This window comes from Chitinophaga eiseniae, from assembly GCF_012641265.1.
GTDB lineage: Bacteria > Bacteroidota > Bacteroidia > Chitinophagales > Chitinophagaceae > Chitinophaga > Chitinophaga eiseniae_A.
Genome location: NZ_JABAHZ010000002.1, coordinates 1,153,430 through 1,211,100 on the forward strand (window position 1 = coordinate 1,153,430; position 57,671 = coordinate 1,211,100).

General features: G+C 47.2%; 53 protein-coding genes (2 of these 53 running past the window's edge). 32 read left to right on the plus strand and 21 right to left on the minus strand.

What is annotated here, in order from left to right:
- The 3 genes from HGH91_RS12385 to apaG all read left to right on the plus strand — a co-directional run.
- On the plus strand, positions 1-520 hold the 3' portion of the coding sequence (locus HGH91_RS12385) for a DUF5777 family beta-barrel protein (RefSeq protein ID WP_211092272.1). It extends 425 nt beyond the left edge of the window; 520 of the gene's 945 nt are visible here — the last part of the coding sequence; its start codon lies off the left edge, out of view; its stop codon occupies positions 518-520.
- Positions 508-834 carry a DUF4157 domain-containing protein gene (locus HGH91_RS12390; protein ID WP_168738732.1) on the plus strand — a complete coding sequence of 109 codons (327 nt, stop codon included), beginning with the start codon at positions 508-510 and terminating at the stop codon, positions 832-834. Before HGH91_RS12385 ends, HGH91_RS12390 begins: the two co-directional genes overlap by 13 nt.
- Positions 835-917: 83 nt before the next feature.
- Complete coding sequence (gene apaG, locus HGH91_RS12395; protein ID WP_106526994.1) at positions 918-1,304, plus strand: Co2+/Mg2+ efflux protein ApaG; 387 nt, start codon at positions 918-920, stop codon at positions 1,302-1,304.
- A 26-nt stretch (positions 1,305-1,330) separates the two neighbouring features.
- Here the strand turns inward: apaG and HGH91_RS12400 are convergent, their stop codons facing one another.
- The gene (locus HGH91_RS12400) at positions 1,331-2,368 is read right to left on the minus strand and encodes a hypothetical protein (RefSeq protein WP_168738733.1); all 1,038 of its coding nucleotides are present in this window, start codon (positions 2,366-2,368) and stop codon (positions 1,331-1,333) included.
- A gap of 73 nt (positions 2,369-2,441) precedes the next feature.
- On the opposite strand from HGH91_RS12400, the gene HGH91_RS12405 reads away from it, so the two are divergent.
- From HGH91_RS12405 to HGH91_RS12430, 6 genes are all read left to right on the plus strand, one after another.
- The gene (locus HGH91_RS12405) at positions 2,442-3,128 is read left to right on the plus strand and encodes a porin family protein (RefSeq protein WP_168738734.1); all 687 of its coding nucleotides are present in this window, start codon (positions 2,442-2,444) and stop codon (positions 3,126-3,128) included.
- A 31-nt stretch (positions 3,129-3,159) separates the two neighbouring features.
- Entirely contained in the window at positions 3,160-4,827 is a 1,668-nt protein-coding gene (locus tag HGH91_RS12410; protein ID WP_168738735.1) for an NAD+ synthase, read from the plus strand.
- Positions 4,828-4,889: 62 nt separating this feature from the next.
- Entirely contained in the window at positions 4,890-6,158 is a 1,269-nt protein-coding gene (serS, locus tag HGH91_RS12415) for a serine--tRNA ligase (RefSeq protein ID WP_168738736.1), read from the plus strand.
- A 67-nt stretch (positions 6,159-6,225) separates the two neighbouring features.
- A complete protein-coding gene (locus tag HGH91_RS12420; protein ID WP_168738737.1) occupies positions 6,226-6,774 on the plus strand; it encodes a GNAT family N-acetyltransferase in 549 nt (182 codons plus the stop codon).
- A gap of 41 nt (positions 6,775-6,815) precedes the next feature.
- The gene (locus tag HGH91_RS12425; RefSeq protein ID WP_168738738.1) at positions 6,816-7,901 is read left to right on the plus strand and encodes a HesA/MoeB/ThiF family protein; all 1,086 of its coding nucleotides are present in this window, start codon (positions 6,816-6,818) and stop codon (positions 7,899-7,901) included.
- Positions 7,902-7,903: 2 nt separating this feature from the next.
- Complete coding sequence (locus HGH91_RS12430) at positions 7,904-8,647, plus strand: sulfite exporter TauE/SafE family protein (RefSeq protein WP_168738739.1); 744 nt, start codon at positions 7,904-7,906, stop codon at positions 8,645-8,647.
- A 2-nt stretch (positions 8,648-8,649) separates the two neighbouring features.
- On the opposite strand, the gene moaA is transcribed toward HGH91_RS12430, so the two are convergent.
- Together moaA and HGH91_RS12440 are read right to left on the minus strand one after the other, a co-directional pair.
- Positions 8,650-9,627 carry a GTP 3',8-cyclase MoaA gene (gene moaA / locus HGH91_RS12435; RefSeq protein WP_168738740.1) on the minus strand — a complete coding sequence of 326 codons (978 nt, stop codon included), beginning with the start codon at positions 9,625-9,627 and terminating at the stop codon, positions 8,650-8,652.
- A gap of 5 nt (positions 9,628-9,632) precedes the next feature.
- Positions 9,633-10,004 carry a DUF7009 family protein gene (locus HGH91_RS12440; protein WP_168738741.1) on the minus strand — a complete coding sequence of 124 codons (372 nt, stop codon included), beginning with the start codon at positions 10,002-10,004 and terminating at the stop codon, positions 9,633-9,635.
- 79 nt (positions 10,005-10,083) lie between these two features.
- Between HGH91_RS12440 and moaD the strand changes: the two genes are divergently transcribed.
- Both moaD and HGH91_RS12450 read left to right on the plus strand, forming a co-directional pair.
- Positions 10,084-10,317, plus strand: coding sequence for a molybdopterin converting factor subunit 1 (moaD, locus tag HGH91_RS12445; RefSeq protein WP_168738742.1), 234 nt, complete (start codon positions 10,084-10,086; stop codon positions 10,315-10,317).
- A 45-nt stretch (positions 10,318-10,362) separates the two neighbouring features.
- Positions 10,363-10,764, plus strand: coding sequence for a molybdenum cofactor biosynthesis protein MoaE (locus HGH91_RS12450; protein ID WP_168738743.1), 402 nt, complete (start codon positions 10,363-10,365; stop codon positions 10,762-10,764).
- 15 nt (positions 10,765-10,779) lie between these two features.
- Here HGH91_RS12450 and HGH91_RS12455 read toward each other — a convergent pair whose 3' ends face one another.
- Both HGH91_RS12455 and moaC read right to left on the minus strand, forming a co-directional pair.
- Positions 10,780-11,379, minus strand: a complete 600-nt coding sequence (locus tag HGH91_RS12455; protein ID WP_168738744.1) for an NTP transferase domain-containing protein — start codon at positions 11,377-11,379, stop codon at positions 10,780-10,782.
- On the minus strand, positions 11,363-11,848 hold the full coding sequence (moaC, locus tag HGH91_RS12460; RefSeq protein WP_168738745.1) for a cyclic pyranopterin monophosphate synthase MoaC: 486 nt from the start codon (positions 11,846-11,848) through the stop codon (positions 11,363-11,365). The genes HGH91_RS12455 and moaC overlap by 17 nt, the downstream gene beginning before the upstream one ends.
- A 47-nt stretch (positions 11,849-11,895) precedes the next feature.
- On the opposite strand from moaC, the gene HGH91_RS12465 reads away from it, so the two are divergent.
- From HGH91_RS12465 to HGH91_RS12475, 3 genes are all read left to right on the plus strand, one after another.
- On the plus strand, positions 11,896-13,104 hold the full coding sequence (locus HGH91_RS12465) for a molybdopterin molybdotransferase MoeA (protein ID WP_168738746.1): 1,209 nt from the start codon (positions 11,896-11,898) through the stop codon (positions 13,102-13,104).
- A 91-nt stretch (positions 13,105-13,195) separates the two neighbouring features.
- A complete protein-coding gene (locus HGH91_RS12470; RefSeq protein WP_168738747.1) occupies positions 13,196-14,638 on the plus strand; it encodes a DUF1800 family protein in 1,443 nt (480 codons plus the stop codon).
- Between the two features lie 21 nt (positions 14,639-14,659).
- Positions 14,660-15,865 (plus strand): DUF1501 domain-containing protein, encoded by a 1,206-nt coding sequence (locus HGH91_RS12475; protein WP_168738748.1) that lies wholly within the window; start codon positions 14,660-14,662, stop codon positions 15,863-15,865.
- Between the two features lie 76 nt (positions 15,866-15,941).
- Here HGH91_RS12475 and HGH91_RS12480 read toward each other — a convergent pair whose 3' ends face one another.
- From HGH91_RS12480 to HGH91_RS12490, 3 genes are all read right to left on the minus strand, one after another.
- Positions 15,942-16,457: a hypothetical protein gene (locus tag HGH91_RS12480; protein ID WP_168738749.1), complete on the minus strand. Its 516-nt coding sequence runs from the start codon at positions 16,455-16,457 to the stop codon at positions 15,942-15,944.
- 127 nt (positions 16,458-16,584) lie between these two features.
- Positions 16,585-18,633: an OPT family oligopeptide transporter gene (locus tag HGH91_RS12485; protein ID WP_168738750.1), complete on the minus strand. Its 2,049-nt coding sequence runs from the start codon at positions 18,631-18,633 to the stop codon at positions 16,585-16,587.
- Positions 18,634-18,803: 170 nt separating this feature from the next.
- Positions 18,804-20,522 carry a peptide MFS transporter gene (locus HGH91_RS12490; protein ID WP_168738751.1) on the minus strand — a complete coding sequence of 573 codons (1,719 nt, stop codon included), beginning with the start codon at positions 20,520-20,522 and terminating at the stop codon, positions 18,804-18,806.
- Positions 20,523-20,691: 169 nt separating this feature from the next.
- Between HGH91_RS12490 and purD the strand changes: the two genes are divergently transcribed.
- From purD to HGH91_RS12535, 9 genes are all read left to right on the plus strand, one after another.
- Positions 20,692-21,969, plus strand: a complete 1,278-nt coding sequence (gene purD / locus HGH91_RS12495; RefSeq protein WP_168738752.1) for a phosphoribosylamine--glycine ligase — start codon at positions 20,692-20,694, stop codon at positions 21,967-21,969.
- 329 nt (positions 21,970-22,298) lie between these two features.
- Positions 22,299-23,321: a rod shape-determining protein gene (locus tag HGH91_RS12500; protein WP_106527013.1), complete on the plus strand. Its 1,023-nt coding sequence runs from the start codon at positions 22,299-22,301 to the stop codon at positions 23,319-23,321.
- Between the two features lie 99 nt (positions 23,322-23,420).
- The gene (gene mreC / locus HGH91_RS12505; protein ID WP_168738753.1) at positions 23,421-24,308 is read left to right on the plus strand and encodes a rod shape-determining protein MreC; all 888 of its coding nucleotides are present in this window, start codon (positions 23,421-23,423) and stop codon (positions 24,306-24,308) included.
- Positions 24,305-24,814, plus strand: coding sequence for a rod shape-determining protein MreD (mreD, locus tag HGH91_RS12510; RefSeq protein ID WP_168738754.1), 510 nt, complete (start codon positions 24,305-24,307; stop codon positions 24,812-24,814). The genes mreC and mreD overlap by 4 nt, the downstream gene beginning before the upstream one ends.
- Positions 24,815-24,884: 70 nt before the next feature.
- Complete coding sequence (mrdA, locus tag HGH91_RS12515) at positions 24,885-26,822, plus strand: penicillin-binding protein 2 (RefSeq protein ID WP_168738755.1); 1,938 nt, start codon at positions 24,885-24,887, stop codon at positions 26,820-26,822.
- 34 nt (positions 26,823-26,856) lie between these two features.
- Positions 26,857-28,143: a rod shape-determining protein RodA gene (gene rodA, locus HGH91_RS12520; protein WP_168738756.1), complete on the plus strand. Its 1,287-nt coding sequence runs from the start codon at positions 26,857-26,859 to the stop codon at positions 28,141-28,143.
- A gap of 27 nt (positions 28,144-28,170) precedes the next feature.
- Positions 28,171-28,917, plus strand: a complete 747-nt coding sequence (locus HGH91_RS12525; protein WP_247651719.1) for an MBL fold metallo-hydrolase — start codon at positions 28,171-28,173, stop codon at positions 28,915-28,917.
- Positions 28,918-28,938: 21 nt separating this feature from the next.
- Complete coding sequence (locus HGH91_RS12530) at positions 28,939-29,799, plus strand: AraC family transcriptional regulator (protein ID WP_168738757.1); 861 nt, start codon at positions 28,939-28,941, stop codon at positions 29,797-29,799.
- A gap of 39 nt (positions 29,800-29,838) precedes the next feature.
- A complete protein-coding gene (locus HGH91_RS12535; RefSeq protein ID WP_168738758.1) occupies positions 29,839-30,186 on the plus strand; it encodes a nuclear transport factor 2 family protein in 348 nt (115 codons plus the stop codon).
- 69 nt (positions 30,187-30,255) lie between these two features.
- Here the strand turns inward: HGH91_RS12535 and HGH91_RS12540 are convergent, their stop codons facing one another.
- The 8 genes from HGH91_RS12540 to HGH91_RS12575 form a co-directional block, all read right to left on the minus strand.
- Positions 30,256-30,750: a hypothetical protein gene (locus HGH91_RS12540; RefSeq protein ID WP_168738759.1), complete on the minus strand. Its 495-nt coding sequence runs from the start codon at positions 30,748-30,750 to the stop codon at positions 30,256-30,258.
- Positions 30,747-31,466 carry a hypothetical protein gene (locus HGH91_RS12545; protein WP_168738760.1) on the minus strand — a complete coding sequence of 240 codons (720 nt, stop codon included), beginning with the start codon at positions 31,464-31,466 and terminating at the stop codon, positions 30,747-30,749. Before HGH91_RS12545 ends, HGH91_RS12540 begins: the two co-directional genes overlap by 4 nt.
- A 106-nt stretch (positions 31,467-31,572) precedes the next feature.
- Positions 31,573-32,124 carry an RNA polymerase sigma factor gene (locus HGH91_RS12550; RefSeq protein WP_168738761.1) on the minus strand — a complete coding sequence of 184 codons (552 nt, stop codon included), beginning with the start codon at positions 32,122-32,124 and terminating at the stop codon, positions 31,573-31,575.
- Between the two features lie 219 nt (positions 32,125-32,343).
- A complete protein-coding gene (locus HGH91_RS12555; protein ID WP_168738762.1) occupies positions 32,344-33,306 on the minus strand; it encodes a transketolase family protein in 963 nt (320 codons plus the stop codon).
- A gap of 52 nt (positions 33,307-33,358) precedes the next feature.
- Positions 33,359-34,387 carry a UDP-glucose 4-epimerase GalE gene (galE, locus tag HGH91_RS12560; protein ID WP_145663559.1) on the minus strand — a complete coding sequence of 343 codons (1,029 nt, stop codon included), beginning with the start codon at positions 34,385-34,387 and terminating at the stop codon, positions 33,359-33,361.
- Between the two features lie 30 nt (positions 34,388-34,417).
- Entirely contained in the window at positions 34,418-35,290 is an 873-nt protein-coding gene (gene rfbA / locus HGH91_RS12565) for a glucose-1-phosphate thymidylyltransferase RfbA (protein WP_168738763.1), read from the minus strand.
- Positions 35,291-35,456: 166 nt separating this feature from the next.
- On the minus strand, positions 35,457-36,461 hold the full coding sequence (locus HGH91_RS12570; RefSeq protein ID WP_168738764.1) for an inorganic phosphate transporter: 1,005 nt from the start codon (positions 36,459-36,461) through the stop codon (positions 35,457-35,459).
- Positions 36,462-36,501: 40 nt separating this feature from the next.
- The gene (locus HGH91_RS12575; RefSeq protein ID WP_145663566.1) at positions 36,502-37,152 is read right to left on the minus strand and encodes a DUF47 domain-containing protein; all 651 of its coding nucleotides are present in this window, start codon (positions 37,150-37,152) and stop codon (positions 36,502-36,504) included.
- 182 nt (positions 37,153-37,334) lie between these two features.
- On the opposite strand from HGH91_RS12575, the gene HGH91_RS12580 reads away from it, so the two are divergent.
- Together HGH91_RS12580 and HGH91_RS12585 are read left to right on the plus strand one after the other, a co-directional pair.
- On the plus strand, positions 37,335-38,165 hold the full coding sequence (locus tag HGH91_RS12580) for a UDP-2,3-diacylglucosamine diphosphatase (protein WP_168738765.1): 831 nt from the start codon (positions 37,335-37,337) through the stop codon (positions 38,163-38,165).
- A gap of 192 nt (positions 38,166-38,357) precedes the next feature.
- A complete protein-coding gene (locus tag HGH91_RS12585) occupies positions 38,358-38,756 on the plus strand; it encodes a hypothetical protein (protein WP_145663572.1) in 399 nt (132 codons plus the stop codon).
- A gap of 240 nt (positions 38,757-38,996) precedes the next feature.
- Here the strand turns inward: HGH91_RS12585 and HGH91_RS12590 are convergent, their stop codons facing one another.
- Together HGH91_RS12590 and HGH91_RS12595 are read right to left on the minus strand one after the other, a co-directional pair.
- Positions 38,997-39,290, minus strand: a complete 294-nt coding sequence (locus HGH91_RS12590; RefSeq protein WP_168738766.1) for a YHS domain-containing protein — start codon at positions 39,288-39,290, stop codon at positions 38,997-38,999.
- A 90-nt stretch (positions 39,291-39,380) separates the two neighbouring features.
- Positions 39,381-41,447 carry a M13 family metallopeptidase gene (locus HGH91_RS12595; RefSeq protein ID WP_168738767.1) on the minus strand — a complete coding sequence of 689 codons (2,067 nt, stop codon included), beginning with the start codon at positions 41,445-41,447 and terminating at the stop codon, positions 39,381-39,383.
- Between the two features lie 287 nt (positions 41,448-41,734).
- On the opposite strand from HGH91_RS12595, the gene HGH91_RS12600 reads away from it, so the two are divergent.
- From HGH91_RS12600 to HGH91_RS12610, 3 genes are read left to right on the plus strand one after another with little or no spacing between them, the layout of a single operon-like run.
- The gene (locus HGH91_RS12600) at positions 41,735-42,106 is read left to right on the plus strand and encodes a hypothetical protein (RefSeq protein ID WP_168738768.1); all 372 of its coding nucleotides are present in this window, start codon (positions 41,735-41,737) and stop codon (positions 42,104-42,106) included.
- Positions 42,107-42,117: 11 nt separating this feature from the next.
- Positions 42,118-42,555: a group III truncated hemoglobin gene (locus HGH91_RS12605; protein ID WP_211092273.1), complete on the plus strand. Its 438-nt coding sequence runs from the start codon at positions 42,118-42,120 to the stop codon at positions 42,553-42,555.
- Positions 42,556-42,569: 14 nt separating this feature from the next.
- The gene (locus HGH91_RS12610) at positions 42,570-43,826 is read left to right on the plus strand and encodes a replication-associated recombination protein A (RefSeq protein ID WP_168738769.1); all 1,257 of its coding nucleotides are present in this window, start codon (positions 42,570-42,572) and stop codon (positions 43,824-43,826) included.
- Between the two features lie 104 nt (positions 43,827-43,930).
- On the opposite strand, the gene pbpC is transcribed toward HGH91_RS12610, so the two are convergent.
- Positions 43,931-46,327: a penicillin-binding protein 1C gene (pbpC, locus tag HGH91_RS12615; RefSeq protein WP_168738770.1), complete on the minus strand. Its 2,397-nt coding sequence runs from the start codon at positions 46,325-46,327 to the stop codon at positions 43,931-43,933.
- Positions 46,328-46,573: 246 nt separating this feature from the next.
- On the opposite strand from pbpC, the gene HGH91_RS12620 reads away from it, so the two are divergent.
- Complete coding sequence (locus HGH91_RS12620) at positions 46,574-47,449, plus strand: alpha/beta fold hydrolase (RefSeq protein ID WP_168738771.1); 876 nt, start codon at positions 46,574-46,576, stop codon at positions 47,447-47,449.
- Positions 47,450-47,510: 61 nt separating this feature from the next.
- On the opposite strand, the gene HGH91_RS12625 is transcribed toward HGH91_RS12620, so the two are convergent.
- Positions 47,511-48,116 (minus strand): RNA polymerase sigma-70 factor, encoded by a 606-nt coding sequence (locus HGH91_RS12625; RefSeq protein ID WP_168738772.1) that lies wholly within the window; start codon positions 48,114-48,116, stop codon positions 47,511-47,513.
- Positions 48,117-48,245: 129 nt separating this feature from the next.
- Between HGH91_RS12625 and HGH91_RS12630 the strand changes: the two genes are divergently transcribed.
- The 3 genes from HGH91_RS12630 (at position 48,246) to HGH91_RS12640 (ending at position 54,579) form a co-directional block, all read left to right on the plus strand.
- Positions 48,246-49,253, plus strand: a complete 1,008-nt coding sequence (locus HGH91_RS12630; protein WP_168738773.1) for a FecR family protein — start codon at positions 48,246-48,248, stop codon at positions 49,251-49,253.
- A gap of 247 nt (positions 49,254-49,500) precedes the next feature.
- Complete coding sequence (locus tag HGH91_RS12635; RefSeq protein ID WP_168738774.1) at positions 49,501-52,854, plus strand: TonB-dependent receptor; 3,354 nt, start codon at positions 49,501-49,503, stop codon at positions 52,852-52,854.
- Positions 52,855-52,875: 21 nt separating this feature from the next.
- Complete coding sequence (locus HGH91_RS12640) at positions 52,876-54,579, plus strand: RagB/SusD family nutrient uptake outer membrane protein (RefSeq protein WP_168738775.1); 1,704 nt, start codon at positions 52,876-52,878, stop codon at positions 54,577-54,579.
- Between the two features lie 56 nt (positions 54,580-54,635).
- Here HGH91_RS12640 and HGH91_RS12645 read toward each other — a convergent pair whose 3' ends face one another.
- Positions 54,636-57,671: the 3' portion of an alpha-2-macroglobulin family protein gene (locus HGH91_RS12645; protein ID WP_168738776.1), read on the minus strand. It continues 2,553 nt past the right edge of the window; the window shows 3,036 of its 5,589 coding nt (coding positions 2,554-5,589); its start codon lies off the right edge, out of view — the gene reads right to left on this strand; it ends in the stop codon at positions 54,636-54,638.

A 57,671-nucleotide genomic window follows, 5' to 3' on the forward strand; every position in this document is an offset into this window, starting at 1 on the left:
ATTCGGTAATATGGTGATCAGTGGTATGCCGTCGGCCACGGATAAATCGGCGCCCGATTATTTCGGGACTACGGCCGACCGTATGACGTATGTAGCCCAGGCGCTGGTATCCCGCAAATTTGCCGACCGGCTGTCCTTCACGCTGATGCCAACTTATGTGCATCGTAACCGGGTTTCATATATGGATATGAATAATATGTTTGCCCTGGGTGCTGCCGGCCGTTTGAAGTTGAGTAAACGCCTGGGATTACTGGCTGAATATTATTATCCGTTCCGCACCACCGAAAGCAAAGATTATTTCAAGTCGTTGGGCACTAAATTCTATAACCCGCTGGGCGTGGGACTGGAAATAGAAACCGGTGGCCACGTATTCAGCATCACCTTCACCAACTCCACCGCCATCCTGGAAAACCAATTTATTCCGGAAACCACTACCTCCTGGTTACAGGGGCAATTCCGCTGGGGTTTCAATATTTCCCGTAGATTTACGTTATTCGGGAAGAAGGATTGGAAAAAATAATCTGTCGCATACGTGAAAATTCAAGGCTGGCGAAGGTAGCAGCCCGCTTTATGCGGGTACAGTCAGTAGCCATGGTCCTGGGACGCACCATCCACCTGCATGGAGCGTCCCGGGAACGCTTTTTGTCAGACATTGCCTGGATGCGGCACGAGGCTTGCCATGTAAAACAGTACCAGCGGTTTGGATTTTTTGGATTTCTATGGAGATATTTCGCTGAATACCTGCGCAGGGGCTATTATAACAACATCCTGGAGGTAGCGGCAAGGGCCGCTGAAGAAGATCCGGCTATACTCGACAACATTGAAATAATCTAAAGAATCGTTAAAGTAGGGCAGATACCAGATTTTTTCCAACCACTGGTTTTATTTTTCTTATTTTTACGTTAAAGGTTGATTTTATGGTTAAGAAGGTAACAGAGGGCATCACCATCAGCGTGGAGACATTCTACCAGCCGGATTATTCAAATCCAATTGGAAGCGAATTCATGTTTGCTTACCGCATTACCATTGAAAACAATAACACTTTCCCCATCAAGCTGCTGCGCCGCCACTGGTATATTATCGATTCCAATGGTACGCATCGTGAGGTGGAAGGAGAAGGTGTGGTTGGTGTTCAGCCACTGCTGGCGCCCGGTGAAACTTACCAATATGTCTCGGGATCCAATCTCAGAACGGAGATTGGTAAGATGTATGGTACTTATCAGATGGAAAACCAACTGGACAAGAAAATTCTCGAGGTGAAAATCCCCGAATTCCAGATGGTCGTTCCTTTCAAACTCAACTAATCCTGTCTTCGTTTAGCCTGTAACCGTTATTTAGGCCTGTATTTGGTGGCCTTAAAGATTTCCGTCACATCTTTCGATTCCATTAACTGCTGCAAGGTAACCTCCTTGTGCTCATTCATATATTTCTTTATGATCTGCCAACCCACAAAATTGGCAATTTTGCCGGGAGCGCCCTCGGGCATGCCCTGTGTAGAAGGGCCATCACCCACAAAATGATTGATTTGCTGCCAGTCGCTGGAGTACACCAGGTTATTCTGTACAAAAAACTGCCAGATCATCTGTTCATTGTCATAGCACCAGTCCAGCTGGCTTTTGGTATATCCCAGTTTCACGGTATCCGGGGTACCAGGGAGTACCTTATCCAGGAAATACTGCTGCTTACCCGCTTCCATCATCTGTTCCAGCAGGTTCGCATTTTTACGCGCAGGAGGATATAATTGTTGCTGTATCACCTGCATACAGTTGGTGGTAATGTACTCAGGGGCAAAGCGGCGTATCATATAATCCGGGTAGTCAGGGATCTGGGCATAGGGAGGAAAGTCGGCTCCCATGTACATATCCAGCCCTATTCCCAGGATAGTATCCACCGTAATGGCGCCATAATTGGCTATTCCCGAAATGAAAGTGACCACTTTAGGCGGATGAAAGGAAGGGATATAGTATTTGATATACCGGAAACACTGTGCCAGCTGGGCGTTTAGCGCAGATCCGTCGCCAAATTTTGCTTGTACAGATTGTTCCAGGTGACGGAAATCGGGCGTGGTCAGGAACATATGAAGCTGCTGCTGCACCGTACTGCTGCTATCGGAATAGGCGCCCAGGTTCATAATATCTGTTACATACAAGGGTAGAAATACCGGGTAACTGGCATGTAGCCCCGCAAGACCGGGTTGCATAGCATTGGTGTCGATAGTGAACAGGGCCGAATCAAAGCGCGACATACTAACGGTCATGGGTATATGACTTACGTCCGGGGCTTTGGGAACCGATGTACAGGCCGCTATCCCCAGTAGGGCAATCAGGCTGGCTGTCAGCAGGGTATATTTATTAATGTAACTTTGCATCACTCTTAAAACTCATCTAAGGTAAAATTATTATTTACCTTGTATTATAAAAAATTGTGAATTAGCATCATCTATGAAGAAGATTCTCTTTTTGCTGGCTATTATGGGCATCACGCAGGTGAGTATGGGGCAAAACGGCCCCCGGGCTTTCAGACACGGGACCAGGCTGGGATTTACCTTGAACCCGATGATATCGGTATTAAAACCACAGGAATCGGGCGTAAACCGCAACAGCGCTAAGGCTGGACTTAATTTTGGGCTTATGGCCGACTTTAATCTCAACGACAGGGGCACCTATGCCCTGTCTTCGGGATTCCAGGTGATGCTGGCAGGCAGCAAGCTGCAATATGATGCCGGTAAAGGATTGAGCAGCTATAGCGGCAATACGGCCGAATATAATATGAAGCTCACCTATATCGAAATCCCCGTGGCGCTGAAACTGAAGTCGGTGTCCATGGAAAATGATATCGTGTGGTGGGGACAATTTGGTAGCTACCTCGATTTCCCGGTGAGCGGCCGTGCCAACGTGGTGAGTGGCAGCCAGTCGTACGACCGGGTAAATATCCTGTCGGACATGAACCGCATCAACATTGGTATGTTGATAGGAGGAGGCGTAGAATATCCACTGGGTGAGAATCTGACCGGCCTGGTGGGCATTACCTACCAGAACGGGTTTGTAGATGTAACCCGCAATGCAAAATGGAATGATGGCAGGGTAAATATGAATAACTTCGCCCTGCGGCTGGGAATATTCTTCTAGCCGTTTTTTTGAATCAGCTCACTTTATTACTATGAATATTATACTGGCGCAACAGAATTATCATATTGGCAATTTTGAGAAAAATACAGAGAAGATTATCGCCGGCATCCAGGCGGCTAAAGCACAGGGCGCCGACCTGGTCGTGTTTTCAGAGTTGTGCGTTTGTGGATATCCTCCACGTGATTTCCTGGAATTTGAAGATTTTATCGCGCAGTGTCACAAGGCCATTGATGTGATTAAAACACATACCAGTGACATCGCCGTTTTAATAGGCGCTCCGGCCCGGAACGCGCAGCGGGAAGGGAAAGACCTCTTTAATGCTGCCTGGTTCCTGTACGAAGGGGAAGTAAAACAGGTCGTTCACAAAACCCTGCTGCCTACCTACGATGTATTTGATGAATACCGGTATTTCGAGCCTTCCTACGAATGGAACATCATTCCATTTAAAGGAAAAAAGCTGGCGGTCACCATCTGTGAAGATATCTGGAACCTGGGAGATAATCCCCTGTACCGTATCTGCCCGATGGATCAGCTGATTGCCCAGGAGCCAGATGTAATGATTAACCTCTCTGCTTCTCCGTTTGATTATGATCATGATGAAGACAGGAAGGAAATTATCCTGGCCAATGTCTTAAAATACAAGATTCCGCTGTATTACTGTAATACCGTGGGTTCCCAAACAGAAATTGTATTCGATGGCGGCTCCCTGATCTATGATGCCCAGGGCAATATCGTTAAAGAACTACCTTATTTCGAAGAGGCAATGGGAGGCATGGAGCTGGAAAAGCTGGTGGGTAGCGATTTGCCGCCGGTAAAGCCTTCCGGCTTTACACCGCTCATGGCGTTGGAGTTCGATCATAATATTCACCGTATCTATGATGCCCTGGTGATGGGCATCCGCGATTATTTTGGTAAAATGGGCTTTACTAAAGCCATTCTTGGCTCTTCCGGCGGTATTGACAGCGCAGTTACACTGGCTATTGCCTGTGAAGCACTGGGTAAAGATAACGTGAGGGCTATATTGATGCCTTCTCCCTACTCTACCAGTCACTCTGTAGATGATGCCGTAGCGCTGTCGCAGAACTTGGGCAACCCTTACGATATCATTCGCATTAATGATATTTACGAAACCTTCCTGGCCACGCTGGAGCCTTATTTTAAAGGGCTGCCGTTTAATGTGGCAGAGGAAAATACCCAATCCCGTATCCGGGGAAATCTCTTAATGGGCTTGTCTAACAAGTTTGGCTATATCTTGCTGAATACCTCCAACAAGAGCGAGTTGTCTACCGGTTATGGTACTTTATATGGAGATATGGCGGGAGGTTTGTCTGTTTTGGGAGATGTGTATAAGATGCAGGTATATTCCCTGGCACGGTATATTAACCGGGAGAAAGAGATCATACCGGTGAATATTATTGATAAGGCGCCATCAGCAGAGTTGCGCCCTGATCAGAAAGATAGTGATAGCCTGCCGGACTACGCGATATTGGATCGCATCCTGTATCAGTATATTGAGCGCCGCCAGGGACCTCGTGAAATTGTAGCACAGGGCTTCGACCCGGTGTTGGTTTCGCGGGCCTTAAAGATGGTGAACACCAATGAATACAAGCGAAATCAATTCTGCCCCATTATCCGGGTATCTTCCAAAGCCTTTGGTGTGGGCCGCAGGGTACCTATTGTGGGGAAATATCTTAGTTGAGTTGAAAGCGATATGGCTTTTCGCTCTTTTATTATCTTTGTCAAAATTTTATCATACAACACATGTTACAAGTACCGTTTATACGTCAAAATAAAGAATTTGTGCTGGAGCGCCTGGCCTTTAAGAACTTCAAAGAGCTGGAAGTAGTGGAAGAAGTGCTGGCCCTGGACGACAAGCGCAAGAAATTAACCCTGGAATACGATGAAACCCAAGCGCAGGTAAACAGTTTGTCAAAAGAAATAGGTAAACTGATGGCGCAGGGCAAGAAAGAAGAAGGAGAAGCGCAGCGTGCTGCTGTAGCGGCTTTGAAAGATCGCCTGGGGCCTGTGAATGAAGAATTGAATGCTACTGAAAAGGCATTGCACGATACCCTGGTAAAGTTGCCTAACCTGCCTGCCGCTATGGTGCCTGCCGGTAAAACGCCGGAAGAAAATGAGGAAGTACGCAGCGGGGGTAAGATTCCTGACCTGTATGCAGGCGCTGTTCCTCACTGGGACCTGGCTAAACAATACGAACTGATCGACTTTGAGCTGGGTAATAAAATTACCGGCAGCGGTTTCCCTGTTTTCAAAAACAGGGGCGCCCGCTTACAACGTGCTTTAATCCAGTACTTCCTGGATTATAATACCAGCAACGGGTATACCGAATACGCGCCTCCTTACCTGGTAAACGAAGCCTCTGCTTATGGCACCGGTCAGCTGCCAGATAAAGAAGGCCAGATGTACCATGCCACAGAAGACAACTACTATCTCATTCCTACGGCAGAAGTACCGGTAACCAATATCTACCGCGATGAAATCGTGAAAGATACCGATCTGCCTATCAAAATGACGGCCTATACGCCTTGCTTCCGCCGTGAAGCTGGTTCTTATGGTAAAGATGTACGTGGATTAAACCGGGTACACCAGTTTGATAAAGTAGAGATTGTACAGCTGGTACATCCCGAAAAATCTTTTGAGGCGCTGGATGAAATGATTGCGCATGTGGAAACGCTGCTGAATCAGCTGGAGCTGCCTTATCGCATTCTGCGCTTATGCGCCGGCGATATGAGCTTCACCTCTGCCATCACCTACGACTTCGAAGTATATAGCGCCGCACAGCAAAAATGGCTGGAAGTGAGCTCTGTGAGCAACTTTGAAGCGTACCAGACCAATCGTATGAAAATACGTTTCAAGGAAAACAATGGTAAGCCACAGTTGGTGCATTCCCTGAATGGCAGCTCCCTGGCGCTGCCCCGTATCCTGGCCTGCCTGCTGGAAAACAACCAGACAGCTGAAGGCATCCAGGTGCCAACCGTGCTGCAGTCTTACTTTGGTAGCCATATGATATAATTACCCACAATGATCTGGTGGCCGGAATCATGCTGGTCACCAGGTCATCGGATATTCCGATGTGTACATGAAACATTTCCTTCCCAATGGCGATGAACTCATTATTCGCCCTCCTGTATTACAGGATGCAGCAGGATTGCTGGCCAGCTTCCAGCGTCTGACCCGGGAAACGGACTACCTCCTTTTTACCCACCGCGAGTCACTGGAGCTGGATATTCACTCTGAACAGGATTATATCCAGGGCTATCTCGATAATCCCCATCAACTCTTATTACTGGCTATTGTAAAAGGCAATATTGTAGGCTCTGTAAATGTTAACCACAGCGGTTTGCATAAAAAGGCCCACTCCGCAGAAATGGGTATTGCCGTAGAAAGCCAGTGGAATAACATGGGAATAGGCCGCCGGCTGATGACCGCTATGCTACGCTGGGCGGAAGAGCGCCCGGATTTATACCTGCTTTCCCTGCAGGTGTTTGCTACCAACGAAAAAGCCATGCAGTTATACCGCAACTTTGGTTTTATGGAGTGTGGACGCCTGCCCCGCGGCATCCAGCAAAAAAATGGCGCCTATGTAGACCTGGTCACTATGCACCTGCAAATAAAACCGCTGCCATAATTTCCGGAATACGATTATTTTTAACGTCTAAAACCATGCGCATGGACCGATATGACCGTCAAACCCGGTTGGAGGGATTTGGACCACAAAAACAGGCATTACTGCAACAAGCCAAAGTATTGGTAATCGGCGCTGGTGGCCTGGGTGTGCCCGTATTGCAATATCTTACCGCCATGGGCATTGGCCGTATTGGTATCGTGGAGCATGATACGGTATCTGTTACCAACCTGCAAAGACAAGTACTCTATCATACCGCCGATCAGGGCCAGCCTAAAGTGACGCTGGCCGCAAAACGCCTGCAGGCACTGAATCCAGAGGTCACCCATGTGGTACATGATACCTGGTTAACCACTGAAAATGCCCTGGAGCTTTTTGCCGCTTACGATGTGATTGTTGACTGCTCCGATAACTTCGGTACCCGTTACCTGGTCAATGATGCCTGCGTAATTACCGGGAAGCCGCTGGTATATGGTGCCATCTATAAATACGAAGGACAGGTAAGCGTGTTTAATTACCAGGAAGGAGCCACCTACCGCTGCTTGTTTCCCGAACCGCCCGAAAGTGGTGAAATGCTGAACTGCAGCGATATAGGGGTGCTGGGCGTATTACCTGGCATTATTGGTTGTTACCAGGCCAATGAAACCGTAAAGGTGATCACAGGTATTGGAACTCCTTTGCGTAACCAGTTAATGACAATTGATACGCTGCATAATAACCACCTGGTATTTAACATCTCTCCTGTAGCTGCCAACAGGCAGATAACAGCTTTACAGGCCAACTATGAACAAACCGTTTGCGAGGTGGCCGGCGTACAATCCTTATCAGTGGACGAACTGGCGCAGTGGCAGGAAAACAATACCCACTTTACCCTGCTGGATGTGCGGGAAATAGATGAATGGGAAATTTGCCATATATCACCATCGCTGCATATTCCCATGGGAGAAGTGATGCAACGGATGGCCGCATTACCGGCTGATATGCCGATAGCAGTGCTTTGTCACCATGGTATGCGTAGCCGCGCCGTGGCGCAACGCCTGGTAGCAGCGGGTTTTAAACGGATATACAATGTAGAAGGTGGTATTCATGCCTGGGCTTGTGCGATAGATGACCAAATGCAAACTTATTAACCGTGATAGCAGAACTCTGTTTACTTTTTTTCCTGGTAGCACTGGCTTATTCCGCGGCGGGTTTTGGCGGCGGCTCGAGTTATCTGGCCATGCTGGCATTATGGAGTGTAGATTTTCAACTGATGAAATCTACGGCATTAATATGTAATGTGGCCGTAGTAATTGGAGGTGTATATCATTTTTACAGGAGTGGTCATTTGCCATTGAAAAAAGCCTGGCAATTGTCGCTGATCAGCGTGCCCCTGGCGTTTGTAGGTAGTTACCTGCCTATGAAGCAGGCTACCTTTTTCCTGTTGCTGGGAGTGGCCCTTACCTTGGCCGCGCTGGTGATGTGTTACCGGCTGTTTTTTGAACGGGAAGAGCCTATTATACCTGCCAATAGGGGCAATGGGATGGTATATGGTGTTATCGGCGGCGCTATAGGCCTGCTGTCGGGCATGACCGGCATAGGCGGTGGCATATATTTGTCGCCGGTACTGCGTTTGGGAAAATATGATACCGCCAAGAATATAGCGGGTTTGAGCAGCTTTTTTATCCTGGTTAATTCCATTGCCGGACTATGCGGACAGGCCGCCAAACACGCTATTGTATTCGACTGGAAGTTTACAGGGCCTTTGCTGATAGCGGTTGTTTTAGGTGGACAGATAGGCGCACGCCTGAGTGCCAAAGTGCTGAAACCCAGGTGGGTGGCTGGTGCTACAGCGGTGCTGATCTTATATGCCGGGGTGAGAATGTTGATCAAATAGCGTTATCCTCCAATCACCGACATACTTTCCATATACTTTTCTGCATGATGTTTTTCGGCTTCAAAGCCATTGGCAAATCGCTGATGGATGGCCGATTGTATGGCGCTTAACAATAACGGTTGCTGTGCCGGATCTCTCATTATTTCTTTTACATTCAACACATCATTGCCGTACAGGCAGGTTTTCATACTACCGGTAGCGGATATACGAAGCCGGTTGCAGGTGCCGCAAAATGTGCGGCTATAGGCAGGAATGACGCCAATATTGCCTTTGTGCCCTGGGATGTGGTAGTTGAGCGAAGTAGAATGTGGCGCATCGGCTATTTTCTCTAATGGATATACTGCGCTGATGGTGTCCAGGATTTTCTGGTAATGCCAGTTAATACCGGAAAACAGGTGTCCCTGGCCATTGAAAGGCATTTCTTCTATGAATCGCACCGACAGTGCATGGTCGCGGGTAAGGGCGGCGAAGTCGGTGAGTTCATCCGTATTCACATTTTCCATCACTACCACGTTGATCTTCACCGGCATTTGTTGTTGCAGCAGGCTTTGCAGGGTATCCATCACCGCGGCGTATTTATCGCGCCGGGTAATTTGCAGGAAACGATCGGCCCGGAGGGTGTCCAGGCTCAGGTTAATATGCCGGATGCCCAGTTCTTGCAGCGCGGGAATGTACGGTTGGGTAAGCACGCCGTTGGTGGTAACGGCAATTTCATCAATGCCCGGTATCCGGGTTATTTTTTCCAGCAATTGCATCAAACCCGGTCTGAGGAAGGGCTCTCCACCAGTGATCCGGACTTTGGAAATACCAGCGCCGGCTAACGTTTGCAATAAAAATAATATTTCTTCATCGCTGAGTAATGCCTTGCTATTTACGAAGTGCATATGTTCCGGCATGCAGTAGGTACAGCGGAGGTTGCACCGGTCTGTTACCGATAGCCGAATATAGTCGATCGTGCGATGATGTGCATCTGTGAGCATTCGTGTTAGCAATTTTTGCCGGCCATAGGATTGTCAAATGACTGGCTATCATCCTCGTCTCTGTCTGTAAGACACTTAAAATCTTTTTCTACCAGTATCTTCAGCTCCGAACCATCATGGTTGGGTAATATCAGCTCAAATCCTACCTGGTCTGGCAGATACCAGGTATCCAGCTGTGGAAGCGGTAACAGGAGGTGTACTCCATCCTGTTCCATTTTGATAATAGGATCAGTAATATCTTTTCCCCGTATGCAGAAGTGAAGCGTGCCGGCGCCGATATGCGTGATAGATTCCACTTTTCCTACATTTTGGAGGAGTTCCAGATCTGTTTTGTCCAGCCGGTACCTTATGCTGTTGCCTCGTATCCTGATTTTCATAAAAAATGCTTTATCTGCCGTACTAAAATTACTACTTTATCGGGGCTATATTGTAGTTTTAACGAACAATTTAACCGGTATGGGCATATTATTGTTTGGTGTGGCAAAAGATATTATAGGTGTGGCGCTGCTGGAAAAGCCGGCGCAGGTGCGGGATGTGGCATCGCTGAAGGCCTGGTTGTATGAGGCTTATCCGGGGCTGCGGCAGCTGAAATCCATGATGATAGCGGTTAACAGGACTTATGCTGCTGATTCACAGGTAATTAATGAGCAGGATGAAGTAGCCGTTATTCCGCCTGTAAGTGGGGGCTGATCCTTGCTGTGCCGCTTTTAAAGCCTATTTTTTAGTAAAGAAGAGATGGAAATATTAATAGATATTAAAGATACGATTACCGTACAGGAGGCACTGGATTTTATACAGTCGCCCGCCTGCGGCGGAGAAGTGATTTTTGCCGGTACCGTGCGTAATCATACCAAACAACGGCCCGTGCTGAAGTTATTTTATGAATGTTACGAAGCCATGGCTATCTCAGAAATGCAGAAAATAGCGACGCAGGTGCAGGAACGTTGGGATATCCAGAAGTTGGTGATGCTGCATGCCGTGGGAGATAAATACCCTGGCGATATAGCTGTGGTAATAGCGGTGGCGGCGGCGCACCGGGGCATCGCCTTCGACGCCTGTGAATATATAATCGATACCCTGAAAGAAACCGTTCCTATCTGGAAAAAAGAATTTTTTGCTGATGGCGAAATCGCCTGAATAACTTCCCTGTTTTTATTTCTTCAGGCTGGATAACACTGTAGCTTTTTCTTCTGGTGTGTTGGCATTGAACTGCTCCGTGGCAAAAGGGTTCTGGAGCAGCTCTACTTCGCTGTTCAGCAGGGTTTTACGTGGACAGCTTTTTCCATTCAGTACATTTTGTTGTAATGTTTGCAAGCCTGCAGGTTCCCATATGGCGATGAGAGGTTCCGGCGAGTCATTAAACGGGCTGATGAAGGAGGTGGCTGATTTCTGAGGATTCCGCGCCTGTATCAGCAACTCCAGGCTTTGCCGGCTCAGCAGGGGAAGGTCGCAGGCTACTACCAGCCAGGCAGTTGCCGGTTGCAGTGCATGTGCGCTGAGGAGCCCGGCAGAAGGGCCGCCATGAGCCACATTGTCGGGTATCAGCAGTGGATGGGCGGCAAAGTGGGTCTGTTGTTCCGGCCGGCAGGAAACATATACTTCGTCTAAAAAAGATTGGAGCAAAGTAACCAGGTATTGCCATTGCGGTACGCCGTGGTAGGCGATATCGCTTTTATCCTCGTGCATCCTCGTGCTAAATCCGCCGCAGAGCACCAGGCCTTTTAATGGCGCATTGTTATTTGTGGTAGTCATGTTTTCCCCCGGTTTTGCTGATGAGTTTTGTTTCCCGGATAATCATTTCCTGGGTGAGCGCTTTACACATGTCGTAGATGGTGAGTGCAGCTACACTGGCGCCGGTGAGGGCTTCCATTTCCACACCTGTTTTACCGTTGGTTTTCACGGTACAGCGGATAATGGCTTCTTCCCCTTCCAGCTGTATCTGTAGATCGCAGCCATCCAGCAACAAGGTATGGCAAAGCGGAATAAGCTCCGGCGTTTTTTTGGCGGCCATGATACCTGCGATAATGGCGGTCTGGAAAACGCCACCCTTGCGGGTTTGAATGTCCTGTCCCGTAAATTGCGCCCGCACTGGTTCAGGTAAATACACACGACTCTCGGCAACGGCTATACGATAGGTATCCTGTTTGCCGCTGATATCGACCATGGCAGGTTGACCACTTTCATTGAGGTGCGAAAAACCGCTACTTGATTCATTGGACATAAAAGCATAAATTTAAAGAAGTTCACCTTATACAAAAGTAATTCAAAATGATGTTGACTGTTGCTGCTGCATTTAACGCTGTGATGGATACGGTACGGGACTTGGGTACAGAAACGGTTGCCTTTGAAACGGCCACTGGCCGAGTTTTACGGGAGCCGATACTGGCCGATAGACCCTTTCCGCCGTTTGACCGCATTACCATGGATGGTATTGCGGTAAACTACGACAGCTATGTCAGGGGGCAGCATATTTTTGGGGTGGAAGATATACAGGCCGCCGGAGCGCCGCAGTTACAGCTTTCCAATACTGCTAATTGTATAGAGGTGATGACTGGCGCTGTATTGCCGGAAATGACAGATACCGTTATTCCTTATGAACACCTGGAATTTTCTGAACATGAGGGGTTCCGTCGATTTACGGTACATGGTACCGTAAAAAAAGGCCAGAACATACATTATAAAGGATCGGATGTGGATAAGGGCGCTGCGCTGCTGCAGCCGGGCGTAGTGATAGGTCCGGCCGAAATAGGCGTATTGGCTACCGTAGGTAAAACACGGGTACAGGTAAGCCGGCAGCCCCGGGTGGTGGTGATTGCCACCGGCGATGAGCTGGTACCGGTGCATGCCACGCCAGCCCTGCACCAGGTGCGCATGTCGAACGTTTATAGCCTCGTGGCCGCGCTGGAACAGATCGGCGTCAAAGCCCGTTATATTCATCTGACTGATGAAGCCGCCACTATGCGGGCACAGCTGGAGCCGCTGTTAACGGAAACGGATATATGGATCAGTTCCGGAGCAGTGAGCGCCGGAAAATTTGATTATCTCCCTGCCGTATTACAACAGTTAGGAATGCAACAGGTATTTCATAAAGTACAGCAACGGCCCGGAAAGCCTTTCCTGTTCGGTACTTTCCCCCATGGCCCATTAGTATTTGCCTTACCCGGTAACCCTGTATCGGGCTTCATGTGCTTTTACAGGTATATACGCCCCTGGATACAAGCCGCTATGGGTGCGGTAATGCCCGCACCGGTGTATGCACAGCTGGCGGAAAAAATTGTATTTGATGCGGCACTGGAATATTATATCCCGGTGAAACTGCAATCCCAATCCAATGGGGTATTGCTGGCAATTCCGCAGCCCTACCAGGGTTCCGGCGATCTGGCCAGCCTGTTGAAAGCTGATGCTTTCCTGGCATTGCCATTGGAAGAAAATGTTTTTGAAAAAGGAAATTGTTACGAGGTATGGAAATTTCGTTGAGATAAACCCACCGTTTGTTAAATAAGGATTCGTTTGCCTGGATAGTTAAACCCGCCCATTATTTGATAGTCTTATATTAAATCATTTAATTATGGCCGAAGTTACCCAAAAGCTGCAGTTGCAACATCTTGCCTGGCGTGCCGGCTTTGGAGAAACCCTTCCTGTCATCTCCGACTGGGAAAAAAAACGAAGGAAAGATATTGTTAATAGTATCCTGATAGGCCCCACCAGGGCATCCATTGAATCGATGGATGTAATTGCAAATTCCGATCTCCCCGATTATAAGAAGCTGAAATCCATGACGCCCGAAGAAAAGAAAAACGTGCAGCAAATGAATACGCAAGGGATACGGGACTTGAATGTAGCCTGGATTAATGGCATGATTAAAAGCGACCATCCATTGCGGGAGAAGATGAGCCTTTTCTGGCATGGGCATTTCGCCTGCCGTACAGAAAATGTAATATTTAACCAGCAGCTGTTAGCCGTGATACGCGAAAATGCGCTGGGCGATTTCGGCGACTTGCTGAGCGCGGTATCTAAAACACCGGCTATGCTGCAATTCCTGAATAATCAGCAAAACCGTAAACAGCACCCCAACGAAAATTTTGCCCGCGAGGTAATGGAGTTGTTCACATTGGGCAGGGGCAACTACACCGAAAATGATGTGAAAGAAGGCGCCAGGGCCTTTACCGGATGGGGCTTTGATGACTCCGGCGCTTTCGTGTTCCGCGATAAGCAACACGATGATGGCCTGAAATCATTCCTGGGGAAACAGGGGAATTTTAATGGAGATGATGTACTGAAAATACTACTCGATCAAAAGCAAACCGCGAGATTTATTACCACTAAAGTTTATCGATTCTTTGTCAACGATACACCGGATGAAGCGATTATTACGATGCTGTCAGATAAATTCTACCATTCCGGCTACAAGATAAAATCGCTGATGAAAGAAATATTCATGTCAGATTGGTTTTATGACAGCACTTTGATCGGTAACCGTATTAAATCGCCGGTAGAACTGCTGGTAGGCATACGCAGGACGGTGCCCATGGATTTTGAACAGGAGGAAGTGATGATATTATTTCAGCGGGTATTGGGACAAATGCTGTTTTATCCTCCCAATGTGGCTGGCTGGCCCGGTGGGCGCAGCTGGATAGACAGCTCCAGCCTGATGTTCCGTTTACGTATACCACAAGTCATTTTATATTCTCAATCATTTAATGTAATGCCTAAAGAGTTGACACCGGAAATGGGCGGCAATTATAAAATGACCCTGCAAATGAATGATTTCCTGAAACGGCAATACGCGAAAAAAGTAAATGCCCGTATCAACTGGGATCCATATCTACAGGGCTATGCAGATGTGCCCAGGGAAAATCTGGCGAAGGAAATAGCCGGTGTGCTGTTGCAGTTCCCCGATAAAATTGGCCCATCGCTGCTGGAGCAATACGCGGATAGCAGTACCCGGGAAAACTATATTAAAACAGTAACCATCGACGTGATGAGTACGCCGGAATATCAATTGTGTTAATCACCATAAAAATTTTCCAACATGCTGATTCTAAACAGGCGTCGTTTTTTGCAGGTAGGCTCGCTGGCTTCGGCTGCGATGATGATGCCAAAATTCCTGAAAGCGCTGGAACGCGGTAGCCTGGTGCCTCCCGGCAACAAAATTCTGGTGATCATTCAACTGTCGGGTGGTAACGATGGATTGAACACGATCATACCCTACCGCAATGATATTTATTACCGGGCAAGGCCCGCGTTGGGAATAAAGCGGGAAGCGGCTTTGTCGCTGACCGATAACCTGGGTATACACCCTGCATTAAAAGGGCTGAAAGAGTTATACGACGATGGCGCTTTGGGTATTTTGAATAATGTAGGTTACCCCAACCCAGATCGTTCCCACTTCCGGTCTATGGATATCTGGCATTCGGCCAGCCAGTCAAATCAATACTGGTCTGATGGCTGGATTGGGCGTTACCTCGACGCGCAGTGCAAAGGCTGTGATAAACCTACACAGGCCCTGGAGATAGATGACACTCTGAGCCTGGCCCTGAAAGGCGATAGCGATAAAGGCCTGGCGCTGACGGATCCGGCGCGTTTGTACGGTACCAGCAGCGATAAATATTTTAAGGATCTTTTACAGCAACATCCCGGGGCAGATGACCACCACAGCAATGTAGACTACCTGTACAAAACCATGGGTGAAACTATTTCCTCTGCGGCCTATATACAGCAACAGTTTAAGACGTATAAGTCTACCGAAAATTATCCGAATACGGAGCTTGGCAAGAACCTGCGCACCATCGCTAACCTGGTGATGTCGGATATCAATACCAAAGTGTACTATGTATCACATGGAAGTTTTGATACCCATGTAAACCAGGATGCGCAACAGGCCCGCCTGTTCGGGCAACTAAGTGATGCCCTGACCGTATTTACCGGCGACCTGAAAAAGAATAACCGTTTCCAGGATGTAGTGGTAATGACCTTTTCAGAGTTTGGCCGCCGGGTAAGTCAGAATGCCAGCGGAGGAACAGACCATGGTACGGCCAATAACATGTTTTTAATCGGGGGAGGCTTAAAGCAACCGGGCATGATCAACGAAGGACCCGATTTATTTAACCTGCGGGATGGGGATTTGCAGTATAAAGTAGATTTTAAAAGCGTGTATGCCACCCTGTTAAATAAGTGGCTGGGCGCGGATGATAACGCTATTTTGAGGAATACTTATCCGCATTTGGAATTTATTTAGCCATCATCTCATATATTATAAAAAAGAGGAGCGGTATCTGGTCAAAGATGCCACTCCTCTTTTTTATATCGGGTATTTATTGTCCTACCTGGGTGATAATTGCTCTGAAAGCGCCGTCCTGCACACTTCTGGGGCCTCCTGCTGCTGACTGGTCGGCAAGGGTGCCGGAAAAGGTGCCTTCTACCACCATATTGTCGATACGGGTAATCCTGATAACGAAGTCGCTGCTGCCGGTAGACACGAGGGTATTGGCATATACGCTGTTGAGTACAATGCTCATACCATTACCTGTTTTGGTAGCGGGATAGGCGCCTGGCGCAAAAGGTAAGCTGGGGGCGGCCATGGCCATGGTGATTACATCACCGGTATAAGTTTGCCCGGTAATTTCCAGCCTGGGATAGTCGTTGTTCGGGTTCTCGTCTGTTAAATTGGGCGCATAGATGGTTCCTTTTGGATTATCTACCAGGTACACCCTGTTATCCAGTTTCATCGAAACATACTTGCGGCGCTGGGCATCGTCTTTACTATCTTTCTTGCAGGATATACTCAACATTACAATGGCACTGAGTAATGCAGTTACTAATATGCGCATAGGTTATATTATAATCAGTTTTAATTAATTGGCGACTAAATTAATCATTTAAATACAAAAACGGATGCCGGTAACGGATTGTTACATCCCTTCACCGGCATCCGCTGTATATCTTTTCGATGGGCTATTAAGCCTTACGCGCTGTGCGGTACAGGTACCAGCCCATAAACGCAAAAAAGCCACAGCCTATTATATAATACCCTGTTTGTCCCAGCACATTTGTGAGCCCCGTTTGTTGATTGAGTTTGGACAGGATAACGGCCGACCAGTCGAAACCCGCCAGTATAGCGATAATAACGCCGGCCACCGCTCCTCCTGCTACCAGGCCGGTAGCAAAGAGATTGCCTTTGCCCAATTCATCTTCTTCCGGAGAAACCTTTTTGTTGGACTTCTGCTGTTTTCGGTCTACCACACCACGGATAGCCCCACCCACAAAGATGGGTAAGGTAGTGGATAGTGGCAGATAAGCTCCTACTGCGAAAGAAAGAGAGTTAACGCCGCACAGTTCCATGGTAATAGCCAGGAATACCCCTACCAGCACAAACTGCCAGTCGAGGTTGAACGACAGGATGCCTTTTGCCAGTGTAGCCATGAGCGTGCCTTGCGGAGCGGGATAGTATGCACTGCCGATGGCGTGATCTTTCACCCCATGGAGTACCATATCTGCCGTAGGCTTATCGAGGAACTTCACCGTTAAACCGATCACCACAGAAGAAACGATAGCGCCAATAAACAACGCCAGCTGTTGATACATAGGCGTGGCGCCAACAATATATCCCGATTTTAAGTCCTGCGAAGTGCCGCCGGCATTGGCCGCAGCAATACAGATCATACCGCCTACTACCAGTGCCATCGGCTCATACACTTTGCCTGTCCAGCCTACGGCAATAAATACCAGGCAGGTTCCCATGAGGGTGGCGATGGTCATCCCGGAAATAGGATTGTTGGAAGAGCCGATCAATCCTACGATGCGGCTGGAAACGGTGACGAAGAAAGCACCAAATATAACTACGAGTAGCCCTACCAGTAGTTTTTTGCCAATGGAGTCGCCCGGAAGCTGTGGTAACAGTGCGATGAGTAATACCAGGGCAATACTGCCGAAGAGTACCACTTTTAAGCTCAGGTCTTTTTCGGTTCTGGGAGCACTGCCTTTGGCCGCACTGTTTTCAGAGCCATCTTTGATAGCGCCCAGGCTTCCTTTAAAGGAAGAGATAATAGTAGGAATTGTTTTCAGCAGGGTAATAAATCCACCCGCTGCTACAGCGCCGGCGCCGATTTGCCGTACATAGGCATAGTATACTGCAGCCGAATAATCGCCAAAAGTATGTGTAACCGGGTTCCAGTCGCCTTGTCCGCCGGGCGTTTGCAGGTTGGCCAGGTAGCCTATTTTCATCAGCTGAGTGGCAATGGTATCGGGTGGTAGCAACGATGCCAACAAAGGAATGAGGGCCAGCCATGACAGCACGCCCCCGGCTACCAGTACCCCGGCAATGCGGGGACCTATAATATACCCTACGCCCATGTACTCCGGTGTAATATCTGCACTGATTTTGGCAGAAGGGAAAAACTTACTGGCCTGCCTGGTCATGTATTCCGGTGTTTCCGCAATCACATGGAGGATCTTCTGGAAGATGGCATATATAAAAGCAAAGCCCAGTCCGTAGAAAGCTGTTTTAGCAACATCGCCTCCCTTCTCTCCCGCTATCAGTACATCGCCGCAGGCGGTGCCTTCCGGGTATGGGAGGGTTTTATGTTCTTTTACGATGAGTGATCTTCTCAGGGGAATCATCATCAGGGTACCCAGGATACCGCCGCAGATGGCAAGAATCAGGATGGTAAAATAATTGAAATACTGGGCGCCGCCACCCTCGCTGAGGAACAGGAATCCCGGCAACGTAAACACCACGCCTGCCGCAATAGATTCGCCTGCAGACCCGGTAGTTTGGATGATGTTGTTTTCAAGAATGGTAGTGTTGAAGAATTTTCTGCCTAAAGTAATGGCAATAACGGCAATAGGGATAGAAGCTGATACTGTGAGACCGGCTTTCAGCGCCAGGTATACGGTGGCGGCGCCGAAGATAACACCGAAAATACAACCGAGTAAAATGGACTTGAGGGTAAACTCTTTCATTTGTACGCCGGGTGGGACAAAGGGCTTGAATTGGTTATCAGACATATGCGTATTTGATTACAGGTAGTATGTTGTACAATATAATATAGTGAATAATCCGGAGCCGGACATGCAATGATACTAAATAGTAGTTTGAATGTGGTATAAAAGAAAGAGGAAAGCAGGATTGATCCCCGCTTTCCTCCATTTATTTATAATTGACCACTAATAAAAACTTATCTAACGCCGTGCATCCATTTTTTCAGGAAGGTGGTAGACAGGAACAGCAATACTGCTGCAGTTCCTGGCAGGATCACAAATACCATGAAAAATTCATAGAGGTTGTGGATCGTAAAGCCGGCGAAAGTAGGATAATGAGCAGCCAGTTTCAGCTCGTGCAGTTTATCCAGTTGTTGTGCAGTAGCGGTAATAGTACCATCGAGAATGCCTTTCAGGTCGATACCATTTTTGGTAGCCAGTTCGAATTTGTCCATCGTAGGCGGCAGCAGCGCGCCGAGTGTACCAGCGAGTGCATAGCCGGCGGCATTGGCCAGGAACCATACACCCATCAGCAGGGAAGAGAAACGGTGAGGGGCCAGTTTGGCTACCAGTGATAAACCGATAGGCGACAGGCACAATTCACCCAGTGTATGGAACAGGTACATCAGGATTAACCAGCTTACGCCGATTTTTTCGTTAGCACCCAGCCCTTTCATTTGCCATGCAATGATAAAGAAGCCAATGGCCAGCAGTGCCAGTCCGAGTGATTGTTTGGCCGGAGATATTGGTTCCAGGTTGCGTTGCTGTAATTTCAGCCATAAGAAGCTGAAAGGCAATGCAAATACGATGATGAAGATGGAGTTGGCATTTTGCACCAGGCTTGGCGGCATGTCCCAGCCAAAGATGCGGCGATCAGTCTGATAATCCGCTACGAAGGTGAGGGAAGATCCCGCCTGTTCAAAACAAGCCCAGAAGAAGATCACGAAGAATGCCACAAAGTAGATCACGATGATTCTTTGCCTTTCTACTTTGGTAATAGATTTATCGGTAAGGATTAATACAGCGAGACTGATACCGGCGGCATAGATGAATGGATATACCCATGACTTGATAGGATTAGGGTCGATGGACAGGTAGTGGATGCCGAAGAAGAGGACTACCATTAAAGCCAGTACGCTGAAGATGGCGGTAGAAGTAAACTTGGCTTTGTCGGCTTCGCCGGTAACGGTAGTACCGGTCGACTTGGAGAAATCCGGTTTGCCGCCGATGGCTTCGCCGGTGGGCGTTACTACATATTTATCTTTCAGGAAGTAAAAGAGGATGGTGCCAAGGAACATGGCGATACTGGCGGCCAGGAATCCCCATTTAAAGGCGCTTACCACTCTTACGCCGGTGGCTTCTATTTTTACGTCGCCGAGGATAGGGCAAATGGACATACCGAGGAAGGCGCCCATGTTGATACCCATATAGAAGATGGTGAAGGCGGAGTCGAGGCGGCTGTCATTTTTGGGGTACAGCTGGCCTACCATAGAAGAGATGTTAGGTTTGAAGAAGCCGTTACCAATAATGAGGATAAAAAGTGCCAGCCATACGATCATTTTGGCTGTTTCCACGTTGGTTGCGTACAGTACGCCACTTAATACCATGAGCAGTTGCCCTACACCCATTACAAAACCTCCTAATATAATACAGTTCCTGTTTCCCAGGTACCTATCGGAAATATACCCGCCCAGCATAGGTGTCAGGTAACATAAACCGAGGAATCCTCCATAGATAATAGAGGAATCTGCTTCAGAGAAAGCCAATGCGTTCACCAGGAAGAGCGTCAAAAGCGCTCTCATGCCATAAAAATTAAACCGTTCCCACATCTCCGTGGCAAATAATACTGGGAGCCCTTTAGGATGGCCCTTCTGCGAGGCAATAGGGGACTCTTGTGCAACAGCAGTTTGCATCATAAATTGGTTAGTTTTAGCAATAGTTGTTTAGATTTCGTAAACCTTTAAATATGGCAAGTTAAATAAAATCGGTTATCAACGTAAAAAAATGGTATGAATGCTCATTTTTTGCCATTTTTTGAACTTTCTTTGCATTTTCTTTCGCATCTGCATTTATTAGGCAACTCATATGAACATACTACTACTAGGAAGTGGTGGCCGGGAACACGCGCTGGCCCTGAAAATGTCACAAAGTACCCTATGCGGTCAACTTTTTATTGCCCCGGGTAATGCCGGTACCGCTCAATGTGGTACGAACATCAACATGGGGGTGAGTGATTTTGAGAAGATAAAGGCTTTTTGCCTGGAAAACGCCATCGACCTGGTACTGCCGGGCTCTGAAGAAGCGCTGGTAAACGGTATCTATGATTATTTTAAGAGCGAACCTGCATTACAGCATATACCGGTAATGGGTCCATCTAAGGAAGGGGCTCAGCTGGAGGGCAGCAAGGCTTACGCCAAGTTGTTTATGCAACGCCATCATATTCCCACGGCTGCTTACCGGGAGTTCAACGCCGATAATTATGAAGCGGGGGTGGCTTATCTTCAACAGCACTCCTTACCAATTGTACTGAAGGCCGATGGCCTGGCAGCCGGTAAGGGCGTTGTTATTGCGACCTCACACGAAGAGGCGCTGGCTGAATTTGAGCAAATGATTAAATCGGCCAAATTCGGCGATGCCAGTAAAACGGTGGTAGTAGAGCAGTTCCTTACCGGTATTGAGTTGTCTGTATTTGCCCTTACTGATGGGCATTCCTACCAGGTTTTACCGGAGGCCAAAGACTATAAGCGGATTGGAGAAGGCGACCAGGGGCTGAATACTGGTGGTATGGGAGCGGTATCCCCGGTACCTTTTGCCGATGCGGTATTCATGAAGAAAGTAGAAGACCAGGTGATCCGTCCTACGATTGAAGGGCTTTCCAAAGAAGGAATTATCTATCATGGATTTGTGTTTTTTGGCCTGATTAATGTAGGAGGGGAGCCATTCGTGATCGAATATAACTGTCGCATGGGGGATCCTGAAACGGAGGTGGTAATGCCCCGTTTAAAAAATGATTTACTGGAGTTGTTCAACGCAGTAACCGCAGGAAAACTAAGTGAGCAGACTATTTACGCCGACGCGCGTGCAGCGTCTACGGTGATGCTGGTATCAAAAGGATACCCGGAAGCATATGAGAAAAACAAGGTAATCAGTGGTATACCGGCGCCTACCCGCGACCAGGTGGTGTTTCATGCCGGTACCCGGCAGGACGGCACCAACGTACTGAGTAACGGTGGCCGCGTACTGTCAGTTACTTCACTGGCGGCTGATCTGTCTTTAGCCCTGGCTCATTCTGTACAAACAGCAGAGCAGATCTCTTTTGAGGGCAAAGTATATCGCCGCGATATAGGATACGAGTTTATTTAGCCAACGAGCTTTAGCTGTGGGTGGTGTCCGACAGGGCAGCTACCCATAGCTAAAGTGTTTTAGCCACGAACAGCTACAGTAGGGAGGACTGGTACAGGACAATTGAAAAGCGGGACTTGTAAAGGCGTAATTTTAGGCAGCAGGAACAATTAAAACGGACCAATTCCGTTCATCTGATCGAAGCGTAAAGAGAGCAGTTACTATGCCGTTTGTATAACAAATAACTTTTTTTAATATTTAGCTGTATTATTGCAAGAATATCCATTTTTTGCATCGTATATTCGTTGGAATTATTCATTTTTGCATTCTAATTTTTGACCGTATCAACAATGGGATTTTTTAATTTTTTAACGCAGGAAATCGCGATTGATCTTGGTACAGCGAATACGCTGATAATTCATAATGACCAGGTGGTAGTGGACGAGCCTTCCATTGTAGCGATAGAACGGGCTAGTGGCAAAATTGTGGCTGTAGGAAAGAAGGCCATGATGATGCACGAAAAAACACACGAATATCTTCGTACTATACGTCCCCTGAAAGATGGCGTGATAGCGGATTTTAATGCCGCTGAAGGCATGATCAGGGAACTCATAAAAATGATTTACCCCAAAAAGCCCCTGTTTGCCCCCAGCTGGCGCATGGTGATCTGCATTCCTTCCAGTATTACGGAAGTGGAAAAAAGAGCCGTACGTGACTCTGCTGAACAGGCAGGTGCCAAAGAGGTATACCTGATTCACGAACCTATGGCTGCCGCACTCGGTATTGGTATCGATGTGGAAGAGCCGGTAGGTAACATGATCATCGACATAGGTGGTGGTACCACCGGTATTTCGGTGATTGCACTGGCGGGTATCGTTTGCGACCAGAGTATCCGTATTGCGGGGGATGAATTTACCGCCGACATTATGGAAGCCCTGCGTCGTTACCACAGCTTGCTGATTGGTGAAAGAACTGCAGAACAGATCAAAATCCATATCGGATCTGCCCTGAAGGAACTGGACAACCCACCAGATGATATTCCTGTTAACGGTAGAGACCTGGTAACCGGTATTCCGAAACAAATCATGGTATCCTACCAGGAAATTGCAGAAGCCCTCGACAAGTCGATCTTTAAAATCGAAGAAGCCATCCTGAAAGCGCTGGAAACAACGCCTCCGGAGCTGGCATCAGATATTTATCGCAGAGGTTTATACCTGACCGGCGGTGGCGCCTTGCTCCGCGGACTGGATAAGCGTCTCACGCAGAAAATCAAACTGCCGGTGCATGTAGCGGACGATCCATTACGCGCCGTGGTAAGAGGTACAGGTATTGCCTTAAAGCATGTTGGTAAGTATCCGTTCCTGATGCAATAACACTATTTTGATATTTACGGATTTTGAGGTACTGTGGCGAATACTCCCCCGATGCCGAAAAATCCGTAAATCTCTAAATCTCAAAACCCGTGCGCGCTTGTGCGAAATTTAATCATTTTCTTTAGGCGATACTTTAACTTCTTCTTATTTCTGCTGCTGGAAGTGATTTGCATGGTATTGGTATTCCAGCATAACAACTTTCAGCGAACCGCCTACCTTAGCTCCGCCAACGCCATCAGCGGTAAACTGTACGACAAGTATAATAACGTTCAATACTACTTTCACCTCAAGTCGACCAACGATAGCCTGGTGAACGAAAACATGCGGCTGCACAATGCCCTGCTTACCAGCTACGATAGCGTGCTTACCGCAAAGGGGATTAAAATCGATACGGTACGTCAGTACAGCGATGATACCCTGCACAGGGTAATTGGTACACAGATCCGCCGCTACGAATACTTTTCCGCTAAAGTGATCAATAACTCCATCAACAAGTCTGTTAACTATATTACTATTCACCGGGGCAGTTTGCAGGGCATCCGTCCTAATATGGGCGTTATCAGCAGCAGTGGTGTGGTGGGCGTAGTAAGAAGTGTAAGTGATAACTATGCGGTGATTTTGTCGATGCTCTCTAAATCCAACTCCGTATCTATCAGCGCCCGTCTTGGCCAGGGTAAGGAAATGGGATCTGTACACTGGGATGGCGAAGACGCTGGTTACGCGCTGTTGAAGGATGTACCCAAAAGCGCTAAAATACATAAAGGAGATACGGTGGTAACCAGTGGGTTCTCGGCGCTCTTCCCCGAAAATATTCCTATCGGTTATGTGGAAAACATCGCCGTGGGAGATAAGGCCAGCACCTCATATACCATCCGGTTGAAATTGGCCACCAATTTCTTCAACCTGCAATATGTATATGTGATCGAGAACCTGTTGAAAGACGAACAACAACGATTGGAAGATTCAACGTATAAGTTGATTAAATGAGTATACTGTTAAGAAATATAATCCGCTTTGTGCTCCTGTTGCTGATACAGGTGTTTGTGCTCAATGAAATATTGCTGCATCAGCTGGTGAGCCCTTATCTTTACATGCTGTTTATCCTGGCGCTGCCCTTTAACCTGCCCCGTCCTGTATTGATGTTGATGGGACTGCTGATGGGGCTTTCCCTGGATATGTTTATGAATACCCCTGGTATGCACGCTGCTGCCTGCGTTTTCATTGCTTATCTGCGCCCGTTTATTATCAATATCCTATCGCCACAGGGAGGTTTTGAAACTACCCAGAAAACACCTTCCATGACCAGTATGGGAGTATCCCAGTTCCTTATTTATGCTGCTATCCTGGTATTGCTGCATCATACCATATTTTTTTCCTTAGAAGTATTTGGTACAGGTAACCTGTTATACCTGATCATGAAGATCGTCTTTTCATCGCTGGCCAGTCTTTTCCTGATTGTACTGTATGAATTACTATTCTTCTCGAGGAAGTAATAAGGAGAAGCGGCAAGCTTTAGGCTTTTTAATGTAGGTTTGTAATTTAAAATATATCCGTCCTTAAAGCATGTCGGTATTTAATCAGCCCAGGAAGAGAGTAATACAGTTGATTATACTGGGGATGGTCACTTTAATCATCTCTAGATTATTCTTCCTGCAAATTGTGGAGAAGAAGTACGCCAAACTGGCCGATGCCAACGCAGTATTGCGTAAGGTGGTGTATCCCAGTCGTGGTATTATCTACGACCGGCAGAATCGTAGTATCCTCGGAAACGATGTATTATACGACCTCGTAGTAACGCCCGCCAGTGTAAAAAATATTGATACCGCCTATCTCTGTAATATCTTAAAAATAGATAAAGAAGAATTCAAGAAACGTATTATCAATGCCATTGTAAAGAATGGACGGGTAAGACAATCCGTATTTGCTCCTCTGCTGGCGCCGGAAGTATTCGGACAGCTCCAGGAAAGCATGTACCTTTTTTCGCCGGGCTTTGAACTGGTGCCCCGGCAGATCCGCTCCTATCCTTACTCTGCAGCAGCTAACATACTTGGGTATATCGCGGAAATTTCCCCGGCCATGCTGAAGGATACCGCCAACTACAGCTCCTATAACTCCGGCGATTACCTCGGTTTTACAGGGCTGGAAAAAACGTATGAGTCGGTGTTAATGGGCCAGCGGGGTATCCAATACCTGGTAAAAGACAACCTCAACAGGCCACAAGGCGCCTACGAAAACGGCGAATTCGATAGTGCCGCCGTAGCCGGGAAGAACCTGCGCCTTTCCCTGGATATCGAATTGCAGCAGTTGGGCGAGCAGATGATGAAAGGAAAATCCGGGAGTATCGTAGCCATCGATCCCCAAACCGGTGGTATCCTGGCTATGGTGAGTGGTCCTAGCTTCGATCCTAACCTGTTGACAGGGTCTAACAGAAGTGCCAATTTCAGTAAACTATATACCGATACAACTAAACCACTTTTTAACCGTGCCATCCAGGCTACCTATCCCCCCGGCTCTACCTTTAAGCCTATGATAGCCCTGGTGGGACTGGATGAGGGCGTAATTACGCCCAGCTTCGGCTATCCTTGCCGGGGTGCCTATTATGGCTGTTCCCGGCCTATCAAATGCGAGCACCACGATCCGGGTCACGCAGCCAACCTGCGCCTGGCGCTCTCCCACTCCTGTAACGCCTACTTCTCGCATGTATACCGCCTCAGTGTGGATGCTGCCAAATTTGGAGGTATTAAGGAAGGTGGGATGCAGAAATGGGCCGATTATATGAACACCTTTGGTTTCGGTCACAAGATCGGGGTAGATATCCCCAGCGAGGGGCGCGGACTGGTACCAGACAAAAAATATTATGATGCCCGTTATAAGGGCAGCTGGAATTCCTGTACATCCGTGTTCCTGGGTATAGGTCAGGGAGAATTGTTGTTAACACCACTACAAATGGCCAACGCCATGTGTATTGTGGCTAACCGTGGCTCTTACTATATCCCTCACTTTGTAGCCAGCATTGACAATGACGATACACACCTGTTGGATAAGTATAAAAAGAAACATGAAGGTGCGCATATCTCCGACTCGGCCTATAGTGCGGTAATTCATGGAATGACCGATGTGGTGGAGAGCGGTACCGGGCGTATTGCACAAATTGAAGGTATTACTATTGGTGGTAAAACCGGTACGGCGGAAAACTATGGTATCATAAATGGCGTAAGAACCAAATTGAAGAACCATGCATTGTTCGTAGCCTTTGCACCAGCCGAAAATCCACGTATAGCCATTGCGGTGGTAGTGGAAAATTCCGGTTTTGGTGCTACGTATGCCGCACCTATCGCCAGTTTGATGATGGAGAAATACCTGAAAGACAGTATCTCTACTAAACGCCAGCCATTGCTGAAAAAAGTAATGGAAACAGTTACCCTGGACCAGTCGTTGCTGGCTAAGTCGCACCTGGATTCACTGAATAACAATGCCATCATGCTGAAGAAGAAGTCGTAACCAATCACTCATCGAATAAACCGATTAATGAAGAATGAACCGCTCGCAAGCCAAACTGACACAAGGGATTGACTGGCCAATAGTTGGCCTATACCTCGCACTGGTGATTATAGGCATAATGTCGATTTTTGCTGCGGAATACCGGGGTGACGACAATGTGTGGTATGATATCATCCATCCAAATAAAAACTATTCCAGGCAGCTGGTGTGGTTCGGCGTATCATTGGTACTGGCGGCTGTGATATGGCTAACGGACAGTAAGTTCTTTACGGCTACGGCTAACCTCATGTATGCGGGAGGGTTACTGTTGCTATTATTGGTATTGGGGATCGGTAAAGATGTCAAGGGGTCGCACTCCTGGTTGGTGATTGGAGGATTCCAGTTTCAGCCGGCGGAGTTAACCAAACTATGTACTAACCTTGCCCTGGCCAAATATATATCGTCGCAGGAAACGGATTTCACCAAGCTACGATCGCGGCTGATTGCGGCGGCTATAGCCCTGATTCCGGCCGGTATCATCATCTTACAGGATGAAACGGGACTGGCACTCGTATATTTTTCCTTCTTCCTGGTAATGTACCGGGAAGGGTTGCCCGGCGTATTACTGGTGATCGCGTTTTCAGGAATTGTACTCGTATTATCTGCCTTGCTGGTAGATCGAACGGTGCTCTTTTCCATCTTCACGGTGGTAACCGCCCTGGTGATTTATTTCAGTCGGCGGGAGATAAAACGAAAGCGATCGAGACTAGCCATCATACTGGGCGTGTATGCCTTTTGCGGCCTGTTTGTGATGTTTGTGGTGCCATTTGTATTTACCAAAGTGCTGAAAGATTACCAGGTACGCCGTATTGAAGTAATGCTGGGTAAAGAAAATGACCCCAAAGCAACGTACAATACCCGGCAGAGTATGATTGCCATTGGCTCTGGTGGCTTCTGGGGTAAAGGTTACCTGAAAGGGACGCAAACCCGGTACGACTTCGTACCAGAGCAAAGTACCGACTTTATATTTTGTACAATAGGGGAAGATTTTGGCTTTTTGGGCAGTATTGTCTTCCTGGCTATTTATGTGGCGTTGCTCTTCCGGATCATTTTCGTGGCGGAGCGACAGCGATCGACGTTTACGCGAGTCTATGCCTATGGGGTGGCGGGAATTATCTTCTTCCACCTCGCCATTAATGTGGCCATGACCATCGGGTTGGCGCCGGTAATCGGGATTCCCCTGCCGTTGGTAAGTTATGGCGGATCTTCCCTGATGACCTTTACCATGTTGATATTTATCTTATTGCGACTGGATGCCGACCGGCAGATGGTTTTAAGATAGCTTTTACCTTTTTTGTACCTTTGCGCCATGGCGCGTATTATTCCATTATCCGAGGGGTCATTTACAGTAGACGGGACCAAGAAATTTCTTCCTTTTAACCAGGAAACGGACCGCATGCAGGATCGTCCGCATGGATCATTGCTGGTAGAAATCCAGCCATTTCTCGTGATCACTGACCGCGATTACATACTTTTTGATACCGGGTTGGGGTTCCGTAACCCGGATGGGGTATTACAAATTCATCAGCACCTGATTGACCATGGCGTTAATCCCATGGAAATTACCAAAGTGCTGATGAGCCACCTGCATAAAGACCACTCCGGTGGCGTATCTGCAGAAGATCCGATTACCAGGGAGCGTACGCTCACCTTTCCGGGTGCTACCTACTATGTCAATAACGAGGAAATGTTGTATGCCATAGAGCATTCCGGCAAATCGTATCTCGCAGAAGATATCTTCTTGTTACAACAGCGGGATAACGTGGTGTTTACCACCGGCAATGGTACCATAGATGGTTATATTCATTACGAAGTAACGGGTGGCCACTGTCCCTATCACCAGGTATTTTTGGTAGATGACGGAGAGGATAAAGTGTTTTTTGGCGGAGATGTGGCGCCACAGATTTCCCAGATGAAGAGTCGTTTTGCCGCCAAATATGACTATGATGGTAAACGCAGTATGGCACTGCGACAGGAATTTATGGAGCGGGGCAAAAACGAAGGCTGGACTTTCCTGTTTTACCACGATACCAAAGAACCTTTCACCAAGTTTTGAGTATAAAGCGTACCGCTGTTTATGTACACCCTTTTTGATAGCCATGCCCTGAAGGGACAGCATGCCGTTAAAACATGGCAGCAGGATGGCTATCGTTGGGCATCGTATAGCCTTTACCGTGAACCGGCTTCCCACGAATTATATATACCTCATACTTTATTGAACCTGGTTATACAGGGCCATAAGAGAATGTATGATGGCAGGCAGGTACATCATCTGCAAGCAGGTGATGTGCTGGTAATACCGGCCGGTACCCTGCTTTGTTCTGAAATACTCCAGCCGGAGCAGCAATACCGGAGCATCAACCTCATGATACCGGATGAAATGGTGATGTCGGTGTTGGCTGGAGGGGCTCGTGGACAGGATGCCTACAGTAAGGAATTGACCGTACAATCCGGCGATAGGCGTTGGCGGCAGCTCGCGGCCACTTTGCTGCAGGGTTTTACTGAAGAAGGTAACCCCGGTCCAGCCTATGAGGATATTCTCTCCCAAACCTTACACCTGGTAAGCAGCAATGGGGCATTGAGTAGTATGCTGGTGAAGGCGGTGAAATATCCGTTGCCGGATATGATGGATCAGCTAAGAACCCGCTTGCCGGAAGTGCGTTTTTTGGAAGAAATTGCCCAAATGGGGCATATGAGCACGGCCACCGTAAAGCGCCGTTTTCGTGAAATATACCATTGCAGCCCCATGCAGTGGATATGGGAAAAGCGCTTGCAAATGGCGGGGTTCCTGTTGCGCACTACGGAGCAATCCATCCCTGAAATTGCCTACAGCACCGGGTTTGAAGATATTACTCATTTTTACCGCCAGTTCAGGCGTTGTTTCCAGGTAACACCATTGCAATGGCGGCATATGGAAACTGATCTTTTCAGCAAATAGCTTTATTCCCCGATTCTCTACCTTCAGGAAAAAAAAATAATGGAACAACTGAGCCACTTTGGTGAGGCCTGGGTAAAAGCCTGGAATGCCCATGACCTGGAAGAGATATTATCGCACTATGACGACAATATCGTTTTTTATTCCCCGGTGATCAAAAGAATCAATAATGATCCCTCCGGAACGATCCGGGGCAAAGAAAACCTGCGAGCCTACTTCAGCAAGGCCCTGGTAGCTTATCCTGATTTACATTTTGAATTGTATCATATCCTCGAAGGGATACAGTCGGTAGTACTGTTTTATAAGAGCATTAACGACAAGTTATCAGCGGAAATGATGATATTGAATGAAAAGGGGTTAGTGTGTGAAGTAAGGGCACATTACAAATAATGCTACTACCTGTTGGAGTATCTTGTTCAGGGATTGATACCACTGGACAAGATATCTCTTTATACCATATTAAGGCCTGCGTCTGGGACCTCCACCCTGCCCCATCCTGTTCATTCGTTGGGTATTGAGGTGGTTGATCATAATGCTCCGGAATTCTCTTTCACTTTTAAACACCATGCCTGCTTTTCTACCGGGCAGTACGCGTTGAAATTCGTTGTTGTAGCGGGAACGGATGTCGAGCATTCTTTTTTCGTAATTCAGCTCCTTGTCCATATTTTTCCGGGCCAGCTCATCGGCATTATCCGCGGTCAGTTTATCCAGTTCTTTTTTGTCCCGGCGTTCGGCTATCAATTGCTCTACTTCGTGGGTATAATTGTTATATATCGGCAGAAACTTTTGGGCTTCTTCCGGTGTGAGTTCCAGTTTTTTGGTCAGGTATTGTATCTGTATAGCCTTTATTTTCTCCGTAGCATCCTCTGCCGGAGGTTGTTGGGCGCTACTAACGTGGGTACCCGTGAGTAGCACAAACATTACAATCCATATAAAGCTAAAGCGTTTCATCATTTCTTATCAGGTAACACTTCCTTGGATAAATCTGTTTGTAGCAGGTATTTTTCGATGGCATCCAGCGGAACGTCTTCACTCAGTTGACTTTGAACCGGGGAAACTTCCTGGGCAGCTGAAGATGCGAATACTGCATCGTTATCAAAGGAATCAGTGTGGGTTTGCAGGTATTGAACGATATCCTGGTCGTTAAGATCTTCCAGTTGTTTTTCAATAGAGGTATTGTGATAGCTATTATTCACAATAAACAGGATGGCGCTGCTGCCTATAAAAGCGGTGAGGCAGGCGGCCACTGTCCATTTCATCCATGTGCTCACCTTATTTTTATGAACAACGCGGATGGGTGAAACAACGGGAATATGACGACCTGGTTGCAGGGATGCAAAGTAGTCATCCGGAACGGAAAGGGTATCTTTTCTGGGTATAGCGGCCAGGAAAGGTGAAAGTGTTTCCAGTTCTGTTTGTACCGGATTAATATTTTCTTCGGCTTTGATCCGTTGCAGGATAGTAGCTGGCAATGCGTCAAAATAGCCAATGGGGATATCCTGGGGTGTGGGCATGATAGAACGGAGTTCTTCCAACTGAATCTGCGTCATAATAGCGGCCGGGAGCAGTTCAAAGTAACCGGCTGGAACCGTAAAAGGGGTCTTTGCCGGCCAGTTGACGCCTGGCGCTATTTGCATTAATTCATTTTGTATGTTGGTTAGCTTGTTCATATCCTGTTTGTTAGACAGTGAAGGGATCTAATAGTTTAATGTGATTTTAATCTTTTAATAAAATTCTTTAAAAATCACTTAAAATAGATATTTGTATGATTATATATCAGGCATTTCTGATAAATTCCTCTATTTTTTTTACCGCGTGGTGGTAAGAGGCCTTCAGGGCTCCTTCCGACGTTTCCAGCACTTTACTCATTTCTTCATAAGGCATTTCATCGTAATAGCGGAGGTTGAACACCAGTCTTTGTTTATCTGGCAAACTCAGAATGGCCCGTTGCAGTTTCCATTCCAGCTTATTGGGATCGAACTGGGGGTCGGCTTTGAGTTTGTTGCTTAAGCCGGTTTCCACTTCCGACAGGGAAACAGATGCCTTACGTTTCTGCTGTTCCAGGAAAGTTAAACTTTCGTTGGTGGCAATTTTATACAGCCAGGTATACAATTGTGCATCTTCCCGGAAGTTTTCCAGATTTTTCCACACTTTAATGAACACGTTTTGCAACACATCGTTTGCATCGTCGTGATCCAGCACCATTCTGCGAATGTGCCAGTATAGCCTTTCCTGGTACTTCTGGATAATGAGCGTAAACCCTTTTTCCCTGGTATCCTGGGTGCGGTATAATGCCAGTAATGTTTTATCGTCCTGTGAAACGGCCATAGGTTAAATGGATCTTAACAGGTTTTAATTAGATGAATATAAATAAAAACCCTCTCATAAGACGAACTGATTAAGCGAAAGTTTAATGAAGAACAGCGTGCCGGGAGCCTGGGGGGCGATCATATTTTGATCGTAGTGTTGGAAGTGGGTTACAGGATATGGCTATAACGGGAAAAGGTCCCGCTCAGCGGGACCTCTTCTCAGTTATTTTAAATGATGTTATTTTTTCTTTCTCTGCATAGCTTTCTCTGCTGCAGCTACGATATGATCCGGATCCAGGCCATACTTTTTCAGGAGATCCAGTGGTTTACCACTTTCACCGAAGGTATCGTTGGTACCTACGTATTCGATAGGTACAGGAATGTGACGGGAGGCCACCTGGGCAATGCTGTCGCCCAGTCCGCCGAGTACGTTGTGTTCCTCTGCTGTAACCGCGCAACCGGTTTTAGTGAGGGAAGCGATAACAGCGGCTTCGTCGAGTGGTTTGATGGTGTGGATATTGATAATTTCCACGCTATATCCTTTTTCTTCCAGGATTTTGCCAGCTTCGATGGCCAGCCATACCATATGGCCACAGGCGAACAGCGTTACGTCTGTACCTTCATGGAGGATCTGGGCTTTACCTACCTCGAATTTTTGATCTTCTGCGGTGAAATTAGGCCATTTCGGGCGACCGAAGCGGAGGTATACCGGACCTTCATAGTCGGCGATAGCGATAGTAGCAGCTTTGGTTTGGTTGAAATCGCAGGGAACGATAACAGTCATACCAGGCAGCATTTTCATCATGCCGATATCTTCGAGGATCTGGTGAGTGGCGCCATCTTCACCCAGGGTAAGACCTGCGTGGGAGGCACATATTTTTACATTTTTGTTGGAGTAAGCAACAGATTGACGGATCTGGTCATATACCCTGCCGGTGGAGAAGTTGGCAAATGTAGTTGTATAAGGTATTTTACCACCAATAGTTAAGCCGGCAGCAATACCAATCATATTAGCTTCAGCAATACCTACCTGTACAAAGCGATCAGGAAATTCTTTTACGAATGCATTCAGTTTCATAGAACCGAGCAAATCGGCTGTCAGTGCTACTACGTTGGGATTTTTGCGGCCTGCTTCCAGTATTCCCTCGCCAAACCCACCACGGGTTTCTTTTTCATTTAGTGGTTGAATATCTTTTACCATTGTGGTCTTTTTAAAATTGAAGTCTAAAAGTAAACATTAAAAAGTGATGATCCTAGTTGCTCAACACTTTATTGCGGAGACTCACTTCCCACTGCCAGGCAGTGCGCATGCTGTCTTCTATACCTATTTTAGGTTCCCATTGCAGTTTCTCTTTAGCCTTGCTGTTGTTGGCATAAATAGAAATCACATCTCCTTCGCGGCGGGGACCTGTTGTATAGTTCAGTTTAATACCGGATATTTTTTCAAAGGCTTTGATAGCTTCCAGTACGGTAACGCCGTTGCCGGTACCCAGGTTAAACACTTCACAGTTGCTGGTATTACGGTGTGCAATCAGGTATTGCAGTGCTTTTGTATGCGCGTTGGCAATATCCATTACGTGGATATAGTCACGTACACAGGAACCATCGCGGGTATCATAATCGGTACCAAAAACGGTCATCTTAGGAATTTTCCCGATGGCGGTTTGGGTGATCACCGGTACCAGGTTATCGGGTTTACCCAGGGGTAATTCACCGATGAGGGCAGACGGGTGGGCGCCTACCGGGTTAAAGTAACGAAGCAGTATAGACTGGGTGTCGTTTACACGGCTATAGTCTTCAATCATCTGTTCTCCCATTTGTTTGGTGCGGGCATAGGGTGATTGCGCTTCTCCCAGCGGCGTTTCTTCTACTACCGGGAGGGCTTTGGTGTTGCCATAAACCGAGCAGGAAGAAGAAAATACCAGGTTAGGTATGTTGTATTCTTTTACACACTTCAGCACATTGATGAGTGAAGTGAGGTTGTTCTGAAAATACATCAGGGGCTCGTTAACAGATTCACCCACTGCTTTCAGGGCTGCAAAATGGATAACGCCAACGATATCCCTGTTTTCATGAAATACCGCATTGGTATCTTCCAGGTTACAAAGGTCAACTTTGTAGTTGCGTACCTTTTTTCCAGTAATTTTTTCTATACCATCCAATAGTTGGGTGGAGCTTCTGATGTTGCTGTCAACAGACACGACATCAAATCCATTATTGATCAGATCTACAATAGTATGTGCGCCAATATAGCCACAACCACCCGTAACAAGAACCTTCATGATATTTCAGATTTACTTTTAGTTGATATTTCAGAACATTTTTTGTTTGAGTACGGTTTCGAGATAAGCTCCGTAGCCGCTTTTCAGCAAAGGTTTGGCCAGCTCTTTCAGCTGATCTGCATTGATAAATCCTTTGCGGTAGGCAATTTCTTCGATACAGGCTATTTTAATGCCTTGTCTTTGTTCAATTACCTGTACAAACTGGGAAGCCTGCATCAGGGAATCGAAAGTACCAGTATCCAGCCAGGCGGTTCCGCGGGGTAAGATAGAAACTTTTAATTTTCCACGGCGTAAATATTCTTTATTTACATCAGTAATTTCATATTCGCCCCTGGCGCTGGGTTCCAGGTTTTTGGCAATTTCTACTACTGAATTATCGTAGAAATAAAGGCCAGGCACTGCGTAATTGGATTTGGGCTGTGCTGGTTTTTCTTCAATAGATAGTACGGTCATATCATCGCCAAATTCTACCACACCATATCTTTCAGGATCAGATACCTGGTAGGCATATACGATTCCGCCGTCGGGAGAGGCGTTATTCGCCAATTGGGTACCTAGTCCGGCTCCGTAGAAGATATTATCGCCAAGGACCAATGCTACGCTGTCGTTACCAATGAAGGATTCTCCGATAACAAAGGCCTGTGCCAGGCCATTGGGATTAGGTTGTTCCGCATAGCTCAGGTTTAGCCCCAGTTGGTGGCCATTCCCAAAAAGACGTTGAAAGGAAGGAAGGTCATGTGGTGTAGATATGATCAGGACATCTTTAATGCCCGCCAGCATCAGGGTCGACAGTGGGTAATAGATCATGGGTTTATCGTACACCGGCATTATTTGCTTACTGATAGCGTAAGTAATGGGGTGTAACCGGGTGCCGGAGCCGCCGGCCAGGATAATTCCTTTCATTTCAAGATCATTTTTTGATGGTCAATAACTACGGTCTGCTTAAGAAAACCGCACAAAAATAGCGGCTCTCTTTCAAATGTCCAAAGAAAGACTGTAGCCATTAAAGCAAACGCCCCATGCGAGAGTTGAATATTCGCATGGGGCGTTTGCTTTGATGGCTTTTATGTTAAATAAACAAATTGACGATAAAGTACGTCACTGCGGCGAGGAGTCCACTGATCGGGATCGTTAATACCCAGGCCCAGAGGAGGGATACGGTCACCCCCCAACGAACGGCCGATAATCTTTTGGTAGCGCCTACCCCCATAATAGCACCCGTAATAACGTGGGTGGTACTGGCCGGGATACCCAGGTGTTCGGTGAGGAAAAGTGTAATAGCGCCAGAAGTTTCAGCAGCCACACCTTCCAGCGGAGTTACTTTGGTAATACGGGTACCCATTGTTTTTACAATTTTCCAGCCACCGCTCATGGTACCGAGGGCGATACAGGTAAAGCAGGATAAGGGTATCCAATCGGGCATTGACTTGATATTATCGATATAACCGGCAGAAACCATGGCGGCTGCAATGATGCCCATTACTTTCTGGGCATCGTTACTACCGTGACCAAGGCTCAATGCAGCGGAAGATGCCAGCTGCAGGCGTTTGAACCAGCTTTCTGCCCGGTATGGATTCGCTTTCCGGCACACATTCACGATAATGAGCGTAATCACGAAGGCTACGATCATACCAATTAAGGGGGCCAATACGATAAAATACACGGTAGGAAGCACTTTATGATAGTTGATCACTGCAAAGTTGCCACCTGAGGCGGTTAGCGCTGCTCCAATAAATCCCCCGATCAGGGTATGGGAAGAGCTGGAAGGAATACCCAGCCACCAGGTAAACAGGTTCCAGGTAATGGCTGCTACCAGTCCGCAAAGGATTACTTTAAGTGTAATAAACTGCTCAAATACAGAACTGGCCACAGAATTGGCCACTTTAAATTCTCCGATTACATATTTGGCAATAAAAAAAGCCGCAAAGTTGAAAACTGCGGCCCAGAGTACTGCCTGAAAAGGCGTCAGTACTTTGGTCGACACAATAGTGGCTATAGAGTTGGCGGCATCATGAAATCCATTGATATAGTCAAAGATGAAGGCCAATATGATGATAATTACTAATAAAGTCATGACATGGGTGCATTATGCGTTCAGAACAGTATTTCCCAAATCAGGAGTACTTGATAATAATGGTTTCTATAACATTGGCGCAGTCTTCACATTTGTCGGTTGCGATTTCCAGGGCCTGATAGATTTCACGCATTTTAATCAGTTCTGCCGCATTTTGCTCAGTATCGAATAAATCGGCGATGGCCATATCGTAAATATCGTCGGCATGGTTTTCCAGGCTGTTGATTTTTACGCAGGCATCCGTAATGATGCGCATGTTCTGCATATTACGTAATTCAGGTATTGCTTTGGCGAGTTCGAGTACTCCCAGGTGGATTAATTCAGCGAGTTTGCGGATGCTATCGTTGATATAGTGTACTTTGTAAAGGTCCATTCTTTTGGCGGAGCCGTGGATATAGTCTGCCACATCATCCATAGTAGCGGCCAGGTAGTGGATATCTTCCCGGTCGAAGGGAGTAATGAAGTTTTGGCCCAGTTCTACAAATATCCGGTGCGTATAGTCATCGTTTTTATGCTCCAGGCGCTCGATCAGATGTACTTTATCTTTTCTCACGGCCAGATCTGTAGTAGCTACCAGCTCATTGAGCACAGTTGCCATTTCTACCAGATTGGAAGCCACATCTTCAAACAGCGAATAAAATACCCGGTCTTTCGGCATGAATAGTTTAACAAAAGAATTGAAGCCTCCCATACGTTTGAGTTTAAAAATTTGCCGCAAAAATAGCTTTCAGAATCTATCCCGGCCAGTAAAAAACGGGAATTAATAATTCCTTAACACTGGATTAATATAAAAGTAATATAGCGATTTTTCCTTTGTATTGAAAATTATACTCATAATCAGGCTGCCTACAACCTGTACATACGACCTATTAAATGTCAGACAAACGTCCATTAGATATAGCCGTTATTTCCGATGTACATCTGGGAATTTACGGGTGTCACGCAAAAGAATTGATCCAATACCTGGATAGCATAGCGCCAAAAATTCTGATACTGAATGGGGATATTATCGATATCTGGCAGTTTAGCAAACGCTATTTTCCCAAAGCCCATACCAAGGTAATCCGAAAGATCCTCAAGATGATTGGCAAGGGTACAGAAGTGTACTACCTGACCGGCAACCACGATGAAGCATTGCGTAAGTACGCCGGCTTCGAACTGGGCAATTTCACCATCGATAATAAACTGGTGCTGGAAGTAGATGGCAAGAGACATTGGTTTTTTCATGGCGACGTGTACGATGTGACCATGAAAAATTCCAAATGGCTGGCTAAACTGGGAGGAAAAGGATACGATCTGCTCATTATCCTCAACCGCCTGGTTAATCATGTCCTGGAAAGCCTCGGGAGAGAAAAGATGTCTTTCTCCAAAAAAGTAAAACAAGGGGTAAAGTCAGCCGTAAAGTTTATTTCCGATTTTGAACAAACAGTGGCCGAAATAGCGGTGGATAAAGAGTTTGACGTAGTATGCTGCGGGCATATTCATCAGCCTCTGATCAAGGAAATGCAGGTGGGCGATAAAACGGTTACTTACCTGAATTCGGGCGACTGGGTAGAAAGTCTCACGTCACTTGAGTATATTAACCAGCAATGGACCCTGTACCAACATCCCATTACCAAAGCTCGTATTGTACTGGCAGAAGATGAAGACGACGCCAATCCCGACTGGGATATTCAGCGTATTATTACTTTCCCCGGCGCTTAAAAAAACGTTTTGCTGATTTCCGCTTTGAATTAATCATATTTATTATATTTAGTATATATTTATAATTAAATATAATTTTCACAAAATCATAACAAGCGCTTAATATTAAATTAAAGGTAGACTTCTAAGTTTGCCAGAGAAATAATTAAGTGTAACAATAGTGGACATTTAAAAAAGCAGAAAAACAGCTAGATGAAAGTATTGAAGTTGCATCCTTTAATGACTATCTCCCTATTGCAAATGCAAATCCAGCGTTTGCTCTTTTGTAATGTGGCCGTGTATGTGCGTAATTCGCTGGCAAACACTTTTGATACATTAAAAGAAGCAGGCTTTGAAGAGGAGATACTGGTGGAGTTTCCGATTGACGAAACGCTGAGTTTGCGTGAGTTTGAGGAAGAGGTGGAAGAGCGGTTCAATTTTTCACTGGAGTTGTGCAACAAAGACAATAAACCTTTTATGAATAAAAGCCAGCATTTATTCCAGCTGGCCTGTAATACGGAAAAAAGGGAAGAACGTAACTATCAACTGGATATTTCTCTGGACATGCTGATGAATAACAATCGCCAGTCACCACAACAAAACATGTGGTAACCTGTTTTTAGCTGTTAAACCCAAGGATATTTCCTGTTGGCCCCACTTTATTATATCCCACTGTTGAAATACTGATAACGGACAATGATTCCCTGATACTATTCAGCTATGTACACTATGGCATTGGCTGAAGGGCATTTGTGGAGGCAGCCCTGACCGAAAGACGTAGTACTTAATTAAAATAGATTTCATAAACTGAAGCCGAATACCGCCGGGATGTTTACCCCGGCGGCTTTATTATTACTTACCCAGTTTGGCCATATATTTTTCGGGCGCTTTTTCAAATATACCTTTACAGGTAGTGGAACAGAAGTGTACGGTATCTCCTTTATACACTGCAAATTCTTTATAGGCAGTATCATAAGGCATTTCGCACACCGGATCTGGCAGTTTGCCGTTTGCATCTGCGTTTAATTTCTCCTCCTTAGCGGTGGCGGGGCCGGCAGGCGTGGTGGTACTGCTTTCTGCTGGCTTACTTTGCTGGGCACAGGCAAACAGGAATAAGGCGCTACAGGCAATGAATATATATTTCATGACGATTATTTTTTTGCGAAGTTATAGATAAAAAATTACGGGTTTGCAGTGTTGACTGCAAACCCGCTATAAGTAAGATCAGGACACTGATTACCAGATGACTACGCGTTGTGCTTCCGGTAATACCATTTTATTGCCGGGAGCGCAACCCCAGGCTTCCTGGAATTCAGCCAGGTGAGGTAATGGTCCGTTGATGCGGAATCTTGCCGGAGAGTGCGGATCTGTCTGGATTTGGTTGCGGAGGGCAGCATCGGTAATATTACCATGCCAAACCTGCGCCCATCCCAGGAAGAAGCGTTGTTTCCAGGTAAAGCCATCAATTGGTTTAGGTTCCGCTTTACCTTCCAGCGATTTTGCCAGCGCGTGATAAGCCAGGGTTAAGCCACCCAGGTCGGCTACGTTTTCACCAATGGTTAAAGCACCGTTTACTTTGAATCCTGGTAAGGCTTCCAGGCCGCTGAAATAGTCGGTATAACGTTTGGTCAGCGCATCGAAGTTTTTGCGATCAGCAGCAGTCCACCAGTTTTTCAGGTTACCATCGGCATCAAATTGAGAACCCTGGTCATCGAAGCCGTGGGTAAATTCGTGGCCGATTACGGCAATGATACCACCGTAGTTGATAGCGTCATCGGCGTTTGGATTGTAGAACGGTGGCTGGAGAATACCAGCGGGGAATACGACCTCATTGTTTAATGGATTATAATAAGCATTCACTGTTTGTGGCGTCATGCTCCATTCTTTCTTGTCAACTGGTTTGCCGATCTTTTTAATATTGTCTTTGTGCTCAAAGAGGGCCGCTGATACTACGTTCTCCAGCAGTTTACCTTTATCGATATCGATAGAAGAGTAATCTTTCCATTTATCAGGATAGCCGATTTTGTAGGTGAAGGAAGCCAGTTTCTTATGTGCCATGATTTTGGTAGAATCGCCCATCCAGGTGAGTTTATCGATTCTTTCGCCATATACTTTACGTACATTTTCGATCATCTCAGATACTTTCTGTTTGCTGCTTTCCGGGAAGAATTTTTTAGCAAACAGTTTACCGAGCGGCATGCCCAGTTTGGCGTCTGTGATGCGGATAGCGCGTTCGGGGCGTGTTTTCTGTGCTTTTTTACCTGTCATCACGGTACCGAAGAAGTGGAAATTTTCGTTATCGAAAGCAGCAGGTAAGTAGGTGGCAAATTGTGTGAGTAATTGCCATTTGCTGTATGTTTTCAGCGTTTCCAGCGAGGTTGCTTTCAGCAGGCCACCGGCTTTGGTGAGGTATGCTTTGTTTTGGATAACGATGGTATCGGCTTTGATATCCTGTTTACCTGCGAAGTTATCCCAGTCAAATTCCGGGGCTAATGTTTTCAGCTCAGCAAAAGCGGCTCTGTTGTAGGTTTTCACCGGGTCGCGGAGTTCTACGTTAGAGAGCTGGATATTGGCCAGTTTAGTTTCGAAGTCGAGGATGGTTTTACCTGCGTTGGCTTCCGTGAAGCCGGCCAGTTTAAACATTTTATCGACGTGGCTGGCAAATTCGTTCCGTACATTTTTGGTAGCGGAGTCTTGTCTTTCGTAGTAGCTTTTTTCACCCAGGCTCAGGCCGCCCTGGCCCTGGTACAGCACATTCATTTTGCTGTCTTTGGCATCTGCATCAGCACCCAGTCCTACGAAAGAGGCTACGCCGATTTTTTGTAACTCACCGGTAACGGCGGCCCAATCGGCGAGGGATTTGATACCATTAATTTTATCGAGATAAGGTTGTAATGGTGTGATACCGCGTTTTTCTACGGTAGTGGTGTCGAGGAAAGAGGTGTAGAAATCTCCGATTTGCTGTTCTTCACTGCCTTTTTTCAGGTCAGTTTTGCTGGTAATGTCCGCAATAATTCCTTTGAGGCGAACTTCTTTATTTTCTTTATCGAGGATGTTGAATGCACCCCATCGACTTTCGGTGGATGGAATAGGATTATTTTTCTTCCAGTTTCCATTCACATAATTGTCGAAATCATCACAGGATTTGTAGGAGGTGTCAATGTCTGCCAGGTTAAAGGCGGGTACTTTGGTGGTATCAGCCTGGGCTGTTTCAGCCTGGTGCGAGGAACTGTTGGAATTGCAGGCTGCAAATGTAACCATGGCAGCCAACAACGGTAGTTTTACCGCATTGCTTTTCTTCATATATAAAACAGGTTTAGTATTTAAAGTTATGGAAAACGGGTCAAGTAGCCTCCAGGGTTTTTTATGAGCGGCAATCACTATGGTAGCGGGTTAAGGATCAAATCAAATAATCTCTGAATAATTAGGTAGGTTTGTGTTAGAAAATTGAGAAATTGATGACTTTCAGGTTTAAATTGTATAGAATAACGACTATACTCGCACTATTGATCTCCGCTTTTTTCGTGCTCTCGGCTGTACTGAGCCTTGCCATAGCAGGACCGAATATAAGCATCCTGTTACCTTTTGTTATGATATTGGCTTGCTTTATTCATAGTATTTTATCTATATATCTGCAACGTAGCCTGTCATCACCCAACCTTCCACTGAAAGAAAATACCCCCAGCGGTATCCGTATTATGGGCATATTGGGGCTGATATTTGCTTTTATGTTACTGATGTCGGGCTTTGTGGCGGTGACAATACCCGCGGAACAAATGAAAGACTTGTTGAAGCAATTGCCACCGGAGCAACAGGCCAGTATTCAATCGGACATGTTTAAACTGTTAGGGAAGATCTGTTTATTTGCCGGCGTGGTATTTATTCTGAACATTAACCTGTCTTTCAGGTTCCTTCGTCAATGGCAGGAACTGCACCAGGGAAAAGAGGAAGACAGAGAATAAAATACGGGGTTATGGAAAAGCGGGAAATTGCCAATACCGGGGATATTATGGAACTGGTGAATAGTTTTTATGATAAAGTAAAGGCAGATGACGTGATCGGGTTTATTTTTAACGATGTAGCAAAAGTAGACTGGTCGCGTCATTTGCCGGTGATGTACGATTTCTGGGAGAGCCTGTTGTTGGGAAGTGGCAGCTATGGCCGCAATGTAATGGACCCGCATTTTAAACTGAATAAGCTGATTCCCCTGGAACCAGTATTTTTTGAACGTTGGCTGCAATTGTTTGAAGCCACCGTTAACGAACGTTTTACGGGAGAAAGGGCCACCCAGGCCATTTCCCGTGCCAGGTCCATCAAAGGCATCATGTCTTTTAAAATGGACCAGATCAATCACCCGGATAAGGGGACCGATAAAAATATCCCATTGGTTAACCCTGGGCATCAACAATAATATAATCCATTTGTATGCAACCATTAGCGGAGCGTTTAAGGCCGGTAACATTGGATGAACTGGTTGGGCAGGAGCATCTTACAGGCAAGGATAGTATTTTAAGAAAAGCCATAGAAAATGGAATGATCCCCTCCATGATTTTGTGGGGACCTCCCGGCGTTGGTAAAACTACCATTGCCAACATTATTGCGCATACGTTGCAGGTGCCGTTTTATACGTTGAGCGCTATTTCGGCTGGTGTAAAGGAAGTGCGGGAGGTGATAGAAATGGCGAGAAGGCAGCGGCACGCCGTATTATTCATCGATGAAATTCACCGCTTCAATAAATCGCAGCAGGACGCGCTGCTGGGAGCCGTCGAAAAAGGTATTATCACCCTGATCGGCGCTACTACGGAAAACCCTTCCTTTGAAGTAAATGCGGCGGTACTGTCGCGCAGCCAGGTGTATGTATTGAAGCCGCTGGGCAAAGAGCAGCTCATGCAGCTATTGCAACAGGCTATGGAGCGGGACGAGTGGCTGCGCAGCAAGAAAATTGAATTAAAAGAAACCAGTGCGCTGTTTAATATCTCCGGTGGAGATGCCCGGAAATTACTCAATCTCTTTGAGCTGGTGGTGACCACGTTACAGGAAGATCCTATCGTGATCACAGATCAGAAAGTAATGGATATTGCCCAGCAACGGGTGGCTATTTATGATAAGAGTGGCGAACAACACTATGACATTATTTCTGCCTTTATTAAATCGATCCGCGGCAGCGATCCCAATGCAGCAGTGTATTGGCTGGCCAGGATGATTGAGGGCGGAGAAGATGTGAAGTTCATTGCCCGCCGGCTGGTGATACTGGCATCGGAAGATATCGGCAATGCCAATCCCAATGCTTTGCTGCTGGCCACCAACTGTTTCCAGGCGGTGAATATGATCGGTTATCCCGAGTCCCGTATTATCTTATCACAATGTGTTACTTACCTGGCGGCATCTGCCAAAAGTAATGCATCCTATATGGCTATCAACAAAGCCCAGGCAGCAGTGTCCAATACCGGCGATCTGCCCGTGCCTATGCATATCAGGAACGCCCCAACGAAATTGATGAAGGATATGGGCTATAGCCAGGGATACGCATATGCCCACGATTTTGAGAAAAATTTCGTGGAGCAGGAATTTCTGCCGGATGCACTAAAGGGAACGAAGTTTTATGACCCGGGGAACAATCCGCGGGAGGATGAGCTGCGCCGCTACCTGAAGGCCTTGTGGAAAGAAAAATATAATTATTAAGCGGAAAGCTTAAAGCAAAAAGCTATTGTGGAGAAGAACTTAGCGAGTATTTAAAATTCACTTTAATCATTCTCCACAATAGCTTTTTGCTTTACGCTTTCTGCTTATTCCCTTTCTTTGGCAAGTATCTCAAATACCTGCTCAATCCTTTCCCCATTTTCATCTACCAGCGTAATGGTATGCTTGCCAGCGGCCGGATGCAGCGCCATTTGGTGAAACTCTGTGGTGGTACCAATAAAATGGTCGTCCAGGTGCCAGAATATTTTAATGGCTGTATTCCGGTGGGTAGCGGTGAAGATAGTTTGCCCCGGCTTGCCGTCAATTTCAACGGGCACGAATATACGTGCGCCGGGCTTGGGATAAATCAGTTCCATGGGTGCTTTATCCTGTCCTAATGAGGCGAGGCAGTCTGGTTTGTAAGGGGGCAGCGGTTGATAATAATTTTTGCTGCGATAATAATATTCCTGCGACGGAGGGAGTACAAACCACGACTTATGCTGCATTAACTGTGGCGATTCACAGGCTTCGGTAACCCGCCATTGGCCGGTTCTGTCGAGGTGAATTAGCTGGTGATAAGGACATACTCCCGACCGTATGCCCGCAACGGGCACATAGATCGTGTCTTTTTCATCGCATAGTTCGCTGGCGCGGTAGCCGCTTTTGCGGCAAACTTCCACTTTGGTCAGTTGGGGATAGGGCGTATTAAACCAGCCGCTGGTGTGCAGGAGGCGGAATACGTCGAACAGGATGGGAGCGGCCGTAGCTACGCCGATCAGTCCCGGGCGTCCTTCACCATCAGCATTACCCACCCATACACCCACTACATATTGCGGGGTTACGCCAATGGCCCATCCATCCCTGAAGCCGAAGCTGGTGCCTGTTTTCCAGGCAATACGCTGGGAGGAAGAAAACTGTTGCCATAACAGTTCTTCACCGGGGCGCATTACTTCTGTCATTGCCTGGAAGGCGTACCAGATGGAGCCGGCGTCGAGCAGCCCGTTTTTGCTGAGGCCATAGCGCGATGGACGTTGAACATTGAGTTGATAGTTAGGTGGATGAATGTCATCCATATCATATTTCCCTTTGTATTGCTCCATATGCAGGAGTGTGCGGGCCATGCTGGCATACATGCCGCACATTTCCCAGAGGGTGGTTTCGCCGCCCCCGAGGATCAGGGATAAGCCGTAGTGGTCGGCCGGTTTATTGAGTGTGGTAATACCTATTTTTTGCAGCAGGGCATGAAATCTTTCGTACCGGTATTGTTGCAGCATGCGCACCGCCGGGATGTTGAGCGACCGTGCCAGTGCGCGGGATGCAGGAACGGCGCCATCGTAGCCCAGGTCGAAGTTCTGCGGAGAGTAGCCGGCAATCTGCGTAGGAATATCCGGGATCAGGGTGTGTGGCAGTATCAGGCCGTCGTTGAGCATGGCGGCGTATAATACGGGTTTCAGGGTGCTGCCGGGACTTCTTCTTGCCTGGATAATATCCACATGACTTTCCAGTTCGGCGTTGGAAGGCTGATAAATGTTTCCTACATAAGCGAGGGTGTTGCCTGTTTCAACATCGACTACCAGTACGGCGGCATTGTTGATGCCATTGGCTTTATAAGCGTTATGGTATCGTTCGGTGATGGCAGTGGTATTTCGTTGAAGATCGGCTATTACAGTGGTTTTGATGCGGGTTGGTGCAGCTGATTTTTGCTGCTGGTAGTCGCGGCGGAATAGATCCAGCAGATGCGGGGCATCTTGTGGAAGTGGTAATGGCTGATCGGGTAAGGGTTCCAGCTTGGCCAGCTGACAGGTAATACTATCAATGCTGTGCTGGCGGTGAAGTTTGTCGAGCAGCTGGTTACGTTTGCTGAGCAGGATAGCCCTGTTGCGACCCGGGTGTACGAGCGCGGGACTGTTGGGTAAAACAGCCAGTGCAGCCATTTCACCCCAGGATAATAAATCTGCTTTACGCCCGTAATAACGCCAGGCCGCGGCTTCCAGGCCTACTACATTTCCGCCGAAAGGGGCATTGGCAGCGTATAGCGCGATAATTTTATTTTTTGAAGCGGCAAATTCCAGGCGGGTGGCCAGTACGGCTTCCACCATTTTTTGCCAGATGTTACGGGGTTGATTGCGGGAGAGACGAATTACCTGCATGGTGAGGGTGCTCCCCCCACTCACTACTTTTTTGCCCCGGATATTCTGACTGATAGCACGACTGATGGCAAGCGGATCTACTCCCCAATGATAATAGAAGCGTTTATCTTCGTAGGCCACAATACACTTTTTGAATTTTTCCGGCACATGCGGATTATAAGGAAACCGCCACTGGCCATCCGGTGCTATGCTGGCGTTCAGCAGATCGCCGTTGCTGTCTTCCAGCACATAAGAGGTGGCGGTGGTAAAAAGCTGCCGGGGTAAACAGCAATAATAGGCAATGAGCAGTACAGCGGCTGCGCTGAGCCACCATTTCTTTTTAATGCACCATTGCCGGAGTGTATGTAGCTTCATCAGGGTGTTCTGGGTCAAATAAGTATTGTGCGGTCAAAGATAATGTTTTGGGCAGTTACTGTGGCGGAGATGTGACCACCCATAAATACTTCTCCCCCAAAAAATATATTTTGTACTAATTGGTAAAATATATACCTTCACAGCAGTAAAGCGTGAGATGATGATGTGAAAGTGATACCGGGCAAGTGCTACCTGCCCTTTTTTTAAAACCATTATTGTACTAAGTAGTACAAAATAAAAAAAGATATGAAAGCAGCTGTTTCTTCCTCCATCTTGCACAAGAAAGTGCGCGTTCGCGAACTGGATATTTTTTACCGCGAAGCGGGACCTGCACAGGCGCCAGTAATTTTATTGCTGCATGGTTTCCCTAATACTTCTCACATGTACCGGGACCTGATCCGGGACCTGGCGGGAAACTATCGTGTGATAGCGCCAGATTACCCGGGCTTTGGGCTCAGCAGCCGGCCGCCGGTAAGTGCGTTTGCATATACGTTTGATCACCTGGCCAACATCATGGAAGCATTTATCGATACGCTGGGGCTTACCCACTTCGCCTGGTATATGCAGGACTACGGCGGACCTATAGGATTTCGTATTATCAGCCGGCGCCCTGAGCTCGTAAAAGCGCTGGTGATCCAGAATGCCAATGTGTATGAAGATGGCCTGGGGCCTGGCGTGCAGGAGATTGGAGCGCTGCAGCGGGCGGGTGACGAGCAGGCATTACATACCGCCATTGCCAATAAATTATCCCTGGAGTATATAAAAAATGAGCATCTCTTGGGCGCCGCCAACCCGGAAAGGGTGAGTCCCGATAGCTATGAACTGGCCGCTTTTTATATGAGCAGACCGGGTATGGAAGAAATACAGGTAACGTTATTCCATAACTATAGCACCAATTTTCCGTTGTATCCGGCATGGCAGCAATATCTGCGTACTTATCAGCCGCCGTTGCTGGTGGTATGGGGCAAGAATGACCAGATCTTTACCTGGCCCGGCGCCATTGCCTATCAGCGAGATGTGCCAGCTGCAGAGATACACCTCCTGAATGGTAGTCATTTTATGTTGGAAGAATACCATGAGCAAGTGGCTTCGCTGATTAGCGATTTTATGGAGAAGATATAAAAGGTAGGAATCCTTATTGATAATTTATGTGAAGGGTATCTCTGGAGTAAGGGATATCCTTTTATTTTTTCATCATCATCCATAGCAGCAGTACGGCCAGGTCATTGCCCAATGAAGCTCTCAGCAGGCGCAAGGCTTTTCGCATATGCTGTTCTACGGTATTTACAGAGATGTTGAGCCGCTCCGCCACCTCTTTGTTGGATAACTGGTTTTCCCGGCTTAGCAGGAATACGGCTCTGCATTGAGTAGGTAGTTGTTGTATCCTGGCCTGCAGACGGGCTTCCAGCTCTTTTAACTCCAACTGGCTGTTGTTCTCCCTGGCCAGCGGCATATCATCTATAAAGGCTTTTTCTTTCTTTAATTGTGCCAGCTGCTGGCGATGATAATTAAGGATCCTGTTCTTTAACGCCACGAACAAATAATTTTCCAGTACCGTAGCGGGTTGCAGCGAGGGCAGCTGCTTGTAAAGGGATATAAATACATCCTGTGCCAGCTCCTGCGAAGCTTCGAGGTGGCCGGTCTTTTTATAGGCGATATTGACAAGCCGGATAAAGTGCCGTTCATACAGCCTATCAAACGCCTGGGGTTGGCCCTGTTTGAATAATGCAATTAACTCAAGGTCGGTATGGTAAGATTTCGGTTTGATAACGGAATAGTTTGATCTCAAATTTAATAATAAATCGTTTTTTATCTAAGTGCTATTATTCCTTAATAATTTATTTAAAATAAAATTTCAATCGGCATAACGGTAGTCGGTTAAAATGGTGTTTTTATATACAGACGTCCATTTTTTTATATGATGAGCCCTCAATATTTATTAACGCTCCTTGAAAAATACAGGGATGGCGCCTGTACAGAAGAGGAGTTGCGGCAATTGAATGACTGGTACGACGCCCTGGGCGCGCATTTGCCGGATCAGTTGCTGGATGCCGGCGGCGAAACCGCCCGGCAGTTGACCCAACAGGGATTGGCCTCTCTGAAGGAAGGGCTGTCTATTGAAGATGCTCCGCATACGGCAATAATTGTAAAGCCATTCTGGCGGAGGGCCGGCAGCTGGGCGGCCGTTTTCCTGGGCATGCTTATGCTGGGCGGTACGGTATGGCTATTACAACAAAAGCAATCACCGGCAGTGGTAGTTGATAATGGCTTGCAACAGGTAGCAGGATCGGATTACAACCGTTATATTATTTTACCGGATAGCAGCACCGTATTATTACATGCGGGCAGCCGCCTGGAATACCCTGCATCATTTAATGGCAGCAACAGGGAAGTCAGTCTTTCAGGAGAAGCCTATTTCGACATACGGCATGATAGCGCCAAAACTTTTGTGATTAATACGGGTAAACTGCGTACTACCGTACTCGGAACCGCATTTAATATAAAAGCTTACCCCGAGGCACGTGAAATTACCGTGTCGGTAACGAGAGGAAAAGTAAGAGTAGAAGATGAGCATAAGGTGTTAGGGGTACTGACGCCCGATCAGCAGATTGTATACAATACCCTGGCCGCCACCGCGGAGCAACAATCGGTGAATGCGGCCGCGAAGATAAGCTGGGTGCGCGAAGATATGGTATTTGAATCGACCTCTTTTGATATGATAGCCGCCGCGCTCAGTAAGCGTTACCAGGTAAATATCCGGTTCAGGAATGAGGCATTGAAGCATTGCCTGGTCAGGGCCTCTTTTACCGGCACGGAGTCGCTGGAAGAAGTGCTGGATGTAATTTGCCTGGTACGGAATGCATCTTATACTATCGAAAACGGCCATGATATAACAATAGATGGAAAAGCTTGTGTAGCAGAATAAAAACTAAATTGTTTGCCTATGCTGTATTAATATCTGACTTGTAAAATCACCCATTTACATTGTGGTTATTGTGGATAGCGGCGCTCCGGAAACGGGGCAGGGAGATGCTATGGGGTATGATCAACACCAACGTCTCATTTATTCCTAACATATAAAACTAACTCACGTTATGCGTACATCCATGGCTGTGGTAACACAGCTTGCAGGTATTTTTTTGTCATATTTAAACCGTAATGCCCGACAAGTTATGAAGATCAGTACTATGGTAGTGGTAAGCGTCCTGTTCCTGTCGCAAATGCTGATGGCGGCAAGCGGCAGCGCACAGAATATTTCCACGAAGAAGATCACGCTGGCGCTCAGCAATGAATCATTGCGTAACGCCCTGGTAAAGGTGGAGAGCCTTTCCGGCTTTCGTATTGCATTTCCTCCTGAACAAGTGCGCCGGTTCAGGAACGTCAGCCTGGCGAAAGGTACCCGCACCGTGCAGGAAACGCTCGAGCTGTTATTAGCAGATACGCGGCTGAGCTTTAAGCAACAGGATGATATTGTCATCATCTTTCAGCCATCCGTATCCGGAAAAAGTAACCTCGAAGAGGACACGCTCAGCAGCCAGTTGTTGCCTGCCGCGGCACCACAACAACAGGTTCGCACCATTATTGGTTCTGTTATAGAATACAGAACCAATACCCCGCTGCCCGGCGTATCCGTGCAGATAAAAGGTACTACCCGCGGTACGCAAACGCAGGTGGATGGTACTTTTAGTCTCCAGGTGCCCGCGGCTGCGAAAACATTGTTGTTTTCCTATGTTGGTTTCGAAACCAAAGAGGTGGAAATTGGCGTGACCAACTCTGTCAATGTAGCCCTGAGTCCCGCTAATATTGGTTTGAAAGACGTAGTGGTAGTGGCTTATGGCGAACAAAAGAAAGCTACCGTAACAGGAGCTGTTGCGTCTATCACCACCAAAGAGCTGACGCAGAGCCCTGTGTCCAATCTTACCAATGCCCTGGCAGGCCGGCTGCCAGGGCTGATCACCACGCAACGCAGTGGTGAACCGGGAGTAGATGCCAGCACCTTCTATATCCGTGGAGTAGCTACGCTCAACAATGCCGCTCCCATTGTAATGGTAGATGGAGTGGAACGCCCGATGGATTACGTAGATCCTAATGACGTAGAAAGTGTGACCATCCTGAAAGACGCCGCCGCTACCGCCGTATTGGGTATGCGGGGCGCCAACGGAGCAGTACTGGTTACTACCCGGCGGGGACGGGCAGGTGCGCCACAGGTAAGTTTCCGCGCCTCCATGGGATCGCAGGAACCTACCCGTATACCCGAATACCTGGGCTCATACGACTATGCCCGGCTGCTGAATGAAGCGCTGACCAACGATGGCGCTCAAAAAGCATTTACCGATCAGCAGCTGGAAGGATTTAAGAATGGTACATTGCCTAATACAGACTACTATAAATTTTTGATGAAACCGTCCAAAGTGGCGCAGGGCAACCTGAACGTGAGCGGAGGCGGAAATGTAGCCCGGTATTTTATTTCCGCAGGTTATAACCTTGCAGAAGGGAACTACCGTCATACCAAGGAAAATGCAGATGGCTACAATGGCAATAACGCCATGAAACGTTATAACCTGCGGGCTAACGTAGACGTAGACATTTCTCCCAATCTCACTGCCCGCCTCGATGTGGCAGGTATACTCACCGACCGGACAGATGGTAACAACGCTGCTTCAACCGTTATTAACCTGGCCAACAGGCTCCCGCCTACCAACCCTATATTTAATCCCGATGGCTCTATGTGGGGAAACGGTACCTATACCGCCAATATGTTTGGTGAAATTTCACAGAAAGGATACAGACGTTATTATAACAATGCCATGCAGGGAACCTTTGCCCTCACGCGTAAACTGGATTTTATTACCAAAAACCTGAGCATTAAAGGATCTTTTTCTTACGATAATACCAACTCTCCTTCCGCTACTTACAGCCGCAGCTACGCGGTGTTTGAACCCTTGTATAATGCCAATGGAGAGCTTACCGGCTATAAGCAATCCGGTACCGATACCAAGATAGATCCAAACGGTACTTTTGGTGGTGGCGATGCCGTTCGGAATACTTACTTTGAGGCCGTGATGAACTGGAACCGGCAGTTTACATCGCATGAAGTAACCGGTATGTTACTCTGGAACCGCCGTTTACAGGAATATAATTCTACTATTCCCTATGCCTATCAATCCTTGTTATTCAGAGGAACGTATAATTACAAGCTCAAATATCTCCTGGAAGTAAGCGCCTCTTACCAGGGTTCTGAGAACTTCCCCAAGGAAAGCCGCTATGGCTTCTTCCCTTCCATTTCCGGTGGATGGGTAATATCTGAAGAGCCTTTCTTCAAGGATAATATCAAAGCAGTCAGTTTCCTTAAGATACGCAGCTCTTATGGAGAAGTAGGTAACGACCGGGCTACCAACGATCGTTTCCCCAGTGCTTCTAACCGCTTTTTGTGGTTTACTTCGTGGGCAGGCGCCGATCCTTATTATTTCGGTACCTCTGCGCAACAAGCCAATGGCTGGGCTCAGGGTTCTATCGGAAACCCCAATGTTACCTGGGAGCGTGGCCGGCAGGTGGATGTAGGACTGGAAGCGCGTTTCTTCCGCGATAGGTTAAGTATGACGGTAGATTATTTCCGGCAGGAACGCAGCAAGATATTGATACCACGCAGTACTTTATCAGACGTATTCGGACAGGGTATTAAAGCGCAGAACATTGGTATCGTTAATAACAAGGGAATTGAGGTGGAATTATCTTTCCAGGATAAAATTGGACAGGTTTCCTATAGCATAAAACCCAACTTTACCTATGCCCGTAACAAGATTATTTACCAGGATGAAGTAGCCCGTGCTTATCCCTGGATGCTGCGTACCGGCCATTCGGTGGGTACCAAATTCGGATTGATTGCAGAAGGATTTTTCAAAGATGCTACAGACGTGGCGAATAGCCCTTCCCAGAACTTCTCTGCCTATGGCCCAGGCGATATCAAGTATAAAAAACTCACCGGCAAAGAATACGATTATATACAATCCAGTTTCGATGAAACAGCCATCGGTTATGCACGTACACCGGAAATTATGTATGGTGCTTCTATGGGACTGAGCTATAAAGGATTTGATTTTTCTATATTATTACAGGGAGCAGGTCATTCTTCCGTACAGCTGAACAATGAATCGGCCTATGAATTTTTCCAGGGAGGTAAAGTAAAGCCCATTCACCTCGGCCGCTGGACGCCTGAAACAGCGGATGCGGCTACCTATCCCCGTTTACATGCTACCACAAACGGCAACAACCATCGTGCATCTTCCTTCTGGATCAGGAGTGGCGACTATGTAAGAATCAAGAATGCAGAGTTGGGCTACCAGCTTCCAAAGCAATGGATCAAACGCGCGGGGCTTAATTATTTCCGTGTATACGTTAACGGTATGAATTTCTTTACCTGGGATAAGCTGAAAGATTTTGGACTGGATCCGGAAGTTAACGATGGCAATGGCGCCATGTATCCCATTCAGAAGATCTGGAATTTTGGTATAGATGTAAGGTTCTGATATAAAAATAAATCCTAAGAAATGAGATCACAATTCAACGCAATTATATTTTCTATACTTCTCCTCTCCACGTTGGGCGCCTGTAAGAAAAATTTCCTGGACAGGGCCGCCACCACGCAACAGCAGGATGCAGATATATTTACCAATTTTGCGACTACCGACATGGTCGTGAATAACCTGTATTCGCGCATCCGGGGCGCCTATGTATATTGTGGCGGATACTCCATGTCGTCCGCTACCGATGAAGCCAAGGATGCTTCCAGTTGGATGGCTTCCCAGAACTTCAATAATGGATCCTGGTCCGGTAGCCTGAACCCGATTGGTAATACCTGGCGCGACAGCTATGTAGCTATCCGTCAGGCCAATACTATCCTGACTAACATCGTAAAATATAAAACACCGGATGACGCCAACAATCCTGGTTTCCTGGAAAACAGGGTAGGTGAAGTATATTTTCTACGGGCCTGGTACCTGTCGGAATTGATTCGCCAATTTGGGGGCGCCATCATTGTTACCGATATAATAGACCAGGATGATAAAGTAGCATTGAACAAACCCAGGAACAAATACGATGAATGCGTAGCGCAGATATTGTCCGATTGTGAGGAGGCCTATAAGCGCGTGCAGTTCGCCTATCCTGCCAACCAGGTGGGGCGTGTAACCAAAGGTGCCTGCCTGGCGCTGAAATCACGTGTGTTATTGTATGCAGCCAGTCCCTTATGGGCTATTGCCGGAAAAAATGGCTTCCAGGCAGATATTACCAGCGGAGCGGCGGCTACAGATCCGGAAAAATGGCGTAAAGCAGCAGATGCAGCCAAAGCGGTGATAGACCTGAAGGATGGTAGTAATGCGATCGTATACCAGCTGGAACCTACCCTGGCCGACCGTCAGAAGATGTTTACCAGCACTACGCTCCAGAGCCGGGAAGTGATCTTTGAACGTATGCGTGAAACCAACCAGGACTACGACAAATACATGTTCCCTTACGGCAGCAATGGCTGGTCGGGTTGTGCACCTACACAAAATATTGTAGACGACTACGAAATGAAAAACGGTTTGCCTATCACCGACCCTGCTTCGGGTTATGATGCTGCCAGACCTTATATCAACCGTGATCCCCGGTTTTATAAAGATATTACCTACAACGGAGCTACTTTTAAAAACCGTAAAATAGAAACATTTACCGGTGGTAAAGATGAGCAAAGTACGGCCACAGACCATACCCGCACGGGCTATTATTGCCGCAAGCTGGTAGATGAAAGCATTACCGCCAACCAGGGATCTTCAACGAGGCTGGTGCATGGCGTCATTTTCCGCCTTTCCGAATTTTACCTGAGTTACGCCGAAGCATTAAATGAATATGATCCTGGCAATGCAGATATCCTGACTTATGTAAACTTCATACGCCAGCGGGCGGGCCAGCCGGTAATCCCGGCGGGACTTAACCAGCAACAGATGCGCCAGCGTATCCGTAATGAAAGAAGGATAGAGCTGGCATTTGAAAATCATCGTTTCTGGGATGTACGCCGCTGGAAAATTGCAGAGAACACAGAAAAATCTATGTATGGTATGAAGGCGATTGTAGATGCCGCCGCGCCGGATGGCTTCCGTTATGAACGTTTCAAAGTAGAAGACCGGCTATGGCGCAACGCCATGTATGTGATTCCTCTTCCGGTAGACGAAACCCTGCGCAATGTGAACATGGTGCAAAACGCCGGGTGGTAAAAGAAAGGGGGTGTTTCTTATAAAGAAACACCCCCTTTCTTTTACTAGTCACTTTTCTATTTTACTACTTCTATCCATTTACCTGGCTGGAAAGCATGTATGGTATTGTCATACATGGCTTCGCAGGACGTGGCCGGCAGGTAATAGCGGCCCAGGTAAGCGGCGTTTAGCAATACATTGTAAGTACGCTTTTTGTTTTCTTCGATGTTGAAATAAGTATATACCCTGTCATCACGGATATCCATATACGTAGATGGCGAAGAGTGGAACGCGCTGTCGTTTTCCATTAAACGGGTATTCAATATTTCCCATCCGGACGGGAAGATCTGCGACAGGGCCATTTGCTCGTAATAGCCTCGTTTGCCGGGGTTGGTAAGGGTAACAGTAGCCATGAAGTCGCTGCCCTGGCGTAGTGTAGACGGATCCAGTGGTTTGCCGTCGCGGGTGCTGTAGCTCACCTGCATGCCCAATACATCAGGATTGTTGGTGGCCACCGGCTCCTGGCCGGCATCCGGTTGGCCCTGGAGGATAAGCCGTACATACAGCACATTTTGCCCATTGTTCTGAATGCTTACACTACCAGCAGCACCATTGAATGTAACAGGCACTTGTGTAACAAATGACTGACCATTCACATTACCTTTTGCTCCGTTGAGCGTATAGCTGAAACTCATCTTGCTACCGCCTTTATTATTGCCACAGTATTTAGCTACTGCAATCAGGGCGTAAGCAGTTGTTTGTGTACTGTACCATTGGTCGTTTTGCGACAAATGAGCGGCAACCTGTTTCACCATATCGTTGGCCGTAGTACGTTGGCCAAGGATGGTAAGTGTTTCCAGTATCATGGCTTTATCGCGCAGGTCGGAGCCGAAGGTGCCTCCCAGTTGCTGGTAAGGTTTCACTTCGGTGCTCAGGCCGCGCACAAGGGACTGTGCCACTTCTGGTTGACCGGCCAGTTTATAGGCTGCTGCCAGTCGCCATTTAGCGGGAGCAGACAAATATTTGAATTCTTTGAGCCTGTTCATGGCGCCCAGTTCCGGCGATTTAGCCAATGCCAGCAAATACAGGCGGTACGACTGTGTAAGATCGCCACCATAAAAATTGAGCGTGCTCGGAGCCCAGGTACCGGCTTTATTCCGCTGGTATTTCTTCCATTGGTCCAGCAGTCCCGGAGGAAGGGTGTAGCCTTGTGCCTGTGCTTCTATGAGGAAATGACCGCCATAGTTGGTGCCCCACTCATCGGAGTTGCCTTCGCCCGGCCAGTAGCTGAAGCCACCATCTGAGGTCTGGAAGCTCTTCAGGCGGTTGATACCGGCCTTCACATTCCGGTCTATTTCTGCCAGCTGGCTTTCTTTCAGGTCCATCAGCTGATTGAGCACGAGTTGAGGGAACACTCCAGAGGTAGTTTGTTCAATACAGCCATGTGGATATCCTATCAGGAATTGCAAGCGCTTGCCGAGGTTCAGAGAAGGAATGGTAGATACTTCCAGTACGCCGGAGTTGGTGCCTGCCATGCCTACCGGGCTGAATGCCGACTGCCAGCTCTTATTGCCTTCCAGTGTATTTTCAATGATGTTGGTAATAACAGGGTTAGGATTGCGAACATTCAGTTCTACATTTTCTTCTGCCCTTTCGGCGCCACTGGCAGCTACCACTTTTATTTTAGCTACGCCGGTGAGTGGTTTTACTTTTACATCAAAATAAACAATCTGTTCTCCTGGTTGGGAGAAGGTAACAGTTTTGGTATGTTCGCCTACTATTTCCAGCAGTGGGCTGGTGCTCAGTGTTACGCTGGCATTGCGGATACTGGGCTCCAGGCCAAATACGGTTACCGGGAGTTGTATAGTTTCCGATGGACCCAATACGCGGGGAGCAGTGGTGAGCAGCATCAGTGGTTTTTTCACTGCCACTGTTTTTTCTGCGGTGCCATAAGCGCCATCCTGTCCGGCTACCACCATGGCTTTTACCGAACCGATGTATGGAGGTAATTTGAATTTATGGGTTTGTTTCTGTCCTGATTTCAGGTAGAAGGGGCCCATATATTTTACTACCGGTTTGAAGCGATTGGCTTTGGCGCTGCCGGCATTTTTATTGAGTCCTTCGTCACCACCGATACTGAGTATGCGGTCCATATCTGCGCCCCAGGCGCCAATCACGTAATCGAACAGGTCCCATGTTTTTACACCCAGCGCTTCCCGGGCATAGAAGGAGCTATGCGGGTCAGGTGTTTTAAAGCGGGTAAGGTCCAGCAGCCCTTCATCTACAATGGCGATGGTGTAGGTCATGGCCTTACCATTACTTTCGCTGATGCTGATGCTGGCTTCTGTTTCCGGTTTGAGTTTATCCGGCATGCTGATCACCGGTTTCAGTATGGTGCCCGGATCTTCCACGGAAATAGGAATGGTGCCATACATACGGATAGGCAGGTCGTTGAGCGTTTGTGCGTGTGGTTGCAGCAAACTAACGTTCACGTATATATTCGGCGTCATATTCTTTTCCGCCTTGAATTTAAACGTGGTCTGTCCTTGTTTGGTAGTGATCCAGTAAGACTTCAGCACTTTGCTGCCGGATTCTATGCTGATCAGTCCCCGTCCGCCTTCGCTGCTGGGGATGGTGAGGTTAATATCTTCACCGGTTTTATAGTTTTGTTTATCGGAGGTAAATACCAGCATAGAAGCCTCTGCCGGGTTTTCTTTCTGCATTCTTTCTGCCCATCCCGGCCAGTCGATATACACTGCTTTACCGGCAGTATGGCCGCTTTGGAGGTCTTTTACCCTTACCAGGTATCTGCCCCAGTCGGGCGAGTTAACCCGAAGGTCCCATTTACCTTTACCATTCTGGAGGGTAACGGTTTCTTTGCTCAGCAGCTGGTTATAGCTATCCTGGGTGAAGTTGGAGAAGTCTTCCTGTTCGCTTTCATCCCACCACCATCTCCATTTTATTTTGTAGAGTTCTACCTGTACTTCGCGGCTGCCGCTGGTCAGGTTACCGTTGCCATCCACATCTACCAGTTCAATTGTATGCGGCCGGTCGGTGAGCAACATACCGGTAGTGCGGTCGCCAGCCGGCATGCGCAGCCCTGCATAGGAAGT

Coding starts and splice junctions, on each gene's coding strand:
- apaG (WP_106526994.1), top strand. CDS start 918: ATGGTTAAGAAGGTAACAGAGGGCATCACCATCAGCGTGGAGACATTC.
- HGH91_RS12400 (WP_168738733.1), bottom strand. CDS start 2,368: ATGCAAAGTTACATTAATAAATATACCCTGCTGACAGCCAGCCTGATT.
- HGH91_RS12405 (WP_168738734.1), top strand. CDS start 2,442: ATGAAGAAGATTCTCTTTTTGCTGGCTATTATGGGCATCACGCAGGTG.
- HGH91_RS12410 (WP_168738735.1), top strand. CDS start 3,160: ATGAATATTATACTGGCGCAACAGAATTATCATATTGGCAATTTTGAG.
- serS (WP_168738736.1), top strand. CDS start 4,890: ATGTTACAAGTACCGTTTATACGTCAAAATAAAGAATTTGTGCTGGAG.
- HGH91_RS12420 (WP_168738737.1), top strand. CDS start 6,226: ATGAAACATTTCCTTCCCAATGGCGATGAACTCATTATTCGCCCTCCT.
- HGH91_RS12425 (WP_168738738.1), top strand. CDS start 6,816: ATGGACCGATATGACCGTCAAACCCGGTTGGAGGGATTTGGACCACAA.
- moaA (WP_168738740.1), bottom strand. CDS start 9,627: ATGCTCACAGATGCACATCATCGCACGATCGACTATATTCGGCTATCG.
- HGH91_RS12440 (WP_168738741.1), bottom strand. CDS start 10,004: ATGAAAATCAGGATACGAGGCAACAGCATAAGGTACCGGCTGGACAAA.
- moaD (WP_168738742.1), top strand. CDS start 10,084: ATGGGCATATTATTGTTTGGTGTGGCAAAAGATATTATAGGTGTGGCG.
- HGH91_RS12450 (WP_168738743.1), top strand. CDS start 10,363: ATGGAAATATTAATAGATATTAAAGATACGATTACCGTACAGGAGGCA.
- HGH91_RS12455 (WP_168738744.1), bottom strand. CDS start 11,379: ATGACTACCACAAATAACAATGCGCCATTAAAAGGCCTGGTGCTCTGC.
- moaC (WP_168738745.1), bottom strand. CDS start 11,848: ATGTCCAATGAATCAAGTAGCGGTTTTTCGCACCTCAATGAAAGTGGT.
- HGH91_RS12465 (WP_168738746.1), top strand. CDS start 11,896: ATGATGTTGACTGTTGCTGCTGCATTTAACGCTGTGATGGATACGGTA.
- HGH91_RS12470 (WP_168738747.1), top strand. CDS start 13,196: ATGGCCGAAGTTACCCAAAAGCTGCAGTTGCAACATCTTGCCTGGCGT.
- HGH91_RS12475 (WP_168738748.1), top strand. CDS start 14,660: ATGCTGATTCTAAACAGGCGTCGTTTTTTGCAGGTAGGCTCGCTGGCT.
- HGH91_RS12480 (WP_168738749.1), bottom strand. CDS start 16,457: ATGCGCATATTAGTAACTGCATTACTCAGTGCCATTGTAATGTTGAGT.
- HGH91_RS12485 (WP_168738750.1), bottom strand. CDS start 18,633: ATGTCTGATAACCAATTCAAGCCCTTTGTCCCACCCGGCGTACAAATG.
- HGH91_RS12490 (WP_168738751.1), bottom strand. CDS start 20,522: ATGATGCAAACTGCTGTTGCACAAGAGTCCCCTATTGCCTCGCAGAAG.
- purD (WP_168738752.1), top strand. CDS start 20,692: ATGAACATACTACTACTAGGAAGTGGTGGCCGGGAACACGCGCTGGCC.
- HGH91_RS12500 (WP_106527013.1), top strand. CDS start 22,299: ATGGGATTTTTTAATTTTTTAACGCAGGAAATCGCGATTGATCTTGGT.
- mreD (WP_168738754.1), top strand. CDS start 24,305: ATGAGTATACTGTTAAGAAATATAATCCGCTTTGTGCTCCTGTTGCTG.
- mrdA (WP_168738755.1), top strand. CDS start 24,885: ATGTCGGTATTTAATCAGCCCAGGAAGAGAGTAATACAGTTGATTATA.
- rodA (WP_168738756.1), top strand. CDS start 26,857: ATGAACCGCTCGCAAGCCAAACTGACACAAGGGATTGACTGGCCAATA.
- HGH91_RS12525 (WP_247651719.1), top strand. CDS start 28,171: ATGGCGCGTATTATTCCATTATCCGAGGGGTCATTTACAGTAGACGGG.
- HGH91_RS12530 (WP_168738757.1), top strand. CDS start 28,939: ATGTACACCCTTTTTGATAGCCATGCCCTGAAGGGACAGCATGCCGTT.
- HGH91_RS12535 (WP_168738758.1), top strand. CDS start 29,839: ATGGAACAACTGAGCCACTTTGGTGAGGCCTGGGTAAAAGCCTGGAAT.
- HGH91_RS12540 (WP_168738759.1), bottom strand. CDS start 30,750: ATGATGAAACGCTTTAGCTTTATATGGATTGTAATGTTTGTGCTACTC.
- HGH91_RS12545 (WP_168738760.1), bottom strand. CDS start 31,466: ATGAACAAGCTAACCAACATACAAAATGAATTAATGCAAATAGCGCCA.
- HGH91_RS12550 (WP_168738761.1), bottom strand. CDS start 32,124: ATGGCCGTTTCACAGGACGATAAAACATTACTGGCATTATACCGCACC.
- HGH91_RS12555 (WP_168738762.1), bottom strand. CDS start 33,306: ATGGTAAAAGATATTCAACCACTAAATGAAAAAGAAACCCGTGGTGGG.
- galE (WP_145663559.1), bottom strand. CDS start 34,387: ATGAAGGTTCTTGTTACGGGTGGTTGTGGCTATATTGGCGCACATACT.
- rfbA (WP_168738763.1), bottom strand. CDS start 35,290: ATGAAAGGAATTATCCTGGCCGGCGGCTCCGGCACCCGGTTACACCCC.
- HGH91_RS12570 (WP_168738764.1), bottom strand. CDS start 36,461: ATGACTTTATTAGTAATTATCATCATATTGGCCTTCATCTTTGACTAT.
- HGH91_RS12575 (WP_145663566.1), bottom strand. CDS start 37,152: ATGGGAGGCTTCAATTCTTTTGTTAAACTATTCATGCCGAAAGACCGG.
- HGH91_RS12580 (WP_168738765.1), top strand. CDS start 37,335: ATGTCAGACAAACGTCCATTAGATATAGCCGTTATTTCCGATGTACAT.
- HGH91_RS12585 (WP_145663572.1), top strand. CDS start 38,358: ATGAAAGTATTGAAGTTGCATCCTTTAATGACTATCTCCCTATTGCAA.
- HGH91_RS12590 (WP_168738766.1), bottom strand. CDS start 39,290: ATGAAATATATATTCATTGCCTGTAGCGCCTTATTCCTGTTTGCCTGT.
- HGH91_RS12595 (WP_168738767.1), bottom strand. CDS start 41,447: ATGAAGAAAAGCAATGCGGTAAAACTACCGTTGTTGGCTGCCATGGTT.
- HGH91_RS12600 (WP_168738768.1), top strand. CDS start 41,735: ATGATATTGGCTTGCTTTATTCATAGTATTTTATCTATATATCTGCAA.
- HGH91_RS12605 (WP_211092273.1), top strand. CDS start 42,118: ATGGAAAAGCGGGAAATTGCCAATACCGGGGATATTATGGAACTGGTG.
- HGH91_RS12610 (WP_168738769.1), top strand. CDS start 42,570: ATGCAACCATTAGCGGAGCGTTTAAGGCCGGTAACATTGGATGAACTG.
- pbpC (WP_168738770.1), bottom strand. CDS start 46,327: ATGAAGCTACATACACTCCGGCAATGGTGCATTAAAAAGAAATGGTGG.
- HGH91_RS12620 (WP_168738771.1), top strand. CDS start 46,574: ATGAAAGCAGCTGTTTCTTCCTCCATCTTGCACAAGAAAGTGCGCGTT.
- HGH91_RS12630 (WP_168738773.1), top strand. CDS start 48,246: ATGATGAGCCCTCAATATTTATTAACGCTCCTTGAAAAATACAGGGAT.
- HGH91_RS12635 (WP_168738774.1), top strand. CDS start 49,501: ATGAAGATCAGTACTATGGTAGTGGTAAGCGTCCTGTTCCTGTCGCAA.
- HGH91_RS12640 (WP_168738775.1), top strand. CDS start 52,876: ATGAGATCACAATTCAACGCAATTATATTTTCTATACTTCTCCTCTCC.